The sequence below is a fragment of the Geojedonia litorea genome, assembly GCF_042654525.1.
GTDB classification, from domain to species: domain Bacteria; phylum Bacteroidota; class Bacteroidia; order Flavobacteriales; family Flavobacteriaceae; genus Geojedonia; species Geojedonia litorea.
On sequence record NZ_JBHSGP010000008.1, the window covers coordinates 230687 to 287992 of the forward strand.

61 protein-coding genes and 1 other RNA gene (2 of these 62 only partly in view) are annotated in these 57306 nt (G+C 35.0%); 25 read left to right on the top strand and 37 right to left on the bottom strand.

Features of this window, described 5'->3' with window-relative positions; genetic code table 11:
• The 7 genes from ACFO5O_RS05630 to ACFO5O_RS05660 all read right to left on the bottom strand — a co-directional run.
• Positions 1 to 359: the 5' end (the start) of a trypsin-like peptidase domain-containing protein gene (locus tag ACFO5O_RS05630; RefSeq protein ID WP_387961738.1), read on the bottom strand. 499 nt of this gene lie to the left of the window's left edge; 359 of the gene's 858 nt are visible here — the first part of the coding sequence; the start codon lies at positions 357 to 359; the stop codon falls past the left edge of the window.
• Positions 360 to 532: 173 nt separating this feature from the next.
• Positions 533 to 1084: a hypothetical protein gene (locus tag ACFO5O_RS05635; protein WP_387961740.1), complete on the bottom strand. Its 552-nt coding sequence runs from the start codon at positions 1082 to 1084 to the stop codon at positions 533 to 535.
• 485 nt (positions 1085 to 1569) lie between these two features.
• The gene (locus ACFO5O_RS05640) at positions 1570 to 1860 is read right to left on the bottom strand and encodes a hypothetical protein (protein WP_387961742.1); all 291 of its coding nucleotides are present in this window, start codon (positions 1858 to 1860) and stop codon (positions 1570 to 1572) included.
• A gap of 207 nt (positions 1861 to 2067) precedes the next feature.
• Entirely contained in the window at positions 2068 to 3387 is a 1320-nt protein-coding gene (locus ACFO5O_RS05645) for an RNA-directed DNA polymerase (protein WP_387961743.1), read from the bottom strand.
• A gap of 173 nt (positions 3388 to 3560) precedes the next feature.
• The gene (locus tag ACFO5O_RS05650; RefSeq protein ID WP_387961745.1) at positions 3561 to 3968 is read right to left on the bottom strand and encodes a hypothetical protein; all 408 of its coding nucleotides are present in this window, start codon (positions 3966 to 3968) and stop codon (positions 3561 to 3563) included.
• Positions 3969 to 4106: 138 nt separating this feature from the next.
• A complete protein-coding gene (locus ACFO5O_RS05655; RefSeq protein ID WP_387961747.1) occupies positions 4107 to 4514 on the bottom strand; it encodes a hypothetical protein in 408 nt (135 codons plus the stop codon).
• 42 nt (positions 4515 to 4556) lie between these two features.
• Positions 4557 to 5765 carry a tyrosine-type recombinase/integrase gene (locus tag ACFO5O_RS05660; protein WP_387961748.1) on the bottom strand — a complete coding sequence of 403 codons (1209 nt, stop codon included), beginning with the start codon at positions 5763 to 5765 and terminating at the stop codon, positions 4557 to 4559.
• A 268-nt stretch (positions 5766 to 6033) separates the two neighbouring features.
• Between ACFO5O_RS05660 and ACFO5O_RS05665 the strand changes: the two genes are divergently transcribed.
• The gene (locus ACFO5O_RS05665) at positions 6034 to 6783 is read left to right on the top strand and encodes an NYN domain-containing protein (protein WP_387961750.1); all 750 of its coding nucleotides are present in this window, start codon (positions 6034 to 6036) and stop codon (positions 6781 to 6783) included.
• A gap of 1 nt (position 6784) precedes the next feature.
• Here ACFO5O_RS05665 and ACFO5O_RS05670 read toward each other — a convergent pair whose 3' ends face one another.
• On the bottom strand, positions 6785 to 7999 hold the full coding sequence (locus tag ACFO5O_RS05670) for a multidrug effflux MFS transporter (protein ID WP_387961752.1): 1215 nt from the start codon (positions 7997 to 7999) through the stop codon (positions 6785 to 6787).
• 36 nt (positions 8000 to 8035) lie between these two features.
• Here ACFO5O_RS05670 and ACFO5O_RS05675 point away from each other — a divergent pair, with 36 nt between their 5' ends.
• The 5 genes from ACFO5O_RS05675 (at position 8036) to ACFO5O_RS05695 (ending at position 14947) form a co-directional block, all read left to right on the top strand.
• Positions 8036 to 8569, top strand: coding sequence for a GNAT family N-acetyltransferase (locus tag ACFO5O_RS05675; protein WP_387961754.1), 534 nt, complete (start codon positions 8036 to 8038; stop codon positions 8567 to 8569).
• Between the two features lie 75 nt (positions 8570 to 8644).
• Positions 8645 to 9739 (top strand): amidohydrolase family protein, encoded by a 1095-nt coding sequence (locus tag ACFO5O_RS05680; RefSeq protein WP_387961756.1) that lies wholly within the window; start codon positions 8645 to 8647, stop codon positions 9737 to 9739.
• 94 nt (positions 9740 to 9833) lie between these two features.
• A complete protein-coding gene (locus ACFO5O_RS05685) occupies positions 9834 to 12740 on the top strand; it encodes a PEP/pyruvate-binding domain-containing protein (protein WP_387961758.1) in 2907 nt (968 codons plus the stop codon).
• 1 nt (position 12741) lies between these two features.
• Positions 12742 to 14007: a serine hydrolase gene (locus ACFO5O_RS05690; RefSeq protein WP_387961760.1), complete on the top strand. Its 1266-nt coding sequence runs from the start codon at positions 12742 to 12744 to the stop codon at positions 14005 to 14007.
• Between the two features lies 1 nt (position 14008).
• Complete coding sequence (locus ACFO5O_RS05695; RefSeq protein ID WP_387961761.1) at positions 14009 to 14947, top strand: TerC family protein; 939 nt, start codon at positions 14009 to 14011, stop codon at positions 14945 to 14947.
• On the opposite strand, the gene ACFO5O_RS05700 is transcribed toward ACFO5O_RS05695, so the two are convergent.
• The 7 genes from ACFO5O_RS05700 to ACFO5O_RS05730 form a co-directional block, all read right to left on the bottom strand.
• A complete protein-coding gene (locus tag ACFO5O_RS05700) occupies positions 14944 to 17769 on the bottom strand; it encodes an NTP/NDP exchange transporter (protein WP_387961763.1) in 2826 nt (941 codons plus the stop codon). The two genes, ACFO5O_RS05695 and ACFO5O_RS05700, sit on opposite strands and share 4 nt — an antisense overlap.
• Positions 17770 to 17904: 135 nt before the next feature.
• A complete protein-coding gene (locus ACFO5O_RS05705) occupies positions 17905 to 18828 on the bottom strand; it encodes a serine hydrolase (protein WP_387961765.1) in 924 nt (307 codons plus the stop codon).
• A gap of 162 nt (positions 18829 to 18990) precedes the next feature.
• The gene (locus tag ACFO5O_RS05710) at positions 18991 to 19656 is read right to left on the bottom strand and encodes a 3'-5' exonuclease (protein WP_387961767.1); all 666 of its coding nucleotides are present in this window, start codon (positions 19654 to 19656) and stop codon (positions 18991 to 18993) included.
• The gene (locus ACFO5O_RS05715; RefSeq protein WP_387961769.1) at positions 19657 to 21576 is read right to left on the bottom strand and encodes a DUF294 nucleotidyltransferase-like domain-containing protein; all 1920 of its coding nucleotides are present in this window, start codon (positions 21574 to 21576) and stop codon (positions 19657 to 19659) included.
• Complete coding sequence (locus ACFO5O_RS05720; RefSeq protein ID WP_387961770.1) at positions 21573 to 22247, bottom strand: PrsW family intramembrane metalloprotease; 675 nt, start codon at positions 22245 to 22247, stop codon at positions 21573 to 21575. The genes ACFO5O_RS05715 and ACFO5O_RS05720 overlap by 4 nt, the downstream gene beginning before the upstream one ends.
• A complete protein-coding gene (locus tag ACFO5O_RS05725) occupies positions 22244 to 22801 on the bottom strand; it encodes an NUDIX hydrolase (protein WP_387961771.1) in 558 nt (185 codons plus the stop codon). Before ACFO5O_RS05725 ends, ACFO5O_RS05720 begins: the two co-directional genes overlap by 4 nt.
• Before the next feature lie 31 nt (positions 22802 to 22832).
• Positions 22833 to 23921, bottom strand: a complete 1089-nt coding sequence (locus ACFO5O_RS05730) for a M42 family metallopeptidase (protein WP_387961773.1) — start codon at positions 23919 to 23921, stop codon at positions 22833 to 22835.
• 113 nt (positions 23922 to 24034) lie between these two features.
• Between ACFO5O_RS05730 and ACFO5O_RS05735 the strand changes: the two genes are divergently transcribed.
• Genes ACFO5O_RS05735 through ACFO5O_RS05745 form a run of 3 tightly spaced genes read left to right on the top strand, consistent with a single transcriptional unit; the run spans position 24035 to position 25862 of the window.
• On the top strand, positions 24035 to 24715 hold the full coding sequence (locus tag ACFO5O_RS05735; protein WP_387961775.1) for a DUF4294 domain-containing protein: 681 nt from the start codon (positions 24035 to 24037) through the stop codon (positions 24713 to 24715).
• A complete protein-coding gene (trhA, locus tag ACFO5O_RS05740) occupies positions 24715 to 25341 on the top strand; it encodes a PAQR family membrane homeostasis protein TrhA (protein ID WP_387961777.1) in 627 nt (208 codons plus the stop codon). The genes ACFO5O_RS05735 and trhA overlap by 1 nt, the downstream gene beginning before the upstream one ends.
• A 26-nt stretch (positions 25342 to 25367) precedes the next feature.
• Positions 25368 to 25862 carry a GNAT family N-acetyltransferase gene (locus ACFO5O_RS05745; RefSeq protein ID WP_387961779.1) on the top strand — a complete coding sequence of 165 codons (495 nt, stop codon included), beginning with the start codon at positions 25368 to 25370 and terminating at the stop codon, positions 25860 to 25862.
• Here ACFO5O_RS05745 and ACFO5O_RS05750 read toward each other — a convergent pair.
• The 3 genes from ACFO5O_RS05750 to ACFO5O_RS05760 are packed head-to-tail and all read right to left on the bottom strand — an operon-like array spanning position 25859 to position 27736.
• Positions 25859 to 26287 carry a DUF4268 domain-containing protein gene (locus ACFO5O_RS05750; RefSeq protein WP_387961781.1) on the bottom strand — a complete coding sequence of 143 codons (429 nt, stop codon included), beginning with the start codon at positions 26285 to 26287 and terminating at the stop codon, positions 25859 to 25861. The genes ACFO5O_RS05745 and ACFO5O_RS05750 overlap by 4 nt on opposite strands.
• A 43-nt stretch (positions 26288 to 26330) precedes the next feature.
• Positions 26331 to 27005: a ZIP family metal transporter gene (locus tag ACFO5O_RS05755; RefSeq protein WP_387961783.1), complete on the bottom strand. Its 675-nt coding sequence runs from the start codon at positions 27003 to 27005 to the stop codon at positions 26331 to 26333.
• On the bottom strand, positions 27005 to 27736 hold the full coding sequence (locus ACFO5O_RS05760) for a class I SAM-dependent methyltransferase (protein WP_387961785.1): 732 nt from the start codon (positions 27734 to 27736) through the stop codon (positions 27005 to 27007). Before ACFO5O_RS05760 ends, ACFO5O_RS05755 begins: the two co-directional genes overlap by 1 nt.
• 58 nt (positions 27737 to 27794) lie before the next feature.
• Between ACFO5O_RS05760 and ACFO5O_RS05765 the strand changes: the two genes are divergently transcribed.
• On the top strand, positions 27795 to 28952 hold the full coding sequence (locus tag ACFO5O_RS05765; RefSeq protein WP_387961787.1) for a THUMP domain-containing class I SAM-dependent RNA methyltransferase: 1158 nt from the start codon (positions 27795 to 27797) through the stop codon (positions 28950 to 28952).
• Between the two features lie 131 nt (positions 28953 to 29083).
• Here ACFO5O_RS05765 and ACFO5O_RS05770 read toward each other — a convergent pair whose 3' ends face one another.
• The 11 genes from ACFO5O_RS05770 to rlmD form a co-directional block, all read right to left on the bottom strand.
• The gene (locus tag ACFO5O_RS05770; RefSeq protein WP_387961789.1) at positions 29084 to 29512 is read right to left on the bottom strand and encodes a hypothetical protein; all 429 of its coding nucleotides are present in this window, start codon (positions 29510 to 29512) and stop codon (positions 29084 to 29086) included.
• A 388-nt stretch (positions 29513 to 29900) separates the two neighbouring features.
• The gene (locus ACFO5O_RS05775) at positions 29901 to 30347 is read right to left on the bottom strand and encodes a DoxX family protein (protein ID WP_387961791.1); all 447 of its coding nucleotides are present in this window, start codon (positions 30345 to 30347) and stop codon (positions 29901 to 29903) included.
• Between the two features lie 11 nt (positions 30348 to 30358).
• Complete coding sequence (locus ACFO5O_RS05780) at positions 30359 to 30712, bottom strand: SnoaL-like domain-containing protein (RefSeq protein ID WP_387961793.1); 354 nt, start codon at positions 30710 to 30712, stop codon at positions 30359 to 30361.
• A 96-nt stretch (positions 30713 to 30808) separates the two neighbouring features.
• Positions 30809 to 31393 (bottom strand): Crp/Fnr family transcriptional regulator, encoded by a 585-nt coding sequence (locus tag ACFO5O_RS05785; RefSeq protein ID WP_387961795.1) that lies wholly within the window; start codon positions 31391 to 31393, stop codon positions 30809 to 30811.
• A 219-nt stretch (positions 31394 to 31612) separates the two neighbouring features.
• The gene (locus ACFO5O_RS05790) at positions 31613 to 32929 is read right to left on the bottom strand and encodes a hypothetical protein (RefSeq protein WP_387961797.1); all 1317 of its coding nucleotides are present in this window, start codon (positions 32927 to 32929) and stop codon (positions 31613 to 31615) included.
• A gap of 326 nt (positions 32930 to 33255) precedes the next feature.
• Entirely contained in the window at positions 33256 to 33540 is a 285-nt protein-coding gene (locus tag ACFO5O_RS05795) for a hypothetical protein (RefSeq protein WP_387961799.1), read from the bottom strand.
• A 150-nt stretch (positions 33541 to 33690) separates the two neighbouring features.
• Positions 33691 to 35220, bottom strand: coding sequence for a carbon-nitrogen hydrolase family protein (locus tag ACFO5O_RS05800; RefSeq protein WP_387961801.1), 1530 nt, complete (start codon positions 35218 to 35220; stop codon positions 33691 to 33693).
• A gap of 60 nt (positions 35221 to 35280) precedes the next feature.
• A complete protein-coding gene (locus tag ACFO5O_RS05805; RefSeq protein WP_387961803.1) occupies positions 35281 to 35808 on the bottom strand; it encodes a DinB family protein in 528 nt (175 codons plus the stop codon).
• Between the two features lie 65 nt (positions 35809 to 35873).
• The gene (locus ACFO5O_RS05810; RefSeq protein WP_387961805.1) at positions 35874 to 36605 is read right to left on the bottom strand and encodes a DUF6048 family protein; all 732 of its coding nucleotides are present in this window, start codon (positions 36603 to 36605) and stop codon (positions 35874 to 35876) included.
• Complete coding sequence (locus tag ACFO5O_RS05815) at positions 36577 to 37098, bottom strand: DUF6452 family protein (RefSeq protein ID WP_387961806.1); 522 nt, start codon at positions 37096 to 37098, stop codon at positions 36577 to 36579. Before ACFO5O_RS05815 ends, ACFO5O_RS05810 begins: the two co-directional genes overlap by 29 nt.
• Positions 37099 to 37162: 64 nt before the next feature.
• The gene (rlmD, locus tag ACFO5O_RS05820) at positions 37163 to 38572 is read right to left on the bottom strand and encodes a 23S rRNA (uracil(1939)-C(5))-methyltransferase RlmD (protein WP_387961808.1); all 1410 of its coding nucleotides are present in this window, start codon (positions 38570 to 38572) and stop codon (positions 37163 to 37165) included.
• A gap of 152 nt (positions 38573 to 38724) precedes the next feature.
• Here rlmD and ACFO5O_RS05825 point away from each other — a divergent pair, with 152 nt between their 5' ends.
• The 4 genes from ACFO5O_RS05825 (at position 38725) to ACFO5O_RS05840 (ending at position 41539) form a co-directional block, all read left to right on the top strand.
• Complete coding sequence (locus ACFO5O_RS05825) at positions 38725 to 39264, top strand: RNA polymerase sigma factor (RefSeq protein ID WP_387961810.1); 540 nt, start codon at positions 38725 to 38727, stop codon at positions 39262 to 39264.
• A 44-nt stretch (positions 39265 to 39308) separates the two neighbouring features.
• A complete protein-coding gene (locus ACFO5O_RS05830; protein WP_387961812.1) occupies positions 39309 to 39695 on the top strand; it encodes a DUF6768 family protein in 387 nt (128 codons plus the stop codon).
• A 138-nt stretch (positions 39696 to 39833) separates the two neighbouring features.
• Complete coding sequence (rocD, locus tag ACFO5O_RS05835) at positions 39834 to 41078, top strand: ornithine--oxo-acid transaminase (RefSeq protein WP_387961814.1); 1245 nt, start codon at positions 39834 to 39836, stop codon at positions 41076 to 41078.
• Between the two features lie 8 nt (positions 41079 to 41086).
• On the top strand, positions 41087 to 41539 hold the full coding sequence (locus ACFO5O_RS05840) for a DUF5362 family protein (protein WP_387961816.1): 453 nt from the start codon (positions 41087 to 41089) through the stop codon (positions 41537 to 41539).
• Between the two features lie 72 nt (positions 41540 to 41611).
• On the opposite strand, the gene ACFO5O_RS05845 is transcribed toward ACFO5O_RS05840, so the two are convergent.
• Positions 41612 to 41941, bottom strand: coding sequence for a CCC motif membrane protein (locus ACFO5O_RS05845; protein WP_387961818.1), 330 nt, complete (start codon positions 41939 to 41941; stop codon positions 41612 to 41614).
• Between the two features lie 14 nt (positions 41942 to 41955).
• Positions 41956 to 42240 (bottom strand): DUF2752 domain-containing protein, encoded by a 285-nt coding sequence (locus ACFO5O_RS05850; protein WP_387961819.1) that lies wholly within the window; start codon positions 42238 to 42240, stop codon positions 41956 to 41958.
• Between the two features lie 113 nt (positions 42241 to 42353).
• Between ACFO5O_RS05850 and ACFO5O_RS05855 the strand changes: the two genes are divergently transcribed.
• Entirely contained in the window at positions 42354 to 42557 is a 204-nt protein-coding gene (locus ACFO5O_RS05855; protein WP_387961821.1) for a hypothetical protein, read from the top strand.
• Complete coding sequence (locus tag ACFO5O_RS05860; RefSeq protein ID WP_387961913.1) at positions 42554 to 43111, top strand: Smr/MutS family protein; 558 nt, start codon at positions 42554 to 42556, stop codon at positions 43109 to 43111. Before ACFO5O_RS05855 ends, ACFO5O_RS05860 begins: the two co-directional genes overlap by 4 nt.
• Here ACFO5O_RS05860 and ACFO5O_RS05865 read toward each other — a convergent pair.
• A complete protein-coding gene (locus tag ACFO5O_RS05865; protein WP_387961823.1) occupies positions 43108 to 44019 on the bottom strand; it encodes a hypothetical protein in 912 nt (303 codons plus the stop codon). The two genes, ACFO5O_RS05860 and ACFO5O_RS05865, sit on opposite strands and share 4 nt — an antisense overlap.
• A 118-nt stretch (positions 44020 to 44137) precedes the next feature.
• On the opposite strand from ACFO5O_RS05865, the gene ACFO5O_RS05870 reads away from it, so the two are divergent.
• Positions 44138 to 45286 carry a cysteine desulfurase family protein gene (locus tag ACFO5O_RS05870; RefSeq protein WP_387961825.1) on the top strand — a complete coding sequence of 383 codons (1149 nt, stop codon included), beginning with the start codon at positions 44138 to 44140 and terminating at the stop codon, positions 45284 to 45286.
• A gap of 5 nt (positions 45287 to 45291) precedes the next feature.
• Here ACFO5O_RS05870 and ACFO5O_RS05875 read toward each other — a convergent pair whose 3' ends face one another.
• Together ACFO5O_RS05875 and ACFO5O_RS05880 are read right to left on the bottom strand one after the other, a co-directional pair.
• Positions 45292 to 47688: a TonB-dependent receptor gene (locus ACFO5O_RS05875; protein ID WP_387961827.1), complete on the bottom strand. Its 2397-nt coding sequence runs from the start codon at positions 47686 to 47688 to the stop codon at positions 45292 to 45294.
• A 71-nt stretch (positions 47689 to 47759) separates the two neighbouring features.
• Positions 47760 to 49445, bottom strand: a complete 1686-nt coding sequence (locus ACFO5O_RS05880) for a M23 family metallopeptidase (RefSeq protein ID WP_387961829.1) — start codon at positions 49443 to 49445, stop codon at positions 47760 to 47762.
• A 176-nt stretch (positions 49446 to 49621) separates the two neighbouring features.
• Between ACFO5O_RS05880 and ACFO5O_RS05885 the strand changes: the two genes are divergently transcribed.
• The 5 genes from ACFO5O_RS05885 to ACFO5O_RS05905 all read left to right on the top strand — a co-directional run bounded on the left by ACFO5O_RS05885 (position 49622) and on the right by ACFO5O_RS05905 (position 52479).
• A complete protein-coding gene (locus ACFO5O_RS05885; protein ID WP_387961831.1) occupies positions 49622 to 49912 on the top strand; it encodes a hypothetical protein in 291 nt (96 codons plus the stop codon).
• Between the two features lie 16 nt (positions 49913 to 49928).
• Complete coding sequence (locus ACFO5O_RS05890; RefSeq protein WP_387961832.1) at positions 49929 to 50222, top strand: cell division protein ZapA; 294 nt, start codon at positions 49929 to 49931, stop codon at positions 50220 to 50222.
• 54 nt (positions 50223 to 50276) lie between these two features.
• Positions 50277 to 50383: non-coding RNA, 6S RNA (gene ssrS, locus ACFO5O_RS05895), on the top strand.
• Between the two features lie 59 nt (positions 50384 to 50442).
• Entirely contained in the window at positions 50443 to 52014 is a 1572-nt protein-coding gene (gene rny / locus ACFO5O_RS05900; protein WP_387961834.1) for a ribonuclease Y, read from the top strand.
• A 75-nt stretch (positions 52015 to 52089) separates the two neighbouring features.
• Positions 52090 to 52479 carry a hypothetical protein gene (locus tag ACFO5O_RS05905; protein WP_387961836.1) on the top strand — a complete coding sequence of 130 codons (390 nt, stop codon included), beginning with the start codon at positions 52090 to 52092 and terminating at the stop codon, positions 52477 to 52479.
• An 8-nt stretch (positions 52480 to 52487) separates the two neighbouring features.
• Here the strand turns inward: ACFO5O_RS05905 and xerD are convergent, their stop codons facing one another.
• Positions 52488 to 53384, bottom strand: coding sequence for a site-specific tyrosine recombinase XerD (xerD, locus tag ACFO5O_RS05910; protein ID WP_387961838.1), 897 nt, complete (start codon positions 53382 to 53384; stop codon positions 52488 to 52490).
• Positions 53385 to 53444: 60 nt separating this feature from the next.
• Positions 53445 to 53795 (bottom strand): TM2 domain-containing protein, encoded by a 351-nt coding sequence (locus ACFO5O_RS05915; RefSeq protein WP_387961840.1) that lies wholly within the window; start codon positions 53793 to 53795, stop codon positions 53445 to 53447.
• 44 nt (positions 53796 to 53839) lie between these two features.
• On the opposite strand from ACFO5O_RS05915, the gene ACFO5O_RS05920 reads away from it, so the two are divergent.
• The 3 genes from ACFO5O_RS05920 to aroQ all read left to right on the top strand — a co-directional run bounded on the left by ACFO5O_RS05920 (position 53840) and on the right by aroQ (position 55883).
• Positions 53840 to 54715 (top strand): hypothetical protein, encoded by an 876-nt coding sequence (locus ACFO5O_RS05920; protein WP_387961842.1) that lies wholly within the window; start codon positions 53840 to 53842, stop codon positions 54713 to 54715.
• Between the two features lie 162 nt (positions 54716 to 54877).
• The gene (locus ACFO5O_RS05925) at positions 54878 to 55390 is read left to right on the top strand and encodes a porin family protein (RefSeq protein WP_387961844.1); all 513 of its coding nucleotides are present in this window, start codon (positions 54878 to 54880) and stop codon (positions 55388 to 55390) included.
• A gap of 76 nt (positions 55391 to 55466) precedes the next feature.
• On the top strand, positions 55467 to 55883 hold the full coding sequence (gene aroQ, locus ACFO5O_RS05930) for a type II 3-dehydroquinate dehydratase (RefSeq protein WP_387961846.1): 417 nt from the start codon (positions 55467 to 55469) through the stop codon (positions 55881 to 55883).
• A 92-nt stretch (positions 55884 to 55975) separates the two neighbouring features.
• On the opposite strand, the gene lpdA is transcribed toward aroQ, so the two are convergent.
• Positions 55976 to 57306 carry the 3' portion of a dihydrolipoyl dehydrogenase gene (gene lpdA, locus ACFO5O_RS05935; protein ID WP_387961848.1) on the bottom strand. The gene runs 46 nt beyond the window's last position, so the window shows 1331 of its 1377 coding nt (coding positions 47–1377); its start codon lies beyond the right edge, outside the window; its stop codon occupies positions 55976 to 55978.

Sequence of the window (57306 nt, forward strand, 5' to 3'; positions counted from 1 at the left end):
CCGAATTTCATTCCTTCATCTTTAAGTTTTTGAGCATTGATTCCTATCACACCAATATCGACATTATCGTTAGGATGTCCTGTCCATAAATCTTTTCCATCCTTATCTTTTAAGCTGGCTGGATAATCTGTTGCTGCTTGGTCATCTTGTGGATTAAACCGAAGAATCACAGAAGCGTGATTTTTTAAGACGTGTTTATTAGAAACAAGAAATACTTTGTATTCTTTCTCATTTCCTTCTTTTTGTTTTACGAATTTTCCAAAGAGAAATCCGGTTCCAATCCAATGCTTGTTTCCGTCTGGTTTGATAATCCCTATTGCTACCACGCAGTCTAGGAAAAATGGAGGAATTAATGCCATAATTTTATTATTTGTGTCTTATTTTAGCTTGCCGCCAACGGTCTCGTATAACCGTCAGTTACGGGATTAAAGTTACTAATTTTCGGTTAAGAACTGACGTTAGCAATTCCGAGTGGATTCGGACGTAGTCGAATCCGCCGTAATTGCGGTTATACATTGTTGTAGCACGTTTTTTATTTTATATTTTCAATGAATTCAGTCGGATTTCTTAAAAATCTGTCCGCGTCTGAATCTTTAATTAATTCCGCAAAATTTTGAATTTTCGGTTCGCACAAATTCCCTTTGTCGTCCATTAAAATCCATTCGTTTCTCTCGCATAAATCCAACATTGATTTTATAAAAGTCAGAGTTGAGTCGTTCAAGTCGGTCCGAAATCGAAAATCCTCAATGTAATTTTCTTTGTCGTTAAAATCTATGCTTAAATCGTGGTCAAATTCCGCTTTTTCCGTTTTCCAACTCGTTCCGCCATTCCATTCCGCACGAGTGATTATTTTGTCAATTTCTTTTCTTAATTCCGAAATATCAATTTCAATTCCTTTCCACCATTTTGTTGAAATTGCATCTTCAAATTCAGGTTCTGGCTCATCGTTCAATTCTATATCGTAGTTTTCCCAATACTTTTCCCATTCAGCGTGTTTAATTTCAAGCTGTTTAGGTATTCCGCCATATTTTTCTTCAATCGGCTTTTTTGGAAGTACAAATGTTAGAAATTGGTTTATTGCCATTCGGTTTTCTTAAATGTGCTACAACGTGTTTGTATATGGTTTGTTGCGTGTTTTAAGCACCTAATTTAGCAAATACAAACCGAATAGAAAATCCGCGAGGATTTTCGTAAGTAGGCTAGAACTAGCAATAAATTATATACGGTGTTGTAGCACGTTTTTTTTATGTGTTTCTAATTTTATAAATCTGAATGTAAATTACCGTCGCTAAAATCAGAACCAATCCGTATAAAATATATGTCACAATATTTACTTTGGTTTTTAGTCGCTTAAGTTTAATATCAGTTCCTTTATATGTTACTGGTATCCACATTAAAATTATAGAGATAAAATATAATATGAAATATTCGATTGAGTTTTGAGGGTTATGTCCATTTAAAATTTTAAATCTCATTCCGAGTATAACTTTTGTTAATATAATAATTCCAAGTAATACCGAAAATATGATGATAAGAATAGGTGTTAAATTCATTTGCTTTTTTATTTAATCAGTCAAAAATTATTTTTATTAAAGGTATTATTAAAGTCAGAAAAGTTAAAATTCCGATTAATATATTATTCAGTCCGTGACCCATTTGGTCGTAATAATCAGGATTTTTAGGGCCATTTATATATTCTTTGAATTCAAATTTTGGTTTATTTTTAAAAATCCGAGTTATTTTCCCAAATAGCCATCGCATAGTTCCTCCGATATAATTGAAAAAATCACCAATTAGGTATGGGTCAGCTGTGATAAATCTAACTAATACACTTCTTTTTTTTGGAATATTTTCGTTCATTTTATTAAAGGAAAAATCTTTAATTCAGGCGTTAGTTTTTAGGTTTAAACTGTTGTTTCTCAAATGTGCTACAACGGTCTCGGCTATGAGTAGTTGCGTGGTTTAGCACTTAACTTTGCAAGTACACACCAAACTGAAAATCCGCGAGGATTTTCAGAAGTAAGCGAGAACAAGCAATTACTTATAGCCATTGTTGTGGTGTCGTTATTATATTTTTAGTTCTTCAATTCTTTTTAATATTCTTTCTTTCTCAAAATCAATTTTATTCTTTTCATAAAAGACAATTAGATTGTAATGAAAGTAATTAAAGTGATATTCTTCAATTAATGTATCTAAAATTTTCAAAAACTCTTTTTTGTCTTCTTCATTAAGCTGATTGTAAACTTTAGTCATTGACCAATTATTCATCATACTTATGAATTCCTTGTCGAATAAATAAGCTAAAACTTTATGTTTACTTGAAGTTTCAAATAGCTTAAAATCTTGATTTAATATTCTCCGTAAAACAGAATGTTCTTTGAATGAGATTCGTTTATCTTTCCATTCAATATATTTTTTGATTCCTCTATTAATATTTTCTTTATTCTTTTTGTCTCCTAAAAGTTCAAAAATTTCAAATGCCCAATATTGGTTAAATTTTTCTGGATTATCAAAATATTCAACCTTTCCTGTATTTATATTTAAACCTATTTTTGATAATAATTTAGATGCTTCATAAACTAAATATTGTGCGTCTTCTTTTGTTTTTGTGTAGAATAATTGGTCGTCCGCATATCTTAAATATTTGGCATCCAATTCATCACATTTTTTCTTAATTTCTTTGTCAAAATCTTGAAGATAAAAATTAGCTAAAAGTCTTGAGCTATCACTAATTTCATCTTGAGGTAATCCGACTGACTTCTTTGAGTAGCCTTGAAATTTTTTATTCCAATTACTCAAAAAATGAGTTAATAAATCGATGTAAAACAACTTGTTCCGTGGTGAAGCTAAATACAACTTCTTACCTAATAAATCGATACTCACATTATCATAAAAATTAGCAATATCTAATTTAACCACAATTTTATGTTCGTCCGAATTATTGTTTGCAAACGCTTTTTTTTGAAAATCAGACCAATTTTCTGTCCATAAAAATGGGTTGTAACTATTTGAAGGTGCCGAATCTAATAGTTCTAATTCATCTCCTTCTTCTTTAAATCTAATTTGATTTCCCAAACGCCAACCTCCATAAGTTCCTTCAACATAATTTCCTGCTATTTCATCCTCTAAAATTTTTGTGCAGAAATAAAAAAGAAAATAGTCTTTTGGATGAAAAGTTGGTGTGATTCTCGCTACATAATTTGCTTTATTAATAATTATGTAATCTCTTGGTGTTGATGGATGATATTTAAATTCCGTAATCTCTCTGTGAAGAATTTCAGCAATTTCATTTCTAACAATTGGACTTGAATGAGGAATTATACTTTCGTTTAATTTTTTTGAAAAACTTTTGGGAAAGAAATTTTTAAAAGATTCAATATCTATCATTCAGGTCGTTTTTTTAATGCACCACAACGGTCTCGTATAACCGTCAGTTACGGGATTAAAGATAATGATTTTCGGTTAAGAACTGACGTTAGCAATTCCGAGTGGATTCGGACGTAGTCGAATCCGCCGTAATTGCGGTTATACATTGTTGGCAAATCGTTTTTGTTTTTTATTCAGTTTGTTTCTATTCCGATATTTTTAAACAATTCTTTGGTTTCTTTAATATCAGATTCGTTTTTCATTTCCATTAAGTCTCTCAACTTTCCGTTTTTTAATTTCAGGCTAAATTTTTTTCTACCAAAAACTTGTTTTTCGGTTAGATAACTTATGTCAGATAAATTCAGTTTTTCAGATGCAGATTTTTTTAGTAATTGATAAATTAATATCACAATTGAAAATATTCCAAGGATTATCCATATAAACCCCATCCATTCCATTTGTTTCTTATCTAAAACAAAAACAGGAAAAAGAACAGAATTAATAAGAGTAAAAATCAATGATATTTTCATCAATAAATACTGCATTTTTAATCCGTCTTTTATTTCAATCGACTTTTCGTTTTCGTCAAATTCTATTTTCATCGTACTGTTTTGTCAAATGTTTGCCAACGGTTACGTATAATATTAGTGGCGCGTTTAAGCACTAATTTAGTAAATAGAAACTTGTCAGCGGAAAATTCCGCAGGAATTTTCCAAGTAGGCTAGAACCAGCCATTAATTTTATACTTTGTTAGCAAACGTTTTTATTCCTTTATTAAATCCTATGACTCCGCATAATATTGTTGTCAAAACGGGTATTGTAAATGCAGCCATTCCGTGAGGTAAAAAACCAGAAGTAACAGCACTCAAAATTAGTCCGAGCACCATTCCAATTAAAAGTCCGATTGCAGCTTTTTTTATTCCAGTTCCGTAAGTTTTATTTTGGTCAATTATTCGACTGTGAAAATAGCCTGGTATTCCAATTCCGATTAAAGCAAATGCGTAGATTGATAAAAATCCAAGAATGATAGATAAATTCAAGTCAAAAATCGGTTTTTCAGGCGTGATTAACCTCATTCCTATAATTCCAATTGCAATGCCAGAAATTATTTCCAAAATGAAGAATAATATTTTAGTTCTCTGTTTCATCAAATGTTTGCTAACTGGTTATATAAACACTAATATACATTTTTAACCCTTAAAATCTCGGGATATCAACATATTTTTATCACGTTTGTCGTTTTGTAGTAAACCTTCTACCGTAACGTCCAATGGGTTCTTAATTTGCATGATGCTTTTTTGTGCAACATGCGTATAAATCATCGTGGTTTCTGGTTTGGCATGCCCTAGTAAGGCTTGTATATATCGCAAATCAACACCATTTTCTAACATGTGCGTAGCATAACTGTGTCGTAAGGTATGTGGTGTCACCTTTTTTTTGATACCGGCCAATTGACACGAACGCTTTAATACTTGCCTTACACTGCTCGCACTGTAAGGTCCACCGTCTGGGCCTTCAACAAAATACCGCGTAGGTTGGTAAGTATGGATATAGTTTAAAAATAAGGGCTTTATCACTTCACTCATCACAACAACACGATCTTTTCGGCCCTTGCCTTGCTTAATATGAATTTGGCTTCTATCCATATCTAAATCTTTAAGCTCTAGTTGTAACAATTCGCCAACCCGCAACCCACCCGAATATAATAATCCAAGGAGCGCTCTGTGTTTTAAATTCTTGGTTACTTGTAACACTTCAATAATGGCCTCTTTTGATAAAACCGTAGGCAAATACAACGACTTCTTGGGACGTTTAAAGGTACTGGCGTCAAACCCTTCTATGCTGCATAGTGTACTTAAATATTTTAGGGCACTTACGCACTGTCTGTGACTGCTCACACTATAATGCTCCTTGGCAATTACGCCTTCCATAAACAATTCAATATGTCGTGTTGTCCAGTCGTGTAAAGTAATAGCCCTGTTAAAATGTAAATACCGGAGCACAAAATAAGCATAGCTGCTAATAGTGTTTTCACTTAAGCGTTTTCCTTTTAAATAGGTTACATAATCTTTTAAAAGCTGTTGTAACTCCTTATGCAAAGCCTTGTACAGCACAAGTTTGTCTGGAGGTTTTAACTTAGTTAAAGGTGGTGCTGCACTTTTTTGCTTAAAACGCATAGCACTGTAATCTACGTAATAACCCCCGGCTTGTAAATAGCTAAACAGTTCATGTAAGTTAGTAGCACTATCTAACACATAAAAAGTTTTATGGGTCGAAGACCATTGTGCACCGTTAAACCCTTTAATGTAAGCTTTTATATTAGCATCAAACGAAAAACCAATTGCAATCTGGTCTCTGTGATGATGCTGAAATGGTGTTAAAGTTATAATAGGTTTCATAACACGAATTAGTAACTTAAATGTAAATTAAAATTCTGAATTTTAGCAGAATAGGGTTCTACTTTTTTTTGTTCTTTTTATACTTATGATAATTACTTATAAACAACTTAAGTATTAGCTACAGTTAATCTGGTAGTTGGTTTGAAGAGTTCCTCAAAAATCAATAATCCTAGCCAAGCTTCTACCTTAATACATTTTATTCCCTTACCTTTGGAAAAATCGCACGTTTCAGTGCCCAATGCTTACCAATACAAATTAAGAAACACTAATGGACATAAAATTAGCAGTACTCATTGATGGTGATAATATCCCATCGGCCTATGTAAAAGAAATGATGGAAGAAATCGCCAAATATGGCAACCCAACCATCAAACGTATTTATGGCGATTGGACCAAACCTCACCTCTCTAAATGGAAGAATCTCCTACTTGAAAATGCCATTACCCCAATTCAGCAGTACGGTTATACTCAAGGTAAAAATTCTACCGACTCCGCCATGATTATCGATGCTATGGATATACTGTATTCGCAAAAAGTCAATGGGTTTTGTATCGTGTCCAGTGACAGTGATTTTACGCGTTTGGCAACCCGACTGCGTGAAGCCGGTATGTTAGTCTACGGTATAGGTGAAAAGAAAACGCCCGATCCATTTATTGTGGCCTGCGATAAGTTTATCTATATCGAAATCTTAAAAAAGCAAACCGAAGAGCAAGAGTCGAGCAGCAACAAAAAAACAGCTCAAAAAAATACTATTGCAACCATTACCCAAAAAGAAATCCGTTTCATTTCAGCAACTATTGATGATGTAGCCGATGATGATGGTTGGGCATTTTTAGGTGATGTAGGTAGTTTGATGCAAAAGAAACAACCAAATTTTGATGCCAGAAATTATGGCTTTCAAAAGTTAACGCCCTTAATAAAGTCTATTAAAAACTTCGAAGTTGAAACAAGAGATGGTGGTAACGGACGGTTTAAACTTATTTACGTACGTATAAAAGACACTAAAGGAAAACGTTAATTTAAACGGTTTGTTGAGCAGCCCTGCGTTCAATAACATTCAATCGTAAAAACACCAAGACCGAGAGTAATCCAAAAATACTAAAGCCAATAAATAGAGGTAACACCGAAGTTTTAACAAAGCTGCCTATATAGTTGGCAATAGGTACAGCCATTACTGTTGAAATAAAACCATTTAAGGCGGCACCAATACCAGCCATATGGCCTAAAGGCTCCATTGCCAAGGCACGTAAATTGCCAAACAACAATCCTACTGCAAAAAACTGAAAGGCAAAGAAGCTAATTAAAACCCCAATACCAGGGTTGTTGCCATTTATAAATAAAAACACATACAACAACGAAATTAATGTATAGGCAAGAGCGGCATAAAAGGCGATATTACGCGCACCAAAGCGCACCACAAACCTACTGTTTAAATAGGTTGATAAACCAACCGATATGGCAAGACTGGCAAAGATAAACGGGAAGAGTTCTGCTAGCTGATACTGTTGTTCAAAAATCTGCTGCGACGTACTTAAATATACAATAAATGAACCTGTAATAAATCCTGAAACTAGAGTATAACCAACGGCATCCTTAAATTTAAAAAAAGCCTTGGTCCCAGTGATAAATATCGATGGGCGAAACGGAATGCGTCGCTGCTTAGCTAAGGTTTCATCTTGTCGCCACCAAAACCACAACATCACAAGGAGACCAAATCCTAAATTCACATAAAAAATAGCTTTCCAATCATACCAATACAAAAGCAGTTGTCCTAAAGTTGGAGCAATCACGGGTACTAGGATGAATACCATCACTACAATAGATACAATTTTGGCCATGTAATCACCGTGATAGCTGTCGCGTATCATCGCAATACTCATGGTTCGAGGAGAAGCTAGGCCAATACCTTGAAGAACACGTCCAAAGAGCATCATTTCAAAACTTTTGGTCGTTAAACAAATAATGCTAGCAACAATAAACAGTAAGAAGCCTATATAAACAATAGCTTTTCTTCCAAAACTGTCAGACAAAGGACCAAAAACTAACTGCCCAAAACCTATTCCTAAAAATATCATAGTGATTAAGAATTGATTGTCATGTACTTTAGTGACACCTAATGAGGCACTAATCTCTGGCAGAGCAGGAAGTAGGGCATCAATAGATAGGGCTACAATAGACATTAAAGAGGCCATGAGGGCCACAAATTCTAACCGGAATGGAGCTTGTTTTTGCATCGCACAAAAGTAAACTAAATATATTAGTTTTGTGATATGAGTTTGCAATTTGATCACTATAGAATTCAGCATTTAGATACTCGAAATCCTGATGCTTTTTTTTACTTGATGTCTAGCAACAGGCCACGGTTGGAAGACTTTTTTGCGGGTACGGTGGCAAAAACTAATACACTTGCCGACACCAAAGCCTATTGCAAAAACATTGACCTTCGGGTAGCCGCTAAACAGTACGTTCCGTTTTGTCTTATCGATACAACAACCAACCAATGGGTGGGCTTCATAGATATCAAAAATATAGATTGGGATACTTCAATTGCCGAAATGGGTTATTTTATTGATGCTCACTATGAGGGTAGGGGTTTAAGTTCTAAAGCTGTTGGGCTCATTACTGACTATTTAAAAAATAACTACCCACTAAAGCAATTAGTTTGCAGAGTAGCTTCCCATAATATCGCAAGTAAACAAGTGGCTCTGCGGAATGGATTTCAATTTCAAAAAACCGTTCCTAAGGATTATACAACTACTAAAGGAGAGGTTGTTGATCTAGACTATTATGTGAAACAACTATAGGCTGTTAAAGCCTTATTAAAAGCTCTGAAGTTTATTCACTAATTAGTATATTTAACTCCAAACAAAAGCATCAACATGAAGCAAATAATAATCTACCAATTGGTATTGGTATTGATAGCGCTTCCGCTATCCACTATGGCCCAAGACCTTACTTTTGAAGAATATAATCCAATCTCTACCTTGGTTGTTCCAGGTAAAATTATTAAAAAAGCGAAATTTCCGTTTATTGATGTCCATGGCCATCAATACCGAATGCCAGAACAGGATCTCACTCCGGTTGTCGCTGCTATGGATACCTTGAACATGCAAATCATGGTGAATTTAAGCGGTCGTTCAGGTGAAGATTTAAAGAAATCGGTTCAAAATATTGCCGATCATTTTCCTAATCGATTTGTGGTATTTGCCAATATCGGGTTCAACAATAATGTAGGTAAGCCAGGTTGGATGGAAGAAACTGTGGCGCAGTTAAAAGCAGATGTGGCTAACGGTGCACGAGGACTTAAAATCTATAAAAGTTTAGGGCTTAGAGATGTGGATGTCAATGGTAACCGAGTTCCTATTGATGATGCCCGTTTGAATCCCATCTGGGAAACCTGTGCGCAATTAGGAATTCCGGTGCTTATCCATGCCGCAGACCCTAAATCATTTTGGGATGAATTTAATGGGGATAATGAACGCTGGTTAGAATTAAAAACGCATCCACGTCGCAAACGAGCAGCCGATGACCCTGCGCCGTGGGAACAGATTGTTGCCGAACAGCATCAGATGTTTAGAAACAATCCCAAAACCACCTTTATCAATGCGCATATGGGTTGGTTTGCAAACAATCTGGGTAAGTTAGGTCAACTTATGGACGAACTGCCTAATATGAATGTAGGCATTGGTGCCATTATTGCCGAACTTGGTCGTCAGCCACGTTATGCAAAGGCATTCTTTATCAAGTACCAAGATCGTATTCTATTCGGAAAAGATAGCTGGGTACCCGAAGAATTTCCAACCTATTTTAGAGTTTTAGAAAGTGCCGATGAATATTTTCCATATCACAAAAAATACCACGCCTTTTGGCCAATGTATGGACTCGATTTGCCAGACGAAGTCCTGAAAAAAGTCTATTACAAAAATGCTTTACGCATTGTGCCAGGTTTGGATGCATCCTTATTTAAAGACTAACCAAAACACAGCTTAAAAAAAAATGGTGTAAACCTCTAGAAATTTAATATTAGGTTCTACATTTGATTACAAAAATGTGTATATTAAGGACGTTATGAAAACGATACTTTCTCTTGGTTTATTCGTGTTAGGGCTGCATTTATTTGGGCAGTCTCCAAAAGTGCCCAATGCAACAATTGCGCAAATGGTTGAGTCCTATAAAGCAGATGCTCGCGGGCCTTATAAAGATATTCGTTGGTTTTGTACCGACGGAAGCATACGTCAACCTAAAGACCCTTGTCCAAAAGAAATTGGTCCTGGTGTTCAGCATGCACGTTACAAGGATGCAGTTACCGCTTTAGGTCAAAGCAATCATATTTATTTAGGACAAATATTAGCTTATACAGATAAAGTGGAATTCTGGGATGCCATGAATAACCACTCACGACTCAAACAATACCAACTCGATAAGTATTTGAGAGCTATAGATGACGGCTGGATCAATGCTAAAGGGCAATATTACAGAGGGGCTATTCAAGCTGAAGATGAAGAAGCCTGGGGCATTAAGTTTTATTCATGGTTATTGACCAATGACCTTAATGTGAGACAGCATTATTTTTTAATTCGTCAGTCGTTAAAGGACGTTCCACATAACGGCGATGACAACGTGGCTCAAAAAATGCGTAGCGAATCCAAGGTCATTTCAGACCTATTTACCCAATTTATGGACCTACGCGTAAAGATTCACAGTCAACCAGAAGAAAGTGATATTCAAAAAGTACAGGCCTTTAAACAACGTTATGCCCAGCAATTGAACCCAAACCTTCAAAAGGACTTGGATCAATTGATTGCCACCATGAAAGCCTTTTTCAAACCTATTGATTTAGCGGGTTTATCTAAGCGTACGCCTCTCATCAATAACACAGCTTTTGGTCAAGCGTTACAAAGCTATATTGCCCGAAATGCGGCGCGTCAGGATGTCGCTCAATTGGTGACCGAAACAGCCCAGTTACTTTACGATTGTCGTGAAGCGGTATTGGCAGAGCCCAGAGGTGCTGCACGCTTACAATTGTTAGATCTGTCCTTAAAACTCGAAGAGATTGTGTTTAAAAATGCACCAGAATGGCAAGCTAAGAGCGTAGAAGAATTACTTAATAAAATATGCTATTTAGGACTAGCAACAACTGGAGCTGGTTATACCGAATTAAACGAATGGGCGCAATTGGATATGACACTAAAACCTTCAGCATCTGGTACCATGACTTTAGGTAGTTTGACGAGCTTCTTAGAAAACGCTCGTCGTCAGGTGGAGTGGAGTTCAGCAATGGTAAAAGCGAAATATCAAGCAATTGTAGATGTATACACAGGTTTTGAACCTAAAGCTTATGGGTTTATAGATGATAAGATTCGTGGATCGGTAGCCTTATACCTAGGTTTGAGCGTTAGCGAACTTGGGGATTTTATTGCTAAAGAATCACAGTTGACCAATAAAGTGTTGACTGTCCCTAATCAAAGTGGTTTTAGAGGTTTAAACCCTGGCTACGCCTTTGGTGAGTTGGTGGTTGTTAGTGGTTCACCTGATGAGATTGAAGTAGCGTCTCATAAACTTTATATTTTTCAGCGTCCGCCTGCAGACTTAAAACCAGTAGCCGGAATTGCTACCGTTTCTGAAGGAAATATGGTTTCTCATGTGCAATTGTTGGCGCGTAATTTAGGGATTCCTAATGCTGCCTTGTCTGATGATAACTTAAAAAGTTTGTTGCCTTTCAACGGACAAAAAGTATTCTACGCAGTTTCTAATAAAGGAAATGTAATCATGAAGCTTGAAAAAGACATGACCGAGGAAGAACGGTTGCTATTTGCTAAAACCGAGCGTAAAGAAGAAAAGATTGCTGTACCAATTGAGCAGATTCGTTTGAAGGAAACCAAAATCCTCAATTTACGAGAAGTAGATGCTTCTGATTCTGGACAACTATGTGGTCCTAAAGCAGCCAATCTAGGTCAGCTTAAAAAAATGTTTCCAGAGCGGGTTGTGGAAGGTTTGGTTATTCCTTTTGGGATTTTTAGAACTCATATGGATCAAACTATGCCTAGACAAAATCAATCCTATTGGAGTTTCTTAAATGCCATGTTTAAAACCACCGAGGCTATGCGGACTAAAAACATTGATGAAGAAACTGTAGAAAAGTATCAGTTAGATCAATTGGCTATTTTACGAACGGCTATTAAACAAATGCCCTTAAAAGACAGTTTTTTAACCGAACTAGAAAACGACTTTAAGGCCATTTTGGGATCAGATTTGGGTAGCGTTCCTGTGTTTTTACGCAGTGACACCAACATGGAAGATTTAAAGGATTTTACTGGGGCAGGCTTGAATTTAACCTTGTTTAACGTTGTTGATAAAACTAAAATCATCGATGGTATTAAAGATGTATGGGCTTCACCCTATACCGAGCGTAGTTTTAAATGGCGTCAAAAATATTTATTAAATCCAGAGAATGTGTTTCCTTCCATATTGGTTATTCCAAGTGTGGATGTCGACTATTCAGGAGTGTTGATAACCAAGGGCATTAGTAATGGTAATGATGACGATCTCACGGTAGCCTTTAGCAGGGGCGCTGGTGGCGCCGTTGATGGTCAATCGGCAGAGACCTATTTAATAAAACATGACGGTGGCTATCAATTTTTGGCTCCTGCACGTGAACCGCAGTTTAACCGATTGCCAGTCACAGGCGGTACAGAAAAGAAATCTGCCAGTTTTGAACAGTTTATCTTGAATACCCAAAATATCAATGAGATTAGAGCATTAGCTAAAACTATTAGAGCCACTTTAGCCAAAGAAACCCATTCAGATTATGACGGGGCTTATGATGTAGAATTAGGCTTTAAGGACAATGTGCTTTGGTTATTCCAAATTAGGCCATTCGTTGAGAATAAAAAAGCTTTGAGTTCGAGTTATTTAGAATCCATCACCCCAAAAATTGAAACCCAAAAAGCCATAGCGCTTTCAACACAACTGTAAAATGAAAAGAGTCGTAGTTCTAACCGTAATAGTCCTAATAAGTTTAGCCTTTGTAGGCTTTAATTATTATTATCCTATTGATGGTTACGCCCACACCGGAATTAAGCGTTTAAAACGTTTGGAGCTTCTTAAAAGCGGTGAGTTAAAAGATCCAAATTTTAAAATCCCAAATGGGGCTTTAAAAAACTATATGGATATTGAATTGAGTCTATTGTCTCATAAAAATGATAGCTTACACTGTTTTTTTAAGGAGGATAAAGCATTTCAGCAACAAATTAATGGTCTCTTTAGAGGATTGGATAAAAGTTACTCCTTAGCAGTAATAGACATTTCCGATCTCAATAATATTCGCTATGCCCACCGCAATGAAACTTCAGGTTATCAACCTGGAAGTGTTGGAAAAATAGCGGTTTTGGTAGGGTTGTTTGATCAATTAGCAAAAATGTACCCCAATGATTTTGAAAAGCGTTTAGATTTACTTCGCAGCAAGTCGGTTAAGGCTGGTGTTTGGGGACTAACAGATGAGCATACTGTTCCTATTTTTAATATTGAAACAAACAAATTGGTAAAACGTCAGGTTATTGCAAGTGATGTATTTACCTTGTTTGAATGGGCCGATCATATGTTATCGGTAAGTAATAATGGTGCCGCAAGCATTTTATGGCGCGAAGTGTTGCTAATGAAAGCCTTTGGAGATCAATATCCGGCTTTAACTCAAGAAGAAGCTGATACTTATTTTAAAACTACTGAACGTAAAGTGCTTACCGATATTGGTAATGATGTGGTAAATCTACCACTGCGTGATTTAGGTATAACATCAGATGAATGGCGATTAGGAAGTTTCTTTACCAGAGGTGCCAATACCTATGTAGGTGACAAGGGCGGCAGTATAGGCACACCTATTGGTCTAATGAAATTTTTAGTGCAATTAGAACAAGGTAATGTCATTGACGAAAAATCATCATTAGAAATGAAGCGTTTGATGTATATGACCGATAGACGAATACGGTATGCCCAAGCTCCGGCTTTAAAAGAAGCGGCCGTATATTTTAAATCAGGTAGTTTATATAAATGTGACCGAAGTAAAGGCGAAGCCTGCGGTAAATATATGGGTAATGTGCAAAACTTTATGAATTCGGTCGCCATTGTGGAGCACCCAGACCGATGCAAATATATGGTGGTATTAATGACCAATGTCCTACGTAAAAACTCGGCTACTGATCATATGAATCTTGCCACAAGTATAGACAAGATCATAAGACAATAATATGGGAGTTTGGATTATTTTTATTGCAGCTGTTCTGCTGTTTTTAGCATTCGATTTAGGTGTATTTAACAAAACTCCTCATGTCATCTCTACCAAAGAGGCCACGTTTTGGACCCTCATTTGGGTGAGTGTGGGTTTGAGTTTTTCCTTTGTTATTTTTCTATTATTTAAGTACGAGTATGTAAACAATCCCACAAATTTACTTCCGGGAAAAGCCATGCTTAAATATGTCACAGGGTATTTGATTGAACTGTCCTTAAGCATTGACAATATTTTTGTCATTGCAGTGATTTTCAACACATTTAAAATTCCTCAAAAATTTCAGCATCGCGTATTGTTTTGGGGCATATTAGGAGCCATTGTTTTTAGAGCCCTAATGATATTTTTTGGTGTCACCTTAATTAACCAATTTGAATGGATTACCTATGTGTTTGGCGCCTTTTTAATCTATACTGCACTGAAATTGTTGTTATCTAAAGATGATGATGAATTTGATCCTAATAAATCATTTATCTATCGCAGTTTGAGAAAAGTCATGCCCATTACGCCTAAAGTAGAAAATGAAAAGTTTTTTATACGTAAGAAACATTTATTAGTGGCTACGCCTTTGCTCATTGTGCTTATTATGATTGAGTTTACTGATATACTCTTTGCTTTGGATAGTATACCAGCCATATTAGCCATTACCAGAGACCCGTTTATCGTATTCAGTTCAAATATTTTAGCCATTTTGGGACTACGCTCAATGTATTTCTTTTTAAGTAACATGACCCAAAAATTTCAATATATCAAATACAGTTTAGTGGCGATTTTGAGTTTTGTTGGCGTGAAATTAATTCTCACGGAGCATTATGAATTCCCTGAATGGTTATCGCTAGGCTTTATTTTTGTGGCTTTGGCCGTAGGTATTTTGGCTTCCTTAAGAAAAAAGCAACGCTAGGAATTTAAGATGGATTGCGCTCTTGCTATTAATTTCGCATTGGTTTCTTGTTGCAGGAGCAGTTTTAATATTGGATTGAATTTTGAATCGTTAGATTTTTCAATAAGGTAAAGTACCGTCAGTTTAAGTTTAATGTCTTTTCGTTTTAAAAGTTCGGTATAACATTCCGTTTCACTTAATACCTTTAAGTTTAGAGTTTTTATTTTCTCCTCTGAAATGGTTTCAACAAGAATGGATTCAGCAACTGGAATGAGCTCTTTTTTCAGTTGACTGTCCAAAATATTATCCAAAAATTCAATGGCATGTATGCGTTGTTCTTCTTTTCCTTTTAAAATGGTAGGTAATATAGGATCTACATCGGTTGGAGGATATTTAATGCCTAAAAACCTAAAAATACGTTCTAATTGCCGATCAAGACGAGATTCTAAAAGTTGAATTAATCGTTTACGAGCTTCATTTTCTTCTTGGCTCTCCGGGTTCAGTGCCTTCTTTTTATACTGAATCACAATTTGGGAATGTATAACCGATAAGGTATTTTGATACAGGTGACATTCATCTAAAATTTTGTCCACAATAAAGCGGTCTTTTATACGCAGATGACTATGGTTCCATTTTAAACGCTTTAAGGCTTCAATGGCTTCAACTTTAATCACATGTTCTGTATCACCCGTAAGTTTGATTAATGTGGCTATCGCTTTTTGTGAAGCAAACTTTTCAATTATTTGAATGACAAACACAGCATCTTCTAATTCAATAGCATCATTCTTTATCTTTTTGTAAAGCACGTCCATAATAGGTTCGCCGTAGAAGGTTAAAGCCTCCACAGCGGATTTTCTTGCCTCTTTTAGGGATAAGTGTCCTACGATCTTATTTATAAATTGATGTTCTAAAGTTTTGGAGGCACTTAATATGGCGACATTTAGAACGTCCATATTTTCAGAATTCAAATGGGTTTTAATAATCTTATAATGAGATGCTAACCTTGCATTACCGATGGCTTCTAATACTGCATTAATTTTATTAGTCTTATCAGTAACATCCTTTAGATGATCATATTGCTTCAGCGCACGCTCGATTTTAGTTACTAAATTGAATCGGTTTTGAAGTTGAATATTATTGCGAAGCTCTATGGAGAGCCCAATTAATGCGGCGTTTGCAATGGTGTGATCATTGCTAAATAAATAGGTGTCAAAAAGCTCCACATTGTTTTTTTTGTGGTGCTTTAATAAATATCTGAAGGCCGAAGTAGTGACTCGCTGGTTTTGATCGTGGATCAAACGGGTCATGGCAGTGCTTAAGTTTTCGGTTCGCAAATAATAGAGGTTTTCAATCGCTAAAGCCTTGACTTCAGATGACGGATGCTCCAAAAGCTGTTGGATACCATAAAAGAAACGCTCATCTTTCACCTCAAGTGTTTTTTGGAGCATGTGTAAAATCTGCTTTTCATTACCATCTTTAAACACATTAAGCACAGTATCAATAATAGAAGTGACTTTAATCTCCTTTTTACTCGTTTTCTCTTTTTTGGCAATTGGCTCTTCCAACAAACTTTTAAAGGCGATTACGTATTCCTTTCGAAGATTGTAAATTATATATAGCCATAAGGAAATCAGAACAATAATGATTAAACTGATATAGGTAGATGAAATATCAAGTGCGTTGATAAAAAAGATAAGTATAAACCCTGCTAGACCCGTTGCAATACTATCTACAACAACATCGGTAAAGGTTTTGGTTTTCTTTTTGATTTCAATAGGAATAGGAATCGAGAGCAATTCGGTAGCAGCTTTATTCACTGACTGTTTTAAGCTTCCATCTACAATTTTTATGAATACCACAACCCATAACTGCGGGACTATCAACAACAAAATAGAACCAATCAAAATACCTGTTGGTAACCATAAAAGGGATTTGCCAACCCCAAAGGTTCCAACAATACGTTTAGTTAAAAACAGTTGAATAATTAAAGAAATGACACTTAAAGTTGAAAACCAAAAACCAAAAAAGGAGGTGAGTTCATCAGGATCATTTATCAGTTTTGAAGCATAGTCGCTATACTGGTAATCCACTAACTTGGCAATTAATACGCTAATTCCAACTACAAGCGCGATAAGGCTCAAAAGCCTAGATTGTTTAATCAGTTTAAACGGTGAATCTCCCTTTGGAGCACTGCGCATAGATACCTGAAAGGTGTTGAGTTTAGCAATTTCAGTTTTCCAGATGCGACGAGTGATCGGTATACAAATAGAAAGGAAAAGAGCGGCAACAAATAATAAGTTTTCGGTACTTAATAGTTTGGTAAGGATTGAAGTTAAATAGCCTCCAAAAATGCCTCCGGCAATAGCTCCGGCACCTATAAAACCAAAAACGCGTTTGGCCTCACGAACGTTATAAACCAAATTGGCAAGTATCCAGAATTGTGATGCTGCCAATAAGCCAAAAATAGCTACCCAAATGTAGGGGACAAAAAGTAAAACCCCTTTGTTAAAGTTGAAATTGAAAGCGATACCAAATATTATAAGAGAGATTACCGAGCCAATAAGCGTACGATCTATAATTACATTTAAGGGGTATTTTTCTAATGCCTTATCATAAAAGAAAGACCCAATTACGGCCATTATCGCTGTGAGTACATAGCCTAGTGGTAATGCACTAGAAGTTAATTCAGAAAGAAATAAGGAGCTTATAGTAGGTTTTACAATCAGTAATACACTAATTATAGTGAAAATATTAAGTTGGAGTAAACAAGTTTTGTAAAGCTCGTCTTCCTTGAGGTCAAAAGCCTTTAATATGTATTGTTTTAACGTATCGATGATGGACATGGAGTACCTTACAATTGTTTTTTCAGAAGTTTAAAATCTGAATTTAAAGCTAATATATGTACAAGTCAGCAAATGCCCAAAACAATTGTGACTAGGCTTACCATTGCCACTAAAAAATTAAAATTATCTAGTATTCTAATTGAACACCAAACTAATTAGTTCTTTTTTTTTTATGAGTTTTTCTGCGGTTTTGGCTAGATCTCTAATAATTTGTTCACCGTTTGGATCGTCAATAAGGGCAACTAATATATAACGACGGTCAGGATCATCTCCCCAAACTAAAATAGAATCGGAGTGATAAGTGCGCCATGACCCCGATTTTCTGAATAATGAAGCATTTGGAGCAATCTTTTCGATGGTATTTACAAATTTATGATGAAGATCAGGATTGCCCATAATATCTAACATTTGTTTGGAGCGTTCCCAACTTACCAATCTACCATGTGCTAATAGATAGTAATAACGGCATACCTGATTAACAGTAGCAGCATGGCTTAAATTTTTAATAGGTTCGCGATTAGTATCACCACCGCCACCATAACGTTTACCTACCCATAGGCCACCACCTTGTTCTTGATCATAAAACATGTATTTTGGGTCGGTCATCACAGCTTCAATCTTCGCGTATCCTAATCGGTCAATCATACGGGTAGAAGCAGGATTGTCAGATTTACTAATCATAAGTCGCATGTCTCTTTTGACCTCTATGGTTTCCCTTAACTCTTTATTTTCTATGGCATCCATAGCCGAGAGTAGAATGGCTATTTTTGGGAGACTAGCGGCATACATCATATGGTCGCCATTCACACTGGCATAAGTAACCTCTTCAGGGTTACTTAAATCGACAATGCCAACGGCCATTTTCTTATTGCTAATCAATTTTGCCCAACTCGCATTTTTTTTTAATTCGCTCTCCAAACTTCTTTGGAAACTTCGTTCTCTCAAGCTCGCTAAAGGTTTAATGTCTGCATCGTCTGCAAGAATAGGAAGTCCGTCTTGACCGAATGTTGAGAACTGTATTCCCAATATAAGTATAGCAACTAAAAAGTGTTTATTCATGTGATACTTAAGCGTTGTAAAATTTTTCAAAGGTATTTAAATTACTCATTACTAAAGTGTTAAATTTTATATTTCCTGCATTTTAATAATTGGCAATAATTACGGCATATAAATGTCTCTTGGATGTTTGGATATGTTAAAATTAACACAAAATTTCAAACTTTATAATCTAAAAAGATGTTTGAGTTGAAGTTCTTTTTTACGTTGTAATAAGGTGGTGGTTTTTAAAAAAATAAGTGCCGTGATTAAGGCATCACCAGCGGCCGTATGCCGATCAGAAATGTCAATAGCATAATGTTCGGCAATATCGTCTAAACTACAACGATCTTGTTGAATCAAATTTGATTTGATACGGGTGGCACGGTATAGGTTTACGGTGTCTAATACACGGTTTTTCAAAGGAGGGAGGTTATGCCTTTTCAACATTTTATTGAGCATAGTCACATCAAAATTAGCATGATGTGCTACTATAATGCTATTGCCAATATATTGTAATAACTTTGGTATAGTCTCTTCTTCAGTAAAAGTGTCAACACGTTCATGTTGAATCAAACCGTGGATTTCTACAGTGTTTTCATTAAAATGGTCTTGTTGCAGATAGATTTCAAAAGCATTAGCAACATTGATTTCATAATTTGTAATATCAACGGCACCAATTGAGAGAATACGATCCCTTTCATAATCAAAACCTGTGGTCTCTGTGTCTAATACCACAAAACGCGTGTTTGATAGTTCTTGAGTAGTTTTTCTTTTGAATAATGCTTCATAGTTTAACCAATACTGTGGGTAGTTGTTAGAACGGGATTTTATGTTGAAGAACTTTTTCAACTATAATAAGGTACCAAGATTAAACTTTATTTTAATAAGCTCCTGAAGGGTGGCGATGGTCTTGAAACACCTTTTTAATTTCATCTTTTCTTCTTTGGTGAGTATGGCCAATTTAATAAATCGTCCATTATCCTTATTAAGGAGACCATGCTTGGTTCTAAATTTTAAAAGGGCTTTAAATGCGTACGAACACGATAAATATAAGTCTTTATCTTCAGGAAAAAGTTCTGCTAGTTTTTCAAAACGTTCAGCAGTATTGTTGATATTCTTAATTTGATAATTTAAAATTAATACACGTCCAGCATCAATAAGGGGCAACAAGGCTCGTTTTTTAAGATCAAATAGGTCCTTGTATTCCCCATCACTTTCTACTAAAAACTGTCTAAAGAACCCAAGGGGAGAAGCACTACGTAAAGCACTGGCAGCCAATTTTGAAATAAATAAATTGTTGTTCTTGACAAGTTTTAAAGTATGCTCTGATAAGGCATTAGTTAAAGCGGCATCACCATAACTAATATCAAAATCGAAAAAAATAGAACTCAATAAAATTTCGTCATTTCCTGTATTTGAAGTCCAACTTGTAAATTGTTGTTTCCATTCGTCAAGACTTAAGCAATAACTTGGGTTTTTAGCCATGATGTCGGCATCACAAAATTCAAAACCTATTGCGCTTAGACGTTTGTTTATTTTTTTTGAAAGTTGCAAAAAATAGGCTCTTGTAACTTCAATAGTTTGGGTGTCAACAGTTTCAAAAACTATAGCATTATCTTGGTCAGTATGTAGTAATTGTTCTTTTCGTCCTTGACTGCCCATAGACATCCAAGCAAATTTTACAGGTGGAGGCGTTTCCATTTTATCAATACAACGCTCTATAATTCGTTTAATAGTGGCATCATTAAGCTCAAAAATAATTTTGCTGGTATGGGTGAGCGGTATGTTTTGAGAAATATAACCATCTAATAGAATCATGATTTTACCTCGTATGCGCTTTAGTTCTTTGGTGCTTTTAGCACGTTTAATGGCTTTCATTAATACGGCGGGATTACTACCTTTCATCACTACCATATCATGATTGGCCACCAATCCAATAATTTTTGTATTGGGAGTTCCATCTTCGGTTATGCATATATGCCCAACACGATGCTTCATCATAGTGATTTGGACTTGGGCAATAGTAATATTTTTAGGATAACATAATACAGGTGCGCTCATAATACTCGATACGCGATCATCTATAGTATGCATGCCTGTGGCCACTTTTGTGCGTAAATCTTTATCAGTAATAATACCTGCTGGCATACCATTATTTTCAACTACTATTGAGCTAATATTCTTTTCGCTCATAAGTGTTGCTGCTCGTTTTATTTTGGCCGAAGGTTTTACGGTAACTACTTTTTTGATATACTTAACGGGCTGAAGTTCGAAGAGATAATCATCTTCAGCACTCACTATTTCAGAATTGGAATAAAACTGTTTGTGATGCTCTTTAGAAAAGGGATTTTCGGTGTTGGATGCAAAACTTTCTATAAGGTAATTTCCAATTTGTGTATTGGCGATTGCCATTGGCCTGAATAAGGATATGGAGATGGCATAAAGAATCGTCTCTTCTTCTGTTCGTGCCGTATTGGTATAGGTTTCCTTGGCAAATAATGGACGAAGTCCAAACACATCACCTTCATCAAATCTGTCAATCACCGCAGTGGAGGTGTCAATTTTCTTAATTAAAGAAATGGCTCCTTTGTTAATAATATAAAAGTGATTATGAAGGGCTTCACCTTGATTGTAAATTGTTTTTCCCTTTTCGAGATATTTAATTTTAACTTCTTTTGAAATGTCTAAAAGGGCAGAAGCAGACAGCAAATCAAACGGAGGAAACTGTTTTAAAAAGTCGGCAACGCGTTTGGCTATGGTATTGTTCATGGTTTAAAGGTTGAAATTTCCTGATGCTTTTTAATTGCTTTTCTAGAAAAGAATAGTCCAACACCTAAAGAGATAAAGGCACCAATCCATACACCTGGTATAAAATCAATAAATAAGAAAAAGTCATAGGCGCCATGGAAAAAAACAGCCAATCCTAAACCGGTGAAATTCATTAAAGTTCTATTCTTTGCAAATTTGGCTTTGCCCATATAATAACCCATTAGTATAGCAAAGGTAGCATGCGCGGGTACGGCAGTGAATGCTCTTAATACAGCGACCTCATAGCCACCAACAATCACATAAAATATGTTTTCGGTGGCAGCAAACCCCATAGAAACCATAACGGCATAAATAATACCATCAAAAGGCTCATTAAATGCCCGTCTAGGTTGAGATACGTACCGTACAATGACATATTTACTAAACTCTTCGGAAAGGGCAACCACAAAAAATGCCTTGACAAACTGTTGCCAGATACTGTGATCATTTTTTAGTGGTAGTAATATATCAAAACCTAAATAGAGTATGGTAGTTATGATAATACTTACAATGGCACCAAACACAAAGCTCATTAACAATAATCGTTTGGGTTCCTTCTCGTATTTATCCTTAATGTAGATGTAAATAATAACAATTAGTACAGGTGCTATTGCGGCTAAAAGTAAATTCATTTAGAGTGTAATGTGTTTGTTATGGCTTGTAAAACAGCTTTGTAATACTTGGCATTGGTAGCTACAAAATGATTATTAGATCTGCTGTTTTTCAATAATTGCTTAAAGTCTTCAATAGAAACTAGTTTTAAGTCTTCCACTTCATCGTATTGAGGTGTAAGGGCGCTTAATTCTACTTTGAGCTCACAGATGAAGGTATGATGAAATTCATTGTCCTTAATACCATTGGGATAGGATTGAAAACACTCAAATACGCCAATTTTTTGTAATTCATCTTCTTGAACGGTCAATCCTATTTCTTCTTTAACTTCGCGCACAGCTCCAGAACTTAAGGTCTCACCAGCATCAATATGCCCTGCAACAGACACATCCCACAGCAATGGACAAATAATCTTTGAAGCTGCTCGTTGTTGTAGTAAAATCTTGCCATTGGCCGTATAAAACCAAATGTGCGCCGTATTATGGTAATGTCCTTGACTATGGATTTCAGACTTTGGAGCCGACTTACCTGTTGGGTCACCAGTTCGTGTAACAATATCTATATACTCTTCCATAATAGAAAAAGCCTCATTATGAGGCTTCTTTTTATTTAAAATAACTGAATGTTTCGCCGTTTTTAATAGTTAATAAGGTCTCATAAATCAATCGAATAACATTTTCCACATCATCTTTATGTACCATTTCAACTGTGGTATGCATATAACGCAGTGGCAGTGATATTAACGCCGAGGCTACACCGCCATTACTATAGGCAAAAGCATCTGTATCAGTGCCTGTAGCTTTTGATAAGGCCGACCTTTGAAATGGAATCTTATGTTTTTCGGCAGTATCGGTAATGAGATCACGCAGTTTTTGTTGAACCGCTGGCGCATAGGCCACTACTGGTCCTTTACCCAATTCTAAATGACCTTCTTTTTTCTTATCGATCATAGGTGTAGTGGTATCATGCGTCACATCGGTAACGATAGCAACATTTGGTTTGATGGTTTGGGTAATCATTTCGGCACCACGTAAGCCAATTTCTTCTTGCACCGAGTTGGTAATATATAGGCCAAAAGGCAGCGACTTTTTGTTTTCATGTAATAATCGTGCTACTTCGGCAATCATAAAGCCACCCATACGGTTGTCTAGAGCTCTGCACACAAATTTATCCTTATTTAATACATGAAATTCATCTGGATAGGTAATCACGCAACCTACATGTACCCCTAATTTCTCAACATCCTCTTTTTTTGAACATCCCACATCAATAAAGATGTTTTCTAATTTAGGAGGCTCTTCTTTCGATTTATCTCTAACATGAATTGCTGGCCAACCAAATACACCTTTTACAATGCCTTTTTTGGTGTGAATGTTCACAATTTTACTTGGTGCTATTTGATGATCGCTTCCGCCATTTCTAATGACATAAATCAATCCATTGTCAGATATATAATTAACGTACCATGAAATTTCATCGGCATGCCCTTCAATAACCACTTTATATTTTGCTTTGGGATTGATGACCCCAACCGCAGTACCATAGGTGTCAGTAATAAACTCATCCACATAAGGTTTTAGATAATCCATCCATATGTTTTGCCCATCCCATTCATAACCCGTTGGTGCGGCATTATTTAAATAACTAGTTAAAAAGTCCATAGACTTTTTGTTGAGTACCTTCTTTTTCGCCATTGATAAAAATTTTGCTCTAAAATAATAATATTAATACGAATTTAAGGTTTAAGCATATGTAAATTATTAATTTTACCGAGCAAATTGGAACGGTTTTAGTTCCTTGTGTTATTATGAAGATTTTAAGCTACATATTCCTTCTTTGTCCCTTGTTAAGTTTCGCCCAACGCGAACCTGTTCAGCAAGATACCACAGACGTTGAATATTATTACATTGAAGGTGATTCCATAGCGAAAACCATCATTGATCTCGATGAGGTCATTATACTCAACAAACTCGATTTTAAAAGTAGGGAAGAACGTATTCGCTACTTGATTTTAAAACGAAAAACTATAAAAGTATATCCGTATGCCAAATTGGCTGCCGAGCGCCTAATTGCCTTAAATGAACGCTTGGAAACTTTAAAACGTAAAAGTGATAAACGACGCTATGCTAAAATAATCCAACGCTATATAGAAGATGAATTTTCAGCAGAGCTTAAAAAATTGACGCGAACTGAAGGACAAATTTTGATTAAACTTATTCATCGGCAAACAGGAAAAACGACTTTTGATCTTATTAAGGAGTTAAGAAGTGGTTGGCGTGCCTTTTGGTTTCAAAATACAGCGCGATTGTTCGATATTTCCTTAAAAGTAGAATTCGATCCAGTTAATGTTAAGGAAGATTTTTTAATAGAAGACATTTTAGAGCGCGCCTTTCAAAATAGACAATTGGTACGACAGCAACCTGCAATTGATTTCGATTTTTATGACTTGACCGATAAGTGGTTAGGCGCAACTACCAAAAACAAGTAATGCGATATCAATCTCCAGTAGAAGAACGTTGGAATGCCTGGAGCCACGGATTGGGCACACTTCTTGGGATTATAGGCCTGTTTATCCTTCTTCAGAGATGTAATTCAGAATCTGAAATTGATGTATTTAGTGTTAGTATTTATGGACTATCTATTATTATTTTATTCCTGGCCTCAACACTTTACCATTCCATTACTAATGAAAGTCGAAAGCATTATTTTAGGATTGTAGATCACATCAGTATTTATTTGCTAATTGCTGGTACATATACGCCTGTGCTACTTATTATGTTACCCGAAAGTAAAGGGTGGCTTTTATTTTGGTTGGTTTGGGGCATTGCACTTTTTGGAGTAGTTCTAAAATTGTTCTTTACCGGAAGGTTTGAAATATTCTCAACCTTATTATACTTGGTCATGGGTTGGCTCATTGTGTTTGATTATACGTTCTTATCAAAGCTTATGGACCCTACTGGTTTACAACTTTTGTTTGCCGGTGGTGCATTTTATACTTTAGGTATTATATTCTATGTTTTTGAAAAGATCCCATTTAATCATGTTATCTGGCATATCTTCGTGCTTGGTGGGGCCATTTGTCATTATTTAATGATTTTATTTTTTGTGATTTAGGGAAAACACTAACTTTAATCCTAATTATGACCAGTATTATTCGCGCAACAACACCTGAAGCCTTTCAACAAATAGCTCAAATGGCCAATATCATTTGGCGTGAGCATTATACTTCCATTATTGGGAACGCTCAAGTAGATTATATGCTGGGAAAATTTCAATCGGTTGATGCTATTGCAGAGCAGGTTGAAAGCGGTTACGAATATTATACCATTGATTTTAACGATGAACCTGTTGGCTACTTATCCATTAAGCAAGATGAAGACGTTTTGTTTTTAAGTAAAATTTATATCCTTAAGCCATTTAGAGGAAAGAAAATAGGGCAAAAGGCCATGCAATTTATCGAATCAAGAGCAAGAGAACTTGAATGTACACAATTGCAACTTACCGTGAATAAAAACAATACCAACTCTATTTTAGCTTATGAGCGACTAGGTTTTGAGAAAGTTGAGACTATGGTAATTGATATAGGTAGTGGCTTTGTAATGGACGATTTTAGAATGGAGAAGAATCTTTCCTAATCTTTTAAAATTGCTTCGTATTCGTTGAAGAAATCTTCAAAGAGACTCATCGTTGTATTAAAGAATACCATCACCTGTTGCCAAGTATTTTTGTTGTGGATAGATACTTTTTCTTCTAATGGCACATAGATTCTGGAGATTTCCTTCCCGTTTTCAAGGATGTAGATGTCTTCAAAAATCGCTTCAGGTAAATAATCGTCTTTTAAAATAGATTTTAAAGCACCAAGTTTTTCCCAACAATTGATGCGGTTTTCCAGATCGTCTTCCAAATCTAGCGCCACTAATGCAGTCTTGGTATCAAAATGAAATTTAAAACTAAAACCTTTTATTTTTGTGTTGTACAAAATCCACTTTCTAGGGAAGGATTTTCCAAAGCTTATCCAAAACTCTTCGCGTAAACGTCTTGATTCTTCTTTAGAAAACATGTATTAAGTACTTTTAAAACAAAACTTTATAGAGTATATAATGTTATACGAAATAGGCTATACCTACCCCTAAAACAATGGCTATTAATTTAGAGAGATTAAATTTATGACCTTCACTACTTTCAAATAAAATGGTTGTAGAGATATGAAAAAAGATACCTATAACAATGGCATTAATGCTGTCAACATAAGGTGCTATAAAATCCATATTATTGGAAAGATAAGTCCCTATAGGTGTCATGGCTGCGAATAGACCTAAAAACAAAATCACTTGGCCTTTACTGCATTTAGAATGCAATAAAAAGGTGGTAATCACCATGGCAATTGGAATTTTATGAACCACAATTCCATATACCATATCATTATGCTGATGAATAGAAAAGCCCTCTAAAACACTATGGATACACAAACTAATAAACAAGAGCCAAGGAAATGATTGGTCGTCATGATGCAAATGTACATGACCATGTTCGGCACCTTTAGAAAAGAATTCTAAAATAACCTGAATTAAAATTCCACACATAATCAATAAGCCTGTTTGTTTCGCTTGAATATGCTCATAAACTTCTGGTAGAAGATCAAAAAGGGTAAGGGCCAATAAAAAAGCACCACTAAAAGGTAGCAAGAGTTTGGTATAGGCGGTTTTGCGCTGTTTTAAAAGTGCAATTAATAATACGCCCAACATTACGGCGTAAATGGGTAGTAAATATTTGTTCATTATTTAAAAATCATAACTAATCGTTCAGAACTTTTGCTTTGGAATTTACGCAATTTATAATCGCCAAACACATCTAATAAAAATACACCGGCCTGTTCAAAAAGGGCTTCAAAATCCTCAAGTTTCAATGCTTTTACACGTTCCTGAAATTTATACGCGCTGCCTTGATATTCAAATGAAATATCCTTGAAAATAAATCCAGACTCTAAATAGCGTTTTTGGTGAAATTGTATACCTTCTATAGTTTTTGTGTCTTCAGGAATAAGATGATCAATAATGTATTCACTATTCATGAAGTCAATAACTCCAAAACTTGTGGAATTCAAGTCTGTTTTGATAGCTTTAATGGTGTTGAGATTGTCTTCTTCTCGATCAAAATAACCAAAACTTGTGAAAAGATTAAAAACAGCATCAAACTGTTGAAGATACGGCTTACACATATCGTGCACTTCAAACTTTAGGGTGTCATTCTCAAACTGTTTGGCATAGGCAATACTGTTTTCAGACAAATCAATTCCAGTGACATCATAACCTAGTGAATTTAAATACACCGAGTGCCTTCCTTTACCACAAGCCAAATCAAGAATACTTCCGCCTTCAGGAATATTGAGATATTGAGTTAAATTATCCATAAACAATTGAGCTTCGCTGTGGTCTCTATCTTTATATAGAATATGGTAAAACGGCGTGTCAAACCAAGAAGCGTACCATTGTGTGGTGTGTTTTGTCATAGATAAGTGTGTCTCGCGGCAAAAATAAAGTATTTTTGCATTGTTTTATAGTAATACAATGGAGAATAATTTTAAAATGGTGGCCAAGACCTTATTTGGTTTTGAAGAATTATTGGCAAAAGAACTCACCCAATTGGGTGCACAAGAGGTAAATATAGGGGTTCGAAATGTGAGTTTTACAGGAGATAAGGGCTTTATGTATAAGACTAATCTAGCGCTGCGAACAGCCATAAAAATATTAAAACCCATTCATTCCTTCCGTGTGCGAAATGAACAGGAGTTGTACGATAAAATCTACGCGATGAATTGGGATACCTATCTTAAACCAACTGGCACATTGGCCGTTGATGCAACAGTACATTCTAAGCAGTTTACACATTCACTATTTATTGCTCAAAAAACCAAAGATGCCATAGTAGATAAGTTTAGAAACACCACTGGCGAACGCCCGAATGTAGATCTTAAATTTCCAGATATTAAGGTTAATGTTCATATTGATCGTAACACTTGTAATATTTCTTTGGATACTTCTGGAGAATCCTTGCACAAACGTGGCTACAAAACAGCTACCAATATAGCGCCCATAAACGAAGTTTTGGCCGCGGGAATGATTATGCTCTCGGGTTGGGACGGACAATCAGATTTTATGGATCCTATGTGTGGTTCGGGAACGATCTTGGCAGAGGCCGCAATGATTGCCTGCAATATTCCACCTAACTTAATGCGAAAGGAATTTGCTTTTGAACGCTGGAACGATTGGGATGTTGATTTATTTGAAAAAATAGAAGAATCCCTACTGAATAAAACACGTGATTTTCATCATAAAATAATAGGATATGATAAATCACCAAGTGCGATAAACAAGGCCAAAGAAAATATTAAAAATGCACATTTAGAAGAATTTGTAACGGTAAAACACGAAGATTTTTTCAAGACCCAAAAGGGAGGGGACAACAAATTGCATATGGTGTTTAATCCGCCATACGGAGAGCGTTTAGATATCGACATGGAAAATTTCTACAAACAGATTGGAGACACGCTCAAGCAAAATTATCCAGGTACAGATGCCTGGTTTATAACCTCTAATTTAGATGCCTTAAAGCATGTGGGACTGCGTCCTTCGCGAAAAATACATTTGGTAAATGCCAAACTCGAAGCACGTTTGGTAAAATACGTTATGTATGAAGGCAGTAAAAAAGGTAAGTATTTAAAATAGATCATGGCGTAAAACTCTTAGTTTGATTTAGGGTAATCAAAGCCATTACATTTAAAAGGGATGGGGATTATTATAAAAAAAAGCTGTCTAATTAAAGACAGCTTTTTTTATAGCTTATTTGTTATTTAATTTTAATTCCCAGCGCTTAAGGAATAACTTCCGTCACCGCTAAAGGATGTAAGTGTAATAGTTACGGTCCAACTACCTGGCTCTCCTGCATTAGTTACACCATCAATACTGTCTGGTCCAGAATTTCCGTTAAGACTTCTGTCTAGAACTATAGTTCCACTTGCATCTCTAACAACCATTTGGAAAGTGCCCATGGCCGTTGTAGTGATGTCAGCGTTATAATCTGCAGTAGCTAAGTTATTTGTCCAATTAATAGTTCTTGATCCGCTTCCGCCATTTCCGGTAAAATCGCCACCAATATCTCCAGATGGCCCTTCATTTACTGTAATATTTACCGATGGTCCATCGTCACTTGAACACGATGTAAAAGTCGCAATAAATAAGGTCATTGCGATTGAAATTCCTAGTAGTTTAAAATTTGAGGTTTTCATTTGTTTTATTTTAGTTATTAATTCAATAATATAACAATTAAGTATTAGTAATTAACACTTTAAATAGTTAATTATTTTCAAAATAATTTTTATTGCATTGATAATTAAACAATTACATGTTAAAAAAAATCGAACTTTAGGTGAATGGGTGCCGTCTTTAGATGATATTGATGAATCGGCTAAACTTTTATAATAGATTTAATGGAACATTATTGAGAAGGATTTAAGTGATTGAAGCTTTCTCAAATTGTTTAAAATATATGAGTATAATTTTAAGAGCACTCTTACTATTATAGCTTAAATGTGTTAAGAAGATTAACAAAACATAATAGCGATTCAGGTTTGCCCCCAAATCGCTATTATAATTCAAATTCCATAAGTGCAAGCTTCAACTATTTACTAGGATGCTTCGGTCGGTTGAATATTTACCACCGCCAATAAGCAATAAAATTAGTGCTATTCCAATCCATAAGATGAAGAATTCGAAACCTTCACCAGCTTGATTACCATACCAGTTCATAAAGAACCCATTTTTAAGATGTGAAGTTAAAGTTATCCCAAGGGCCAATACGATATAACTTAAGGCGATAAGCCTTGTCGCAAAACCTGCTAACAATGCGATGGCACCAATAGATTCGAGAATAATAACCAAAAAACCTATAATCCAAGGTAATCCAACTGTTTCGGTAAAGAACCCCATAGTTCCTGAAAAACCATAACCGCCAAACCAACCTAAAAGTTTTTGAGCTCCGTGAGGAAATACGACTATAGCGAGTGTAATTCTTAAAATAAGTCCTATATACGAATCGTCTGTATTAAATATTTTAGTTTTCATAATTTAAAAATTTAAGAGTTATAATAAAATTTCTCTTTTATTATTTTTCCATCTTTCCAATCTTGGACCGCAACTTGCGTGTAATTTCTAACACCCCAATCTTTGTGGGTGTAATCAAAGTGCCATTCTACCATGGTTGTATCTTCTCCAACACTAACTTTTAGAGGTTGTGCACCTCTAAATTCGGTAATGGCTCCAAAGAATGCTTCTTCTCGTTGTCTATTTGCAAGTTTTCCTTCAACACTAGGGTTGTCGTTCTCTTGCATTACAACGTCGTCATGATAGAACTGGTCAAAAGCTTCTAAAGCTTTTCCTTCAAGGATCATAGCATTGATTGTGCTAATTTTTTCTAATAATGTGTTCATTGTATTTTGATTTAATTGTTATGAGGCAAATGTCTAATACAATGAAGAGATAGAAAATGAAGTAGTTTATTAAATGTTGTTAATCTAGATTAACATTTATTGGTCCTGAAGCAGTTGACTTTTAATCTTACTTAAAAATTCCTTGGTAACGCCAAGGTAAGAGGCAATGAGGTATTGCGGAACTCTTTGTTCAATTTGGGGATATCTAGATTTAAATTCGATATAGCGTTCTTTGGCCGGAAGACTAAAATTTTTAATAACTCGCCTTTGTGATGCCACAAACGCATTTTGTATAATAATTCTAAAGAAGCGTTCGAGTTTAGGAATGTTTTGATACAACATTTCGAGTTGTTCAAAAGAGAATTGAATGACCTCTGTGTTCTCAATGCATTGTACATTATAATCGGCTGGCTCTTGGGATAGAAAACTACCAAGATCTGCGGCCCACCAATTTTCTATTGCGAATAAAACAACATGTTCTTGCCCATCATCATCGACATAAAATGTTTTTACACAACCATTAACAACAAAACTTTCAAAGCGACAAATATCACCTTGTTGAACAATATATTGCCCTTTAAGATAACTGCGGTGGGAAATATTATCTAATAATAGATTAATCTCTTCTGGAGTTAAGTCTACATAACGAAGTATATAGTCTAAAAAAGGTTTAGTATTCAATGATTCTAGGTTTTTTTCGATTGTTTATTTCACATACAAAAGCAAAATTTAGTTAAGAATTTAAAGTTAATGTTTAATAGGGTACAAAGTTAGGCGTTTGTAAAAAATAGCCCTCTTTTTAAATCCTGATATATGTATATAATTTTATAAGTTATATAGTATTATGAACTAATTATAATGGTATTATTTATCTTTTAAACAACACTAAACTATTACTTTTTATCTAAACCTTTCTAAGTAAGGAAATTCAACCACCGGTAATATGAGATGAGAAATATAGGAATTACATATTCTTTCTCGTTTTGGAGAACTTAGATAAAATGGACTAGAATTTTTTAATACATTATTGATATATTGATTATAGTCATTAAAGGTGTCATAGTTTTCTGCAATTGCTTGGACAAGTCTCAATTGATGAGTATTAATTGCCCCCTTAATATTTTCAGACACTAGGGCATCTGGTATTTTTGGGATAGTAACCTCTGACGAATTCCCGTTAAATATGAATTCAATATTCACAAACAAGGAAGAGTTATCTAGTCTAATTCTACCTACTTCAAAACCTTCTACTCCTGAAAACGTAAGAGTATTATTTGAAAACGTAGATGACACTCTTGCTTCTGGCACTGTTACTTGAGCAGGAGGTATTCCGGCACCAGATAATGAATAATTAGAGTAACATAATGAGTAGGAAGTTTTTTCAAAAATATTGGCGTAAGAATAATAATGATTGCTTCCATACCCAAAAGCAGGAACAAAATCAGAATAAGCTTGATGTCCAGAAATTTGATTGTAAAGGATTTCATTTTCGTAACCGAGTAGTGTAAGTAATGGTAGCTGTGAAGGCACGTTTGTTTGTAAGTGAGCAACATTGACACTGTCAGTTCTAAAATTGTTTTCCGAAAGTAAAGAGATAGCACCTATATTATCTACGAACATCCATCTGTATGAATTATTAATTATATCCGTTGGGTCCACATACTTTATAAATATATTTTTCGAGCCTAAATCTTCGTTGAATTTTGAGGTATAGTGACCAGATAATAGGTTATTAATTTTTATCATAGAATACCCTGTACCCGCTGCATTTAAGACGTCTATATTTAGGTTTTGAGTTTCAATATTTACAAACCCTCCAATTGTAGCATAACCTATGGGTTTAAATTGTATGCCACCATCAAGCATGGGTTTAGTGAGATTAGAGTAAACATAAATGTTATAAACTAAATCATTTACTACATTAATAAAAGTCAAGGAAAATTGTGTGTTGTCATTAACACTTTCTTGGGTGTAAAGTTTCAGTGTTTCTTTGACTTTTGAGTATGTTTTTACATCCAGTGGATTACCATTGTGGTCAGATAAGACCACATGAAGTGAGGTATTTTGATTTACAAATTTATCAGGAAAATCAATTGCAACAATCTCTTCTCCTAGATCTAAATCTATATCTTCATCTTTATTTTCATTAATTTCATTTGAATTTGAACAGGAATAATTCAGAAGAAAAATTAGGAGTAGAAAATTGAAATATTTCATGAGTTATAATATTTTTATTGAAAACAGATTTCGGACACCAATTAGAGTTTAAGTAAAACTCGACAACTTTTTATTGGTCCATACACCTCTTATTTACAAATATTTACTACGGTATTTTGGCATAATTAATTTCTAACCCAATTCAAGTAAGGTTTAAAGTAAATTTAATTCTTTTTTTGAAAAATGAAACAATGTTTTATATGATAAGAGTCTTTAGGTCTATTCAAGAGATATTTAACTCAATAAAATGTATTTGTAACAAAGGTCTGTTTATAACCAATGAGTTACTCTTCTTAAGATATTGATATCTTAAAGATTTCTAATATTTAACTACCGGCAATAGGAGAACCAAAAATACCTACGGCCAATTCAGCCCAAACTAGTAGAAACAGGAGTAGGATGCCTAGACACATCATAAGGCGGTGATTGGTTTTTGTTACTTTTCGTAATACCATTTCACATAATAAACCAGTGATTAGAAGTAAAGCACCCATCACTACAAAATCATAACCAGACCAAGTTACTTCATCACTAAACTGCATTGCAATAAAAGGAATAAGTAGCAGAATAGGTACAGCTAGCAGAATAATTAATAATCGTTTGTTTTTCATCAGACTTTATTGCTTTAAAGATAGCTTAGAACCGGCTTTTAGGCTATCAAATTTAAATCTAAAAATTTATAATATATTAAAAACATTAAAGATTAAATTGGTCTGTTTGCAATTTTATCAATTTTAACGATTAGTTTAGGATCCTAATAATCATTTCTTTAATTTTTTCAATTCAAACAAATCCTTGCGTCGGTCACGTAAATTTTTAACGCTTCCAAATTGATTGAGCTCACGGAGTAAATCTACATCTACATCGGCAATTAAAATCATTTCGGTATTAGTAGTAGTTTCGGCCTTTACACCATTAGCAGGAAAGGAGAAATCACAAGGTGTAAGCACCATAGATTGCGCAAACTGTATATCCATGTTATTCACTTTTGGCAAATTACCAACACTTCCGGCAATGGCGACATAACATTCATTTTCTATGGCTCTGGCTTGGGCACAATGGCGCACACGCGAAAAGCCATTTTGGGTATCGGTTAAAAAAGGAACAAATAAGATATCCATGCCTTCATCGGCCAATAAACGACTCAATTCTGGAAATTCGGAATCATAACAAATTAAGACGCCAATTTTACCACAGTCGGTATCATAGGTTTTTAACTCGCTACCACCTTGCATACCCCAAACTTTAGCTTCGTCTGGAGTGACATGTAATTTTTCATAGCGTTCTGTAGAGCCATCTCTTCTGCATAAATAACCTACATTGAATAAGAGATCACCACGCATTTCGGGCATGCTTCCAGTGATGATATTGATATTGTACGAAATAGCCAATTTAGAAAAACGCTGAACAATATCTTCTGTATGTTTAGCTAACTCTCTAATCGCTTGCGACTCTGGTAAGTGATTATTCTCTGCCATTAAGGGGGCGTTAAAGAATTCTGGAAACAGAGCGAAATCACTTCTGTACGCCGCGACCGAATCTAAAAAATATTCGGCCTGTTGCATTAAATCCTCTAAATCCTTATATAAGCGCATTTGCCATTGAATTAATCCCAATCTTACGATTCGTTTTTTGGTAGCGGCTTTTTTATTGGGTTTTTCATAATAAATATTATCCCATTCGAGTAATACGGCGAATTCATTAGATTCAGCATCGCCTTCCAAATAGCCTTTCATCACTTTTGAAGGGTGAAAATCATTAGAGATTTGAAAATTTAAAACAGGATCATGTATTTCTTTTCGTTTAACTTTCTCAATGTATTGTTTAGGGGTTAGGGTATCGGCATATTTACTGTAATTTGGTATGCGTCCACCAAAGGCAATACCTCTTAAATTGAGGCGTTCACAAAGCTCCTTACGATAATCGTACAGTCGTCGTCCTAAACGCAGGCCTCTAAATTGCGATTTTATAAAAATATCAATCCCATAAAGCACATTGCCTTCTGGATTATGCGTGCTGAAGGTATAATTTCCGGTAATGTTTTTGTAGTTGTGATTGTCGTCAAACGAATCATAATCCACAATGATGGATAGCGCGCATCCTGCTAGCTCCCCATTTATCTTAATGACTACCTGACCTTCAGGAAATTTATCAATTAGCGTCTTGATATGGTTTTCTCTCCAATAGGAATTAGGCATGTTAGAATAGACCTCAATCATGGCACTTTTAAATTCCTGATAGTCAGAGAGGGTTAAATATTTTAGTTCTATATTATCAATGTCTTGAATCATGTTGTATATGTTTTCTAATGTTTTAAATAAAGATTGTCGGCGTTAAGCTGAATTGTTATGTCAGTAATGCTGCTGTAATTGTATTGTATGATGTTCTACATGATAAGCGGTCCACATTAGAAGCTCTCGAACAGGCATTTTGCCCATTAATGGATGTGGTAAAATCAAGGTATCTAAATTTACATCAGATAGTTTTCGGGTTTTATATTGCAATTTTTTACTTTCTACTTGTAAGCGATTTAAAAGGTACTTTTTGTCACTCAATTTAGGAACACGCATCCCTTTAGAAAAGGGAGAAACTATTCCTTCTGGAACATTTTTTAATCGTTCTTGATAACGAGAGACAACAGTTTGGTAATCCCTAACAGGCCTATTAGCTTTTCCAAATTTGTATCGCAGTATAAATTTAGGAAAACTTAAAGCATCATTTAGCGGTTTAATACTTTGGAGTAAATGTAAGGTTTGTTGTCCAGTAGTCCATTTACCCTCTGGTCCTTGTTCCCATTTCTCATCATCATGTGATGAAAGCCATTCAATAAGATATTGATGTTTTTCGTCTATTAAATCGGCTATAGCTTCCTTCTCCATTAGGCTCTAATTTTTAGTGCAAAAGATAAGGATAAATAGTCAAAAAAACGAGTGGAATTATCACACTAGTTTTGGATGACTTCTTTTTTCTCCTTTTTATAAATAGGAATTAAATACGAGAGGTTATAACCAAAGCCAACACCAAATCGACCGCTGTCATACACTTTATTAAATCCAGGAATATAGAGGTTGCCGAAATTCTCGGGTTCATCTTGTGAGATATAACTTTTTAGCTGCATGTTTAAGCCTAAATACAAATTGTTAAGCACTTCGGCTTTGATTCCAATTACCATTTCTACCCATAATGCCGATAAACCTTTAAATTCTTGTCCTTCGGCAACAGTAAATTGCTCGTCCCAATATTGGTCGGTGTTGTAAATGGTATAGCTATTCAAAGTCTGACTAAATGTGCCAAAACTCGCTCTAAATCCACCATAGATCATGTTTTCCATGTCTAACCAATTGGTGTAAAAATTATAATCGACACCAGCTTTTAAATAGCTGCCTTTGGCTGTAGTGTTTAAATAGTCAGTAGTTGTTATTTTCTCTTCAGTACCTAGTTCTCCAGCTAAATAGAGTCGTTTGGTTAAACGGTAATCAGCTCCAATTTCAAAGCCTTTGTAATCATCATCAATAAACGAACGTGCTAGTTTTCCAATATCAGCTCCTAAACGCAAGCCATAACTTTGTTTAAAGACGAGCGTATCTGCAGGTTTGTTATTGTTTTGTGAAAATGATGCTACAGACCATAACATCACTATACAAAGACTAGTGATATAAAATAATGTGTGCTTCATTTTCATGATCTATTGAAGTTGTTAGTATTTCTGATCCGAATATCCAATTGTCAGAATCAATCTCGATTGTGGTTTGAGGATCATTAAATATGCTCTTGTAACCACAGGCTCTTGATACATAGACAAATTGAGGGGTATATCGTATTTCTAAAATATCAGTATTAGAAAAGGTAGAGGTATTAGAATCGGTATCGAAATCGGTATCTCGCTTTAACTCAAAACGCGAAGTAGTTACAATGCCTTCCTCCTGAAATCGCAAAGGAAGTACTATAGAATCGGTATTTGTGCTGAAAACAATCTCGTTTCCTTCAGGCATGCCTTCACCAATAACTGATAGCAGACGTACTTGTTTGGTTTGGTCTTGTTGGTTAATATCGTAAAAGCGTATGATGAGATGTGGCGTAGTTGGTGTGCTTTCTGCGCAAATATCATCGCGTTCGCAGCTTATACCCGTTAGGATGATAAGGAGTACTAATACACTAAATTTCTTCATTTAAAACTTATTTTTCTTTTTGCAATTTACAATTGATCGGTTGAAAAATTTTTCGGTCGTTTATTTATAGACGTTCTAAAAGTACAACATTTTCAACATGGAATGTTTGTGGAAACATGTCTACAGGTTGTACTCTGGTTATTTTATACTCATCCTTCATTAAAGCCAAATCTCTAGCTTGTGTTGCACTATTACAGCTCACATAAACAATTTTTTTAGGGGCAATAGACAAAAGTTGTTGTACCACATCTTTATGCATGCCGTCTCTTGGTGGATCTGTGATAATAACATCCGGTTGTCCGTGCGTCTTTAAAAATTCATCATTAAATACCACTTTCATATCACCAACGTAAAAGTCAACGTTGTTTATACCGTTAAATTGTGCATTCTGTTTAGCAGCCTTAATCGCATCGGGCACTGCTTCAACACCTATCACTTTTTTGGCTTGTTTGGCCACAAACTGGGCTATGGTTCCTGTACCTGTATACAGATCGTAAACCAATTCGTTACCAGTTAATCCAGCAAATTCACGTGTTACTTTATATAATTCATAAGCTTGTTGTGAATTGGTTTGGTAGAAGGATTTGGCATTGATTTTAAATTTCAGGCCTTCCATATCCTCAAAAATGTGATCGTTTCCTTTATAGCAAATAACCTCTTGATCATAAATGGTATCATTAGCTTTTCCGTTGATCACATATTGTAAGGACGTTATTTGTGGAAAAGTTTCAGAAAGAAAGTCCAATAACAAGGTTCGGTGTGCTTTATGCTCTTTGAAAAATTGAATGAGTACCATTAAATCGCCAGTTGAAGACGTTCGGATCATCAAAGTCCTTAAAAAACCAGTTTGATTTCTGGTATTGAAAAATTCCATCTGATGCTTTAAAGCGAAGGATTTAACCGCATTTCTAATAGCATTGGAAGGATCTTCCTGTAACCAACACTTTTTAACATCAAGAATCTTATCCCACATACCCGGGATATGGAATCCCAGCGCATTTTTATCACCTAAATCTTCTTCAGAATTAATTTCGTCTTGAGTTAACCATCTGCTATCACTAAACGAAAATTCCATTTTGTTTCTATAGAAAAACTGTTGTTCAGAACCTAATATAGGTTCTATTTCTGGAAGCTCAAGATGTCCTATACGTTTTAGGTTATTAACGACTTCATTTTGCTTATAAGCTAATTGAAAGCTATAATCCATGTCCTGCCATTTACAACCGCCACAGGTGCCAAAATGTTCACATTTTGGTGTTGTACGCTTGTTAGAATAGGTATGGAACTTAATCGCTTTGCCTTCGTAATACGCTTTTCGTTTTTTAAACGTTTGAACATCAACCACATCGCCAGGAACTGTATTCGATAAAAAAATCACTCTGCCATCTGGTGCTTTACCAACCGATTTTCCTTTGGCTGCAGTATCAATAACTTCAACCTGTTCAAATATGAGCCTATTCGTTTTTCTTGCCATAGCGCAAAAATAATAATAGCCTTAAATAAATGTCGTTTTATTTCGATTAACTTTAAAGGATTTCAATAAATAATGAAACCATGTTAATAATTATGAGATTTTTTTGAACCTTTTTTCATCGTAAACGTCTTTTATACAGAAACTAGCACTTAATGTCTAAACCCAAAAATAGCGCTGATACACAATTAGTAATTGAATTTAAGGCAGGAAACTTGAACGTATTACCCTATTTAGTTGAACGCTGGCATAAACGATTCTTGGATAAAGCCTATTGGATTACTAAAAATGCTGAAGTTTCAAAAGATATTGCCCAAGAAACCTGGAAAACGGTTATTGCTAAAATAGGGCAGTTGCAGGATGTTAATAAGTTTGGTGTTTGGTCCTTGCGAATTGTATGTACTAAATCATTTGATTATTTAAGGTATAGACAACAGCAACAACATCAGCTAAAAGAGTATCAAAAGGTTCAAAACCCAAATGAAATAGATGCAATTGATGACTATGAATTCAAAAGAAAAAAAGTAATGCTAGCCATTAAATCGCTGTCGGTAGATCAACAAAATGTAATTCGTTTATTTTATCTGGAGAATTATTCTTTAAAACAAATGAGTGAATTTTTAGACGTTTCTATCGGGACCGTAAAATCACGACTATTTCATGCACGAGAAAACTTAAAATCACTTATAAAATAATATAAACAGGTTTCTCAAATTCAGAAACCACAATACAAAAGATTATGAAAACACATATGGAAGACATAGACCAATTAATTAAAGACACCTTAACCAAGGAGGAGGCTAAATTTTACGATGAACTAGAAGAGCAAAACGTATTTGAGATGCTTGTGGGTTTATTTAGAGGAAAAAATAAATGGATCATCATTTTAATGAATGTGGTCACACTTATATTTTTCGGGTTATTTGTGTATTGTACTGTTCAGTTTCTTGATACCGAAGTAACCAATGAACTCATTAAATGGGGAATTGGTGGCTTTGTTTGTCTCATGACCGTAAGTATGCTTAAGATTTTTGCTTGGATGCAAATGGACAAAAATGCACTGATTCGAGAGATGAAACGTTTGGAATTACAGGTTTCATCTTTATCCACAAAATTGTCTGAATAACATTTTAAATCACGCCGAATATTTACTAATTTGCAGGCCTTTAGGGATGATTTCTCTCCCACGCTGAATTTTCGGACTCTTCGAAAGGATAAAGGTACAGAAGGAATAGTTATTTTATTCATTATTAATTCATTTAAAATGGCTGTTTTAGACCAATTAAATTCGCAAAAAGCGATAGATTTAGAAAACAAGTATGGTGCCCACAATTACCATCCGCTACCTGTAGTTTTGAGTAGGGGTGAAGGTGTGTATGTTTGGGATGTTGAAGGCAAAAAATATTATGATTTTTTATCGGCGTACTCGGCGGTAAACCAAGGTCATTGTCACCCCAAAATAGTTGGGGCAATGGTGGAGCAAGCGCAAAACCTCACGCTAACCTCAAGGGCGTTCTACAATGATATGCTAGGTAAATTCGAAAAATACGCCTGTGATTATTTTGGCTTTGAAAAGCTCTTGCCAATGAATACGGGTGCCGAGGCTGTAGAAACGGCCTTAAAATTATGTAGAAAATGGGCTTATGAGATTAAGGGTATTGATGAAAACGAAGCAGAGATTGTTGTTTGTGAAAATAATTTTCATGGACGTACGACCACAATTATTTCTTTTTCAAACGACCCTGTTGCACGTAAACACTTTGGACCTTTTACCAAAGGCTTCATAAAAATAGAATACGATAATTTACAAGCACTTGAAGACACCTTTAAGAACCATCCAAATGTTGCTGGATTTTTAGTAGAACCCATTCAAGGTGAAGCAGGCGTTTATGTACCTAGTGAAGGGTATTTATCAAAAGCTAAAGCGCTTTGTAAGCAATATGGCGTTCTTTTTATTGCAGATGAAGTACAAACAGGTATTGCTCGAACTGGAAAATTATTAGCGGTTGATCATGAAAATGTTAAACCTGACGTCTTAATTTTAGGAAAAGCTTTAAGCGGTGGTGTTTATCCTGTAAGTGCTGTTTTAGCCAATGATGCGATTATGAAGGTTATTACACCTGGAAATCACGGTAGTACCTTTGGAGGAAACCCTGTGGCTGCAGCAGTTGCTATTGCTGCACTGACTGTAGTTAAAGAAGAAAACTTGGCGGAGAATGCTAATCGTTTAGGTAAATTGTTCAGAAAAGAACTTCGTACATATATAGAAACCAGTAACATTGCAAGATTGGTTCGAGGTAAAGGTTTGTTGAATGCTATTGTAATCAATGATCATGAAAATAGTGATACCGCTTGGAATATTTGCTTGAAGTTGAGAGACCATGGGCTTTTGGCTAAACCTACACATGGTAATATTATTAGGTTTGCTCCGCCATTGGTCATGACCGAAACACAATTAATGGATTGCGTTACCATCATTATAAAAACACTTAAACAATTTGAAAATTAGATTTTTTTATGGAAGAAAATGCCTCTGCATTTGACGTTTTTGAACTCAATATGTCAAATGATGTTCTCGGGTTTTTAAAAGAAACCTCAACTTGGACCTACTTTTTATCAATTCTCGGATTTATAGGAATTGGACTTATGGTAATATTTGGTCTCTTGTTTTCAACAATTCTTGGAAGTATGACTGATGCAAATCCATATGAACAAGTAGGATTTAACACAGGCTATTTAGGTCTTATTTATGTGGCTATGGCACTGCTTTACTTTTTTCCAGTCTATTATTTATATAATTTTTCAAGAAAGATGAAGACTGCTTTACGTATGAAAAACAACGACGATTTTTCAGCAGCCTTTTCAAACTTGAAATCACATTATAAGTTTGTTGGGATATTAACAATAGTGATTATTAGTCTTTACGTGCTATTATTTTTCTTTGCACTAATAGGCGCTTCAGCTTTTTAATGGTGTTAACATAACAAAAGAAAACGGCTTATGTAAACCACTACATAAGCCGTTTTTGCTGATATTAATTTATTATTGATTTTGTTCCCACTGCTTCATGCCCTCTGTGAATTCTTCCATAATATTGTCCCAACCTATGGTATAAATTCTATAAATAGTTAATAGCAAGTATATAATGTTTATGATTAAAATAACTATGGCCACAATTTTTGCAGTATTCATTGCTTTGACTGTACTTTGGTCATAATCATCAGGATTAGTTTGTGCAGCTTTTAGTTTACTTTGAGCTATAAATAAAGCAATACTGGCAAGAATAAATCCAAACCCGCCAAAGCAACAGCAAAACAAGCCAAGAATTGCAAGTACATACACTAAAGTGGGATTAAGTCGTTGTTTTTCCATGATTTTAATAATTTTTAAGTGGTTAATTTATAAATGTAGCTAACAATTATAATTACAACAGACAATATGGCTAGTGTATTTATAAGTTTTGAAGCATGTTTAAACTTGAAAAAAAAGTTAATTCCTATAAAAATGAATAAAGGAATTAAGGTGTAAATGGCAGGATACATTTGAAAAGCAGCTACAAATTCACCATGAATTAAAAATGAAACAGCACGTTGGCTGCCACAACCCAAACATTCAAATCCAAACAGTTGTTTGTTTAAACAAGGAAGCATATAATTTTCTGGTGAGAGCATAAAGGCTTTGTATTGCACTCAAAAATATAAAAAATCGAATAGGTTTTTCAACTCCTCTAATTTAAAATTGATTTATTAAATGTAATTTTGACGAATTAAATCTTTTTATTCAAATGAATCTTTCAAAAACTATCAGTTATTTTTTAATTGCTATTGGTGGTCTTGTGGCCGTATATGCACAAGCTCAAGAAGATCAAAATCAAATGATTTTAATTGGCGGTATTGTTATACTTATGATAGGCGTATATCGTGTTTCTCGAGGTATACCAAGCAAATCAAATGAAGAGGATTCAACCGATAATAATCAAGAATCATAATGTTTAAAGTTGGTGACAAGGTAACGGTATTAGATGATGCTATTTCTGGTACAGTTTTAAAAATTACTGGAAATACTATTACCATGAAGTCTTCTGATGGTTTTGAATTTGAATTTGAAGCTCATGAGCTTATGCATACTAAAGATCAGAATTTTTCTTCTGCAATTTTTAGTGACCATTCACTAAATGATATTTTAAAAGAAAAGGAAGCATCAAAAAAACGTAAAACACCTACTTTAAAGCCTAAAGAGCGTACACAGCCTACAATGGAAGTGGATCTTCATATTCACCATTTAACCAATTCCACAAAGCACATGAACAATTTTGAGATGTTGAATCTACAATTGGACACAGCCAAACGACAATTGGAATTTGCCATTAAAAAGCGTATTCAAAAAGTTGTATTTATTCATGGCGTAGGGGAAGGCGTTTTAAAGGCAGAATTGGAATCGCTTTTTGGGCGTTATGACAATGTAAAATACTATGAAGCCAACTACCAAAAATACGGACTTGGAGCCACTGAAGTTTACATTTATCAAAATGTTAGCCCCTAATTAAAAATTGGTGTTGCCGTTCTGCTTTTGCTGGTTATAGAGCTGTCATTTAAAGTACCAAAATCTAGCGTTGTTATTGATATATTTGGAAAAGCTACATTTTGAATCAATATTGCAACTTGATAGGTTTGAAACACCGTATGGGTTCTATAAGCTGTTGCGGCTCTAGACGTGCTAACAGCAGGGTTTAAATAATCAGGACCTACATTTGGATCTGAAATATCGTTAACTGGGTTTAGATCTTGTGATATGTTTTCTTCATCGCGTGTTTTAATCCCATCATTGTCATCGTCGTCATCCAAATAATCAGGGATGCCATCACCATCAGAATCTTGAGCATTACTTAAACCATTAGCAGCTGTGTAATTTACTTTTTCTGCTGATGTAGGAACATTGTCGCCATCATCATCTTGGTCTAAATAATTTGGTATCCCATCGCCGTCAGTATCGTCATCCGTTAGATCTCCATTACCATTTATATCTTCTAAAGCTGCAGGAATACCATCATTATCATCTTCGGTTAAAAGGGTCGTAATTGTGATGGTGCCAGATGTACTTTCAGAACTACTTTTTATATCAATGTTTGCTGGAGGCACATCATTACAGAATAAATTACTAGTATCGGGTTCTGTTCCGTAAGTTCGATAGGTGATACGATTTGTGGTACCATTCACCGTTCTAGTGAGCGTAAGCGTATTATTTGAACCAACAGCCAAAATGTCATCAACAGTTAGGCCTTGGGCCTGTATAGATAATGATTCAGAAGGGTCAGTCTTTGTTTTATAAAATACCAATTCTCCACAAGCTTTAAACGTGTCGTCAAAATCTAGTTCAACAACAATAATGTCACCATCATCACAAGTTAAACAGGTTAAAGAGAAGCAGAGTATATATAGGATTTTTCGCATCGTACAATTTTGAAACAAAAATAAGGGATTTGTGAATTTATAACGTAGCATCTTGAAAATAATTTTATTTACTCTATTTTTGAATTTTGAAATCAACCAGTGTTGACATTAAGCCATAATGAAACAAATATATTTTGATAGTGCAGCAACTACCCAACTACGTGATGAAGTCATCGATAGAATGACGGATGTTCTTCGTTTAAATTTTGGAAATGCTTCATCTACACATAATTACGGAAGATCATCTAAATCGTTAATTGAAAATTCTAGAAAAGTAATTGCATCCTATCTTAATGTGTCACCCTCTGAAATCATCTTTACTTCTGGAGGTACCGAAGCTGACAATCTCGTCTTACGAAGTGCGGTTCGGGATTTGGGTGTGACCGAAATTATTACCTCAAAAATTGAGCATCACGCCATTTTGCATACGGTTGATGAATTGGTAAAAGAATATGGAATTTCGGTTCAGTATGTTAATTTAGAGGCCAATGGACAAATTAATTTCACCCATTTGGAAGCCTTACTAAATCCATCTAAAAAACAACTGGTAAGCTTGATGCATATCAATAATGAGATTGGTAATAAGCTAGACATTGAAAAGGCCGCAAAATTATGCAAGGCAAACAAAGCGCTGTTTCATAGTGATACTGTGCAATCGGTAGGGCATTATAAGCTAGATTTGCAACAAATACCAATAGATTTTTTAGCAGCCAGTGCTCATAAGTTTCATGGCCCTAAAGGTGTTGGATTTGCGTTTATTAGAAAGAATTCGGGATTACGACCATTGATTTTTGGTGGTGAACAGGAGAGAGGATATAGAGCTGGAACTGAATCTACACACAATATTGTTGGGCTTGAGGAAGCTCTTAAACTTTCATATGACAATTTGGAGGCAGAATCTACTGCTATCAAGGAATTAAAGGCGTATTTTATTCATCAGCTGAAGTCAAATATTCCTGGAGTGCATTTCAATGGAGCTTGTGAAGATTTAAACGAAAGCACCTATACTCTTTTAAATGTTTGCCTGCCCATTGCTCCTGAAAAAGCACCTCTGCTACAATTTCAGTTAGATTTAAAGGGCATTGCTTGTTCTAAAGGTAGTGCTTGTCAAAGTGGTAGCAATCAAGGGTCTCATGTGTTGTCTGAACTACTCAATAAAGAACAGTTAAATCGGCCATCTGTCAGATTTTCGTTTTGTAAAAACAATACAAAGGAAGAAGTTGATTACGTGATTGGGGTGTTAAAGGATTTTACTACCTTAAAATAAGCTATTTAAAATCGTGTGCTTAATCTAAGATTGAACACTCTAGGCGATAAGTAATTTGGAATGGCATACTGACGCTTGCTATATACATCACGGACCCAAGTATTGGTTATGGTGTTTTGCACATCAAACATATTGAAGATTTCAAATCCTAAAGACAATTCTTTAAATTTACTTTTCCAACCTCGGTTATAAGTTTTGTTCTGATCAACCAAAACATAGCTAATGCCTAAATCGGCACGTTTATAGTCGCGTAGTCTATTTTGGTACTCATAAGGATCAGCATAGCTAGGAGAACCTCCCGGAACACCTGTATTATACACTAAATTCAAATACATTTTTAGGTCTGGTATTTTAGGTACATAGTCCTGAAATAGGATACCAAATTTTAGGCGTTGATCTGTTGGTCGTGCAATGTAACCTTGTTCTTCAATATTTTCTTCTGTTTTCAAATAACCAAAACTAAACCAAGATTCAGTACCAGGGACGAACTCTCCGTTCAATCGTAAATCTAAACCATAAGCATAAGCTTTGGCATTGTTTTTAGCACGATAACGAATTCTCACGTTTTCCAACGTGTAAGGATTAACGTCGGAAAGGTTTTTATAATACGCTTCTGAAACGAGCTTAAAAGGCCTATCCCACATTTTAAAACTATATTCATTGCCCAACACAATATGAACTGATTGCTGTGCTTTAACATTGGGTTGAACCACACCTGAAGAATCTCTTAATTCTCTATAAAATGGCGGCTGATAATACAATCCTCCAGCAATTCTAAAAAGCATATCTTTTTCCCAATCTGGCTTTATAGCAAACTGGGCTCTAGGACTAAATACCGTTTGCGAACTGCTTTGGATACCATCACCATTAACACTCCAATTTTGAACTCTGACACCAGCATTGTAAAATACTTCATTATTGCCCAAAGAGGTACGCTTGCTCCATTGGGCATAGGCTTGTAACCTGTCGATAGTCACTTTGTTGGTTGCTCTTACATTTTGAAACGCCACTAATGGACCATCAAAGGCTTCATAAGGTTGATTGTTAAAGGCATCAATATGTGGTGGTCGAATTGAAAAACCAGCACTGTCGATGACTTCCCATTCAACCAAACGGTCTCTGATATCTTCGTGTGAATATTTTATGGACCATTCAATGGTGTTTTCTTCAACTTTAAAATCACCTTTGTGCTCAATGGTTGCAATAAGGGCATCTAAATCATTTCTGGCATGGTTGAGTTGCGTGCCAATTCCTTCGGTAAATTCAACCTCTCCCAAATTTTCATCCCCAATATTACTGTTGACTTCTCCTAGACGATACTGTGCGAGTATGTCAAAATATTCTTCTTCAGTGGTATGATAAGCAGATGCAATAAGTTTTAAGGTTAAATCTTCGTTTACAAAATAATTAGCTTTAAAGGCGCCAAATTCGGTTTGGTATTGATCTTTTTCTTGTCCTTCATAAAAAACCACTAATGCCAGCGGATTTTCCAAGGTACCAAAATTGGTCTGACGATTTTGTGGTTGAAAATTGTAGCGATTCAAGGAAATATTGCCTAAAAAATTCAAATGAAATTTATCTGAAAATTTATAAGTCAAATAGGTTTGTGCATCGGCAAACACAGGTCTAACATTGGTTTCCGTTTCCAATGAATTTATAACTAAGCTATTGTCGCGATAGCGCAAACCAATGATTCCAGAGAATTTGGAATCCTTGCTAATCACTTCTGAAGCGATGCTTCCACCCAATAAACTCAAATCAGCACGAATACCAAATTTTATAGGATTTCTATAGGTGATATCAAGTACCGATGATAATTTATCTCCATATTTTGCCTGAAAGCCTCCGGCAGAAAATTCAACATTCTGAACTAAATCGGTATTAACAAAACTCAATCCTTCTTGTTGTCCAGAGCGGATAAGGAATGGACGATAGACTTCTATTTCATTGACATAGACTAAATTCTCATCAAAGTTTCCGCCACGAACTGAATATTGGGTACTCAATTCATTGGAAATATTTACACCTGGAAGTGTTTTTAGGATATTTTCCACACCAGGTTGTGCGCCTTTAATAGTGCGTAACACTTCTGGTGTTATGGATGTGATACCATCAACTGATTGCCGTGTATTGGTATTGATCACTACGGTTGCAATTTGTTCGACTTCAGTTTTCATTACTGGATTAAACTCCAGTTCTTGGCCGTTTTTAAGATTGAAAGTTGCAATTATTTTTTGAAACGAAAGGTGCGTGAATTCTACTGTAACATCAGTATTGGCTTCTATTTTAAGTTCAAAAAAACCGTTGCTGTTACTTATTGTGCCTTGATTGCCGGCTTTGATATTGACTTCAGAAACAGGGACTTGGTTTTGGTCTAATATAACACCTTTAATAGTTGCCATTTGCGCAAAACCTATTAAGGGTAAACACAAAAAAGTAAAAAGTAAGGAAAAATTTAGTTTCAAACGATTTGTTATTTTCGGTAAAACGTTGCTTCAAATGTAGAACTATTTCCAACATTATCGGTAACAATTAGCTTCAAATTATGCTCTGCGTTTTTAATTATGTTGTCGTCAAAATAATAAGTTAGACTATTGTCCTTATATTCATATTCCATTAAAACCCATTTACCATTGATGGTTGCCCGATAATTACTAATGCCTGATAAATCATCCGTAATTTTTATTCGCAATTGATCTAATTTGCTTATCCATTTCCCATGTTGAAAATTTATAGGGCTTATTGAGGGTCCTTTATCATCACGTGCCAAGGCGAAAGTACCTAAGCTATTTGGTCGGGCAATAAGGGAATCTCCTTTTCGGGTGGTATTGAGATAGCTTGGTCTCTGATAAAAACCCTGTAATTCTGCAATGAATAATTTACTCTTATCCACCTCACTATATTGACTTACATCGTAAAATAGACTTATATTTTTTTGAAGTGGAATCACATCTTTATGTAGCTTTAATGTGTCGCTGCGTACATTGATATCTAAATAGGCATCGTCATAAAAAGTGTTGGCTGGGATATAAACTGAAACTTTGTCTTTTTTAAAATTCATGGGTTGGTCAGCATAGACAAAATAAGCTGGTTTTATATCGTTTGTACTAGGTGCTTGATTTACTTTTTTTCCTGTAATAGGAATAGTTACCCAAGCTTCATTGCCTTTAAAATCTTGAATACGGATTTTATAAATAGAGGATGTGCTATCTTCAATTTTTACATAACCCTCATTTTCTACCTCCTTGAACAAGCTCAACGGATTTCCTTTTTCTTGAAATAATTTCTGAATTCGGATTTTATTAATTTTATAGATTTCATAATCTACAAATCGGTTGATGTGCCTACTCTCGTCGAAACTAAATCGTTTAAAATCAATTTCTATACTCTTGTTGCCGTTAAAAAAGGTTTGAATGTTACTTAAACCATTATTATTTGGAGCAAGATCTTGTTTGTCATTGCTTTCAATACCAAAGCCAATTGAGCCATAAGCAGCGATGTTTTCGGTGATATAGTTCCCGTTCTTGTCTGGAATTAGGCGTAGCTCCAATCTTTTACTTTTGTTATTTATGAATGAAGCATCATCTTTCACAAAGGCATAAACTTTAGTTACAAAAGGTGGGCGTGTATCTTGAATATCTATTCCAAACAACATTGGGTTTATGGGACGCTCTTGATTATCACGAATTTCAAAATGTAAATGAGGCCCAGCCGAACTTCCTGTGTTTCCAGAAAGCGCGACGATTTCATCAGAAAATATTGGTAATTCATTAGGAGTTGGAAAAACTTCAACTTCGTAAGTTTCTTTTTGATATTGACACTGTTTAATGTAGGCTTCAATTTTAGGAGAAAATTTTTTCAAGTGCCCATAAACCGATGTATAACCATTAGGATGAGTTATGTATAAAGCTTTGCCATAGCCATAATGGGAAATTTTAATTCTACTCACATAACCTTCAGCTATGCTATAAACATTCAAACCCTGACGTTGTTGCGTTTTAAGGTCTAGTCCCGAATGAAAATGATTGGAGCGCAGTTCTCCAAAGCTACCAGCAAGGACCAGTTCAATATCTAATGGTGCTCTAAAATAATCTTTTGGATACTCTATTTGCGAAAAACAGAGGCTTGAAGATAGTAGGATTAATAAGTGATATTTCATAGGCAAATCAATAATGCTAATGTATAAATTTGTAAATCATCTTCAAAGTATAAATACACATTGCTTTAAAAACAAAGTGTTGAGGCTATAATTAATATTTTTAAAATTTATTGCAAAACAATTGTGATTTTTCATTAGGTATGTTAACTTTGTTACATCAGTATTGAAATTTGTACATGAGTAAAATTGAAGATGTTGTAGATTCTTTAGAGAATAAAATTAGTAAGGTATTACATAAGTTAGAGGTTTTGAAACAGACCAATACCAAGCTTTCAGAAGAATTAACATTACAACAACAAAAATATATTCAACAACAAGAGGAAATGTCTTCTTGGATTGAAAAATACGAATCGCTCAAGATTGCAAATTCATTACTTGGCAGTGATGAAAACAATAAAGAAACCAAGCTCAAAATAAACGCCTTAATCAGAGACATTGATCATTGTATAGCTCAATTATCTGAATAGCGTAACATATAGGTTTATGGCAGAACAGCTTAAAATAAAGCTTTCAATAGCTAACAGAGTATACCCTTTAACTATTGCGCCTAGTCAGGAAGAAGGGTTGCGAAAAGCAGCAAAAAAAATTGAAGCCATGATATCTCAATTTGAGCAAAATTATTCTGTAAGAGATAAGCAAGATGTATTAGCCATGTGTGCTTTGCAATTTGCCTCTCAAGTAGAACAAAGGTCAATAGATAAAGAGTATGTAAATGAAGATGTTCAAAACAGGCTTTTAGCTTTAGATGAACTTTTACATTCGCAATTGAGCTCTTAACGTTCTTTTAAATTAAATAAGGTTACTGCCTACATTAGTTATTTTTTTTGATAAACTCAACGTTAATTCTTTAAAAAGGGTGAGTTTAAGTTGTAAAATCGTGCTGCCTTGAGCAGATTTTTGATCAGCTTGTTAGCCCTAAACTTGTTTTTAAGGAGTTTATACAAAATTTGAAACTGGTGTAGGCTTTTTTTATATATAAAACTAACTAAACATGGAAATGAATACAATTTTATTAATTGTGGGAGGACTAATATTAGGTATAATATTAGGTTATATAATAGCTAAAGCATTGGAAAAAAACAATGCTTCAAAATTGATAAAAGATGCTAAAAGCGAGGCTGCAACAATTTTAAAAGAAGCAAGAATTGATGGAGAAAACTTACGCAAGGAAAAGGAATTAAAGGCAAAAGAAAAATTTTTAGAGCTTAAAGCAGAGCATGAGAAAGTCATTCTTTCGCGTGATAAAAAAATGGCCGAAGCTGAAAAGCGAACTCGAGATAAAGAATCGCAAGTATCTAGTGAGTTAGCTAAAAACAAAAAAGCTAATCAAGATTTAGAGGAAAAAATTAATGATTATAATTATAGGCTTGATTTATTAGAAAAGAAAAAAGAAGAAATTGAAAAAGCCCATAAAAGCCAAATTAAGCAACTTGAAGTCATTTCAGGTCTATCAGCCGAAGATGCTAAATCGCAATTGGTAGAGTCGCTTAAAAATGAAGCAAAAGCTGATGCCATGGCCTTTATTCAAGACCATATGGAAGAGGCTAAACTTACTGCTCAGCAAGAAGCCAAAAAAGTAATTATAAATACCATTCAACGTATTGGTACCGAAGAGGCTATAGACAATTGCGTTTCAGTATTTAATATTGAATCTGACGATGTTAAAGGTCGAATCATTGGTCGAGAAGGGCGTAATATTAGAGCCATTGAAGCCGCTACAGGCGTTGAGATTATTGTTGACGATACGCCAGAAGCTATTATACTTTCATGTTTTGACTCCGTTAGGAGAGAAGTGGCACGATTATCTTTGCATAAGCTAGTCACCGATGGAAGAATACATCCTGCCAGAATTGAAGAAATTGTTCAAAAAACACAAAAGCAAATCGAGCAAGAAATTATTGAGGTTGGTAAACGAACAGTTATCGACTTAGGAATTCACGGTTTACATCCTGAACTTATTAAATTGGTTGGTCGAATGAAGTATCGCTCATCATATGGTCAAAACCTTTTGCAACACTCTCGTGAAGTTGCTAAACTTTGCGGTGTTATGGCAGCTGAACTAGGCTTAAACCCAAAACTAGCTAAACGAGCAGGTTTATTACATGATATTGGTAAAGTGCCAGATTCTGAAGCCGATATGGAAACACCTCATGCTATCTTAGGTATGCAATGGGCCGAGAAGCATGGAGAAAAACCTGAAGTGTGCAACGCTATTGGTGCTCACCATGATGAAATAGAAATGACCACATTATTATCACCAATTGTTCAGGTTTGTGATGCCATTTCTGGTGCTAGACCAGGTGCACGGCGTCAGGTGTTGGATTCTTATATTCAACGATTAAAAGATTTGGAAGATGTGGCATTTGGTTTTAATGGTGTTAACAAAGCATATGCTATTCAAGCAGGTAGAGAACTTCGAGTAATTGTTGAAAGTGAAAAGGTGACAGACGACCAAGCCGCCAACCTATCATTTGAAATATCTCAAAAAATACAAACCGACATGACTTATCCGGGTCAGGTGAAAGTCACCGTGATTAGAGAAACTAGAGCGGTTAATATTGCTAAATAAATGTTAAACTCGATTATGAAGTCTCAGTTTAACGCAACTATTAAGAGGTAATTGCATCTTTGAGAAAAGAAGCAAATGGAAAATAAAATTCTAATCGCATTAGCATTACTAATTAGTTCTGGCTGTTCGCTTACAGACGATAGTCAAGATTTATCAATTACAGGAGATTGGGTGTGGATTGAATCTACTGGAGGTATTGCAGGAACAACTGAAACGCCAACTTCAACAGGTGATACTATTTTGGTTACTATCACTTCAAATACTATAAGAAAATACACCAATGGAAGTTTAACGTTCGAGTCGTCTTATACAATTCAAACTATGGAATCTGTAATTTATGGAGGACAACACGCCATGATTGTATATGGAAATGGGTTTAAACAAACCTTTCGTCGCGAAGGAAAAAAGCTTTATCTATCTGATGAGTGCAACGACTGTTTTGTGAGTATTTATTCTAAAGGATAGTTGTGCGACTACTTTCTAGGGTGGTATTTTCGTAAGACGTCTTTTAAATGCGTTCTGTCAACATGCATATAAACTTCGGTGGTAGTAATGCTTTCATGGCCCAACATGAGCTGTATGGCTCTTAAATCGGCTCCATTTTCTAACAAGTGTGTTGCGAAAGAATGTCTAAAGGTGTGCGGTGAAATGGTTTTTTGGAGGTTTATTGCTAAGGCTAATTGCTTTATAATAGTAAAAATCATGGCTCTAGTAAGTTGCTTTCCTCGTCGATTCAAAAATAAGGTGTCTTTAAATTCAGGAACGATTAACTGATGTGACCTGATCTCTTTTCTATAAATATTAATATATTTTTGGGTGTTTGGACCAATGGGTACAAAGCGTTGTTTGTCACCTTTTCCTGTGACTTTTAGAAATCCTTCATCAAAAAATAAATCTGAAATTTTTAGATTCGTCAACTCACTTACTCTTAAGCCACAGCTATAGAGAGTTTCCAATATGGCACGATTACGTTCCCCTTCTGGTTTACTTAAATCTATAGCATCAATCAGTTTATCTATATCTTCTATACTTAAAGTGTCTGGTAACTTTCTACCTATTTTTGGAGATTCAATTAAGTCTAATGGATTAGTTTTACGATAATCTTCAAAAATAAGGTAACTAAAAAAACTTCGAAGTCCAGAAATTAATCGTGATTGCGATCTTGGATTTAGCACTTTGGATAGCTCATATATAAAAGGTTGAACCACATCATTTGAAATGTCAATTGGTGAAACTTTTATATCATGATCTTCTAGATACTGGATAAGCTTTTTAATATCATACTCGTAATTGGTAATAGAGTTTTGAGATAGCCCACGTTCTATTTTTAGATAATGTTTGTAGTCGTTAAGTGCATTTTGCCATTTCATTGTTCTAAAATAAAAAAAGCCGCGTATTAAGCGGCTTTAAATTTTATAATTTATTGTCTATTACCAAAACTCACCTTTAAATCCTCCTTTTGCAGGATAATTGCCAGTTAGTATATCAATTAAATCAATAACAGCCCAAACAAAGAATCCACCTAAAGTTACAATAAATAGAAGATTCCAATACCATGGACTACCTAAATACCAGCGATGTCCCGCTAGTCCACCTAGAAAAATCCAAAGTATTAATGCAACACCTTGACTTTTTTGTCCTGCGGCCGCTACAGGCGAAACTAATGTTATGGTTTCCATTACATCAGTAGTTTCAACCACCCTTTGAACTGGGAAAGAAGCATAACTAGCCGAATAAACTCCAAAACACAATAAAAACGTAAGTAAAATTTTAAATTTCATAGTTAATTGGTTTAAGTTTGTTTTAATAAAAATAGAGAAAAAAGATGAAACACCTATTGGCTTTCGTAATTATTATCCTACTTTTTAATTCGTCTATGTTTTCTCAAAATTTTGAAGAGTATGCCGGAGCCATTAAATTAAGCGATACTGCGATAATTACATATAAGGTTTTTTTTAAGATTGATAAGTCTAAAGTTACGGGGTATTCTCTAACCGACCTGGGTGGGGAACATGAAACAAAATCCAATCTAGTTGGTTTCTATGATGCCAATAAAAACAAATTGTCATTTAAAGAAGTTGGTATTGTTTATACAAAATCCATAATTACGCAAAATGATTTTTGTCATATTCATTTTGATCCTGTAAACTACAAAGCAGGTAAAACAAGTTATTTTAAAGGGACGTTTAAAGGTAGGTACAATGATGGCCAGGAATGTATTGATGGAGAGATTTTTTTGAATTCTGTTGAAAAGATTAATTCCCGAATGGAAAAGGTTACCAAAAAAGTTAATAGGTCAAATCGCATCAATGACAGTATCAAAGACAAGTTTAACAATCTAAAAATAATGGAAAGCTTAAGCTTAAATATGCTTAAAGCTGATCGGGTTTTAAGTGTGTTCTCCGAGTCCAACTCCATTAATTTGGAGATTTTTGATGGAGGTCAAGAAGATGGTGACGTTATTTCTGTTAAGATCAATGGCCATACTGTACTGGAGCACTTTACAATATCCTCTAAAAGAAAAATTATTCCTATTAAACTCTTACACAATAAAACATCAATAGAATTGATTGCTCAAACAGTTGGAACTATTTCTACAAATACTGCTGTTATTGAAATTAATGATGGAAAAAATAATATTAGAGCACTCACCAATTTAAAGGTTGGAGAATCCACAAAGATTGATGTTTTAAAGTTGTAACGTAGTCAAAAATGTTGATAACTTAAAGTTTTAACGCTTTGTAATTCAATATATTAAAATTTTATTGTTAATAAAGTTGTTGATAAGTGTAAATCCTAACTTAGTAAATGTATAGAAAATGTAAATAGCTTCACGTTTACAAAATTATAAACCTTTAAAAATATGAGAAAATTATTTGTGTTATTGATCATTACTGTATTTACGTTTGTAAATATAAGTGCACAAGAAACCAGATTTGGTTTAAAAGCGGGGGCTGACTTTGCTTCTTTGAAAGTTAAATTTGAAGGCGACAACTTATCGACTTCAGAAACAGGATTTTATATTGGTGCTTTTGCCGAAATTGCCGTTTCAGATTCGTTTAAGTTTCAACCAGAAGTATTGTTTGTTACTGTTGAGGATTTAGGTCAAATAGCAATCCCTTTAATGGCTAAATTTCCAATTTCGGGAGAGTTTGATATTTTAGCTGGTCCAAGTTTGGGAATTTTACTAGATTCAGAAGAAGGAATGAAATCGTTTAATTTTGGTCTTGAAGCAGGCGCTGCTTATGACATTACCGATAACTTTTTCGTTGAAGCTAGGTACAATCTTGGTTTAGCAAATCTTCTAGAAGATGCACCAAGTGGTTATTCTGTTAAGTTAAGTGGTTTCTTTGCTGGACTAGGATACAAATTTTAATATTTTTAAAACATTATGGAGAAAGGAAGCAGTATTGCTTCCTTTTTTTATGGTAATTTTTAAATATATTTACGCTATGAAAAAACTTATCATTATTAATGGACCTAACTTGAATTTGCTGGGTAAGAGGGAGCCTAACGTTTATGGGAGCTTAACGTTTACCGAGTTTTTTGAAACTATCAAGGAAAAGTATCCAAACATTCAATTGGAACATTATCAATCTAACGTAGAAGGAGAGCTTATTGATAAACTTCAAGAGGTTGGATTTAGTTATGATGGTATCATTTTAAACGCAGCGGCTTATACGCACACTTCTGTTGGTATCGGTGATGCCGTAAAAGCGATCGAGACACCTGTTGTTGAAGTTCATATTTCTAACACCTATAGCAGAGAAAAATTCAGACATAAATCGTTTATTTCGCCTAATGCTAGAGGCGTTATTTTAGGATTTGGATTGCAGAGTTACGAATTGGCTCTTCAAAGTTTTATTTAAATATTTTATAAACTATTACACCCCTATAAAATTAAAAAGGCTCGAAATTTTCGAGCCTTTTTAATTTATTATTAATCTTTAGATTACATTTTTTATAGATGTATTACTTCATCATAGGCATCGGCAACAGCTTCCATAACGGCCTCACTCATCGTTGGATGTGGATGTACCGCTTTTAGCACTTCATGCCCTGTAGTTTCCAGTTTTCTTCCCAAAACGGCCTCAGCAATCATATCGGTTACACCAGCGCCAATCATGTGGCAACCTAACCATTCACCATACTTGGCATCAAAAATAACCTTAACAAAACCATCTTTGTTACCACCAGCACTCGCTTTTCCAGAAGCAGAGAATGGAAACTTACCAATTTTCACTTCATAACCTTTTTCTTTGGCTTGTTTTTCAGTAAGTCCAACGCTGGCAATTTCGGGAGAACAATAGGTACAGCCAGGAATATTTCCATAATCTAAGGTTTCAACATGATGTCCTGCAATTTTTTCAACACATAGAATACCTTCTGCAGAAGCTACATGTGCCAAAGCTTGACCTGGTGTGACATCACCAATGGCGTAATAGCCAGGGATATTAGTTTGGTAATAACTATTCACTAAAATCTTATCGCGGTCAACAGCTATACCAACATCTTCCAGGCCAATATTTTCAATATTTGATTTGATACCCACAGCCGATAAAATTATATCTGCCTCAAGAACTTCTTCTCCTTTTTGTGTTTTTACGGTTGCTTTTACACCATTCCCAGAAGTATCTACTTTAGTAACTTCTGACGATGTCATTATATTAATACCACTTTTCTTAAAAGAACGTTCTAATTGTTTTGAAACATCTTCGTCTTCAACTGGTACAACATTAGGTAAAAATTCAACTATAGTAACTTCAGTTCCCATAGATTTATAAAAATAGGCAAACTCAACACCAATGGCTCCAGAACCTACTACTATCATTTTTTTAGGTTGTGACGGTAATGTCATGGCCTCTCTGTAGCCAATTACCTTTTTACCGTCTTGTGGTAAACTTGGCAATTCTCTAGACCGAGCTCCAGTAGCAATAATAATATGATCTGCGCTATAATCTTTACCATCAACTTCAATCTTTTTGCCTGGCTTTAACTTACCAAAACCTTCAATTACGTCTATTTTGTTTTTCTTCATTAGAAATTGGACGCCTTTACTCATGCCGTCAGCTACACCACGGCTACGTTTAACTACGGCATCAAAATCTTTATCAACGTCTTTTACGCTCAACCCATAATCTTCAGCGTGCTTTAAGTACTCAAATACTTGTGCCGATTTTAACAGGGCTTTAGTTGGGATACATCCCCAATTTAAACAGACGCCACCAAGGCTTTCTTTTTCAACAATTGCTGTTTTAAAGCCTAATTGTGATGCTCTAATAGCAGTTACAT

Coding starts and splice junctions, on each gene's coding strand:
- ACFO5O_RS05825 (WP_387961810.1), top strand. CDS start 38,725: ATGTCTAAACCCAAAAATAGCGCTGATACACAATTAGTAATTGAATTT.
- ACFO5O_RS05795 (WP_387961799.1), bottom strand. CDS start 33,540: ATGAAAAACAAACGATTATTAATTATTCTGCTAGCTGTACCTATTCTG.
- ACFO5O_RS05855 (WP_387961821.1), top strand. CDS start 42,354: ATGAATCTTTCAAAAACTATCAGTTATTTTTTAATTGCTATTGGTGGT.
- ACFO5O_RS05870 (WP_387961825.1), top strand. CDS start 44,138: ATGAAACAAATATATTTTGATAGTGCAGCAACTACCCAACTACGTGAT.
- ACFO5O_RS05755 (WP_387961783.1), bottom strand. CDS start 27,005: ATGAACAAATATTTACTACCCATTTACGCCGTAATGTTGGGCGTATTA.
- ACFO5O_RS05670 (WP_387961752.1), bottom strand. CDS start 7,999: ATGCAAAAACAAGCTCCATTCCGGTTAGAATTTGTGGCCCTCATGGCC.
- ACFO5O_RS05775 (WP_387961791.1), bottom strand. CDS start 30,347: ATGAAAACTAAAATATTTAATACAGACGATTCGTATATAGGACTTATT.
- ACFO5O_RS05675 (WP_387961754.1), top strand. CDS start 8,036: ATGAGTTTGCAATTTGATCACTATAGAATTCAGCATTTAGATACTCGA.
- ACFO5O_RS05885 (WP_387961831.1), top strand. CDS start 49,622: ATGAGTAAAATTGAAGATGTTGTAGATTCTTTAGAGAATAAAATTAGT.
- ACFO5O_RS05845 (WP_387961818.1), bottom strand. CDS start 41,941: ATGGAAAAACAACGACTTAATCCCACTTTAGTGTATGTACTTGCAATT.
- ACFO5O_RS05685 (WP_387961758.1), top strand. CDS start 9,834: ATGAAAACGATACTTTCTCTTGGTTTATTCGTGTTAGGGCTGCATTTA.
- ACFO5O_RS05865 (WP_387961823.1), bottom strand. CDS start 44,019: ATGCGAAAAATCCTATATATACTCTGCTTCTCTTTAACCTGTTTAACT.
- xerD (WP_387961838.1), bottom strand. CDS start 53,384: ATGAAATGGCAAAATGCACTTAACGACTACAAACATTATCTAAAAATA.
- ACFO5O_RS05840 (WP_387961816.1), top strand. CDS start 41,087: ATGGAAGAAAATGCCTCTGCATTTGACGTTTTTGAACTCAATATGTCA.
- ACFO5O_RS05635 (WP_387961740.1), bottom strand. CDS start 1,084: ATGGCAATAAACCAATTTCTAACATTTGTACTTCCAAAAAAGCCGATT.
- ACFO5O_RS05680 (WP_387961756.1), top strand. CDS start 8,645: ATGAAGCAAATAATAATCTACCAATTGGTATTGGTATTGATAGCGCTT.
- rocD (WP_387961814.1), top strand. CDS start 39,834: ATGGCTGTTTTAGACCAATTAAATTCGCAAAAAGCGATAGATTTAGAA.
- ACFO5O_RS05815 (WP_387961806.1), bottom strand. CDS start 37,098: ATGAAGAAATTTAGTGTATTAGTACTCCTTATCATCCTAACGGGTATA.
- aroQ (WP_387961846.1), top strand. CDS start 55,467: ATGAAAAAACTTATCATTATTAATGGACCTAACTTGAATTTGCTGGGT.
- ACFO5O_RS05690 (WP_387961760.1), top strand. CDS start 12,742: ATGAAAAGAGTCGTAGTTCTAACCGTAATAGTCCTAATAAGTTTAGCC.
- ACFO5O_RS05730 (WP_387961773.1), bottom strand. CDS start 23,921: ATGGCGAAAAAGAAGGTACTCAACAAAAAGTCTATGGACTTTTTAACT.
- ACFO5O_RS05810 (WP_387961805.1), bottom strand. CDS start 36,605: ATGAAGCACACATTATTTTATATCACTAGTCTTTGTATAGTGATGTTA.
- ACFO5O_RS05915 (WP_387961840.1), bottom strand. CDS start 53,795: ATGAAATTTAAAATTTTACTTACGTTTTTATTGTGTTTTGGAGTTTAT.
- ACFO5O_RS05665 (WP_387961750.1), top strand. CDS start 6,034: ATGGACATAAAATTAGCAGTACTCATTGATGGTGATAATATCCCATCG.
- ACFO5O_RS05645 (WP_387961743.1), bottom strand. CDS start 3,387: ATGATAGATATTGAATCTTTTAAAAATTTCTTTCCCAAAAGTTTTTCA.
- trhA (WP_387961777.1), top strand. CDS start 24,715: ATGCGATATCAATCTCCAGTAGAAGAACGTTGGAATGCCTGGAGCCAC.
- ACFO5O_RS05790 (WP_387961797.1), bottom strand. CDS start 32,929: ATGAAATATTTCAATTTTCTACTCCTAATTTTTCTTCTGAATTATTCC.
- rlmD (WP_387961808.1), bottom strand. CDS start 38,572: ATGGCAAGAAAAACGAATAGGCTCATATTTGAACAGGTTGAAGTTATT.
- ACFO5O_RS05720 (WP_387961770.1), bottom strand. CDS start 22,247: ATGAATTTACTTTTAGCCGCAATAGCACCTGTACTAATTGTTATTATT.
- ACFO5O_RS05780 (WP_387961793.1), bottom strand. CDS start 30,712: ATGAACACATTATTAGAAAAAATTAGCACAATCAATGCTATGATCCTT.
- ACFO5O_RS05660 (WP_387961748.1), bottom strand. CDS start 5,765: ATGAAACCTATTATAACTTTAACACCATTTCAGCATCATCACAGAGAC.
- ACFO5O_RS05800 (WP_387961801.1), bottom strand. CDS start 35,220: ATGATTCAAGACATTGATAATATAGAACTAAAATATTTAACCCTCTCT.
- rny (WP_387961834.1), top strand. CDS start 50,443: ATGAATACAATTTTATTAATTGTGGGAGGACTAATATTAGGTATAATA.
- ACFO5O_RS05715 (WP_387961769.1), bottom strand. CDS start 21,576: ATGAACAATACCATAGCCAAACGCGTTGCCGACTTTTTAAAACAGTTT.
- ACFO5O_RS05725 (WP_387961771.1), bottom strand. CDS start 22,801: ATGGAAGAGTATATAGATATTGTTACACGAACTGGTGACCCAACAGGT.
- ACFO5O_RS05745 (WP_387961779.1), top strand. CDS start 25,368: ATGACCAGTATTATTCGCGCAACAACACCTGAAGCCTTTCAACAAATA.
- ACFO5O_RS05735 (WP_387961775.1), top strand. CDS start 24,035: ATGAAGATTTTAAGCTACATATTCCTTCTTTGTCCCTTGTTAAGTTTC.
- ACFO5O_RS05765 (WP_387961787.1), top strand. CDS start 27,795: ATGGAGAATAATTTTAAAATGGTGGCCAAGACCTTATTTGGTTTTGAA.
- ACFO5O_RS05770 (WP_387961789.1), bottom strand. CDS start 29,512: ATGAAAACCTCAAATTTTAAACTACTAGGAATTTCAATCGCAATGACC.
- ACFO5O_RS05750 (WP_387961781.1), bottom strand. CDS start 26,287: ATGTTTTCTAAAGAAGAATCAAGACGTTTACGCGAAGAGTTTTGGATA.
- ACFO5O_RS05890 (WP_387961832.1), top strand. CDS start 49,929: ATGGCAGAACAGCTTAAAATAAAGCTTTCAATAGCTAACAGAGTATAC.
- ACFO5O_RS05650 (WP_387961745.1), bottom strand. CDS start 3,968: ATGAAAATAGAATTTGACGAAAACGAAAAGTCGATTGAAATAAAAGAC.
- ACFO5O_RS05695 (WP_387961761.1), top strand. CDS start 14,009: ATGGGAGTTTGGATTATTTTTATTGCAGCTGTTCTGCTGTTTTTAGCA.
- ACFO5O_RS05655 (WP_387961747.1), bottom strand. CDS start 4,514: ATGAAACAGAGAACTAAAATATTATTCTTCATTTTGGAAATAATTTCT.
- ACFO5O_RS05700 (WP_387961763.1), bottom strand. CDS start 17,769: ATGTCCATCATCGATACGTTAAAACAATACATATTAAAGGCTTTTGAC.
- ACFO5O_RS05905 (WP_387961836.1), top strand. CDS start 52,090: ATGGAAAATAAAATTCTAATCGCATTAGCATTACTAATTAGTTCTGGC.
- ACFO5O_RS05920 (WP_387961842.1), top strand. CDS start 53,840: ATGAAACACCTATTGGCTTTCGTAATTATTATCCTACTTTTTAATTCG.
- ACFO5O_RS05880 (WP_387961829.1), bottom strand. CDS start 49,445: ATGAAATATCACTTATTAATCCTACTATCTTCAAGCCTCTGTTTTTCG.
- ACFO5O_RS05705 (WP_387961765.1), bottom strand. CDS start 18,828: ATGAATAAACACTTTTTAGTTGCTATACTTATATTGGGAATACAGTTC.
- ACFO5O_RS05875 (WP_387961827.1), bottom strand. CDS start 47,688: ATGGCAACTATTAAAGGTGTTATATTAGACCAAAACCAAGTCCCTGTT.
- ACFO5O_RS05830 (WP_387961812.1), top strand. CDS start 39,309: ATGAAAACACATATGGAAGACATAGACCAATTAATTAAAGACACCTTA.
- ACFO5O_RS05760 (WP_387961785.1), bottom strand. CDS start 27,736: ATGACAAAACACACCACACAATGGTACGCTTCTTGGTTTGACACGCCG.
- ACFO5O_RS05850 (WP_387961819.1), bottom strand. CDS start 42,240: ATGCTCTCACCAGAAAATTATATGCTTCCTTGTTTAAACAAACAACTG.
- ACFO5O_RS05925 (WP_387961844.1), top strand. CDS start 54,878: ATGAGAAAATTATTTGTGTTATTGATCATTACTGTATTTACGTTTGTA.
- ACFO5O_RS05640 (WP_387961742.1), bottom strand. CDS start 1,860: ATGAACGAAAATATTCCAAAAAAAAGAAGTGTATTAGTTAGATTTATC.
- ACFO5O_RS05805 (WP_387961803.1), bottom strand. CDS start 35,808: ATGGAGAAGGAAGCTATAGCCGATTTAATAGACGAAAAACATCAATAT.